Source organism: Flavobacterium notoginsengisoli (assembly GCF_014207905.1).
GTDB lineage: Bacteria > Bacteroidota > Bacteroidia > Flavobacteriales > Flavobacteriaceae > Flavobacterium > Flavobacterium notoginsengisoli_A.
In genome coordinates this window covers 1-57,671 of sequence record NZ_JACHLB010000003.1, presented here as the reverse complement: position 1 = coordinate 57,671, position 57,671 = coordinate 1, and the positions used below count along the sequence as shown (strand labels likewise).

At 38.8% G+C, this 57,671-nt stretch carries 55 protein-coding genes and 1 pseudogene (1 of these 56 running past the window's edge); 40 read left to right on the top strand and 16 right to left on the bottom strand.

All coding sequences use genetic code 11. From position 1 onward, the window contains the following. Positions 1-144 carry the 3' portion of a site-specific integrase gene (locus HNP35_RS10925; RefSeq protein WP_184161440.1) on the top strand. It extends 999 nt beyond the left edge of the window, so the window shows 144 of its 1,143 coding nt (coding positions 1,000-1,143); its start codon lies beyond the left edge, outside the window; it ends in the stop codon at positions 142-144. Between the two features lie 172 nt (positions 145-316). On the opposite strand, the gene HNP35_RS10920 is transcribed toward HNP35_RS10925, so the two are convergent. Then, positions 317-1,393 (bottom strand): mechanosensitive ion channel family protein, encoded by a 1,077-nt coding sequence (locus HNP35_RS10920; protein ID WP_184161437.1) that lies wholly within the window; start codon positions 1,391-1,393, stop codon positions 317-319. A gap of 769 nt (positions 1,394-2,162) precedes the next feature. Here HNP35_RS10920 and HNP35_RS10915 point away from each other — a divergent pair. Further along, entirely contained in the window at positions 2,163-2,891 is a 729-nt protein-coding gene (locus HNP35_RS10915; RefSeq protein ID WP_184161434.1) for a hypothetical protein, read from the top strand. Between the two features lie 349 nt (positions 2,892-3,240). On the opposite strand, the gene HNP35_RS10910 is transcribed toward HNP35_RS10915, so the two are convergent. After that, a complete protein-coding gene (locus HNP35_RS10910; protein WP_184161431.1) occupies positions 3,241-4,023 on the bottom strand; it encodes an alpha/beta hydrolase family esterase in 783 nt (260 codons plus the stop codon). A 419-nt stretch (positions 4,024-4,442) separates the two neighbouring features. Beyond that, the gene (locus HNP35_RS10905) at positions 4,443-5,564 is read right to left on the bottom strand and encodes a LytTR family transcriptional regulator (RefSeq protein WP_184161429.1); all 1,122 of its coding nucleotides are present in this window, start codon (positions 5,562-5,564) and stop codon (positions 4,443-4,445) included. 324 nt (positions 5,565-5,888) lie between these two features. Here HNP35_RS10905 and HNP35_RS10900 point away from each other — a divergent pair, with 324 nt between their 5' ends. From HNP35_RS10900 to HNP35_RS10865, 8 genes are all read left to right on the top strand, one after another. Beyond that, on the top strand, positions 5,889-6,845 hold the full coding sequence (locus HNP35_RS10900) for a heme-binding domain-containing protein (RefSeq protein ID WP_246453469.1): 957 nt from the start codon (positions 5,889-5,891) through the stop codon (positions 6,843-6,845). Between the two features lie 2 nt (positions 6,846-6,847). Beyond that, positions 6,848-7,312, top strand: a complete 465-nt coding sequence (locus tag HNP35_RS10895) for a hypothetical protein (RefSeq protein ID WP_184161426.1) — start codon at positions 6,848-6,850, stop codon at positions 7,310-7,312. Between the two features lie 95 nt (positions 7,313-7,407). Further along, positions 7,408-7,986: a Crp/Fnr family transcriptional regulator gene (locus HNP35_RS10890; protein WP_184161422.1), complete on the top strand. Its 579-nt coding sequence runs from the start codon at positions 7,408-7,410 to the stop codon at positions 7,984-7,986. Between the two features lie 163 nt (positions 7,987-8,149). Then, positions 8,150-9,007, top strand: a complete 858-nt coding sequence (locus HNP35_RS10885) for an SDR family oxidoreductase (protein ID WP_184161419.1) — start codon at positions 8,150-8,152, stop codon at positions 9,005-9,007. Between the two features lie 50 nt (positions 9,008-9,057). After that, positions 9,058-10,077, top strand: a complete 1,020-nt coding sequence (locus HNP35_RS10880) for a VOC family protein (RefSeq protein ID WP_184161416.1) — start codon at positions 9,058-9,060, stop codon at positions 10,075-10,077. A 105-nt stretch (positions 10,078-10,182) separates the two neighbouring features. Next, positions 10,183-10,626 carry a nuclear transport factor 2 family protein gene (locus HNP35_RS10875; RefSeq protein WP_184161413.1) on the top strand — a complete coding sequence of 148 codons (444 nt, stop codon included), beginning with the start codon at positions 10,183-10,185 and terminating at the stop codon, positions 10,624-10,626. Between the two features lie 60 nt (positions 10,627-10,686). Next, positions 10,687-11,319 carry a nitroreductase family protein gene (locus HNP35_RS10870; protein WP_184161410.1) on the top strand — a complete coding sequence of 211 codons (633 nt, stop codon included), beginning with the start codon at positions 10,687-10,689 and terminating at the stop codon, positions 11,317-11,319. Between the two features lie 40 nt (positions 11,320-11,359). Then, positions 11,360-11,737, top strand: a complete 378-nt coding sequence (locus tag HNP35_RS10865; RefSeq protein ID WP_184161406.1) for a putative quinol monooxygenase — start codon at positions 11,360-11,362, stop codon at positions 11,735-11,737. Positions 11,738-11,930: 193 nt separating this feature from the next. Here the strand turns inward: HNP35_RS10865 and HNP35_RS10860 are convergent, their stop codons facing one another. Next, positions 11,931-12,971, bottom strand: a complete 1,041-nt coding sequence (locus HNP35_RS10860) for a hypothetical protein (RefSeq protein ID WP_184161403.1) — start codon at positions 12,969-12,971, stop codon at positions 11,931-11,933. A gap of 385 nt (positions 12,972-13,356) precedes the next feature. On the opposite strand from HNP35_RS10860, the gene HNP35_RS10855 reads away from it, so the two are divergent. The 10 genes from HNP35_RS10855 to HNP35_RS10810 all read left to right on the top strand — a co-directional run bounded on the left by HNP35_RS10855 (position 13,357) and on the right by HNP35_RS10810 (position 22,340). Further along, positions 13,357-14,457, top strand: coding sequence for a sensor histidine kinase (locus HNP35_RS10855; protein ID WP_184161400.1), 1,101 nt, complete (start codon positions 13,357-13,359; stop codon positions 14,455-14,457). After that, positions 14,454-15,218, top strand: coding sequence for a LytR/AlgR family response regulator transcription factor (locus HNP35_RS10850; protein WP_184161397.1), 765 nt, complete (start codon positions 14,454-14,456; stop codon positions 15,216-15,218). Before HNP35_RS10855 ends, HNP35_RS10850 begins: the two co-directional genes overlap by 4 nt. Before the next feature lie 358 nt (positions 15,219-15,576). Continuing rightward, the gene (locus HNP35_RS10845) at positions 15,577-15,978 is read left to right on the top strand and encodes a DUF2147 domain-containing protein (protein ID WP_184161394.1); all 402 of its coding nucleotides are present in this window, start codon (positions 15,577-15,579) and stop codon (positions 15,976-15,978) included. Between the two features lie 48 nt (positions 15,979-16,026). Next, entirely contained in the window at positions 16,027-16,482 is a 456-nt protein-coding gene (locus HNP35_RS10840) for a TolC family protein (RefSeq protein WP_184161391.1), read from the top strand. Between the two features lie 4 nt (positions 16,483-16,486). Further along, positions 16,487-17,350 (top strand): TolC family protein, encoded by an 864-nt coding sequence (locus HNP35_RS10835; protein WP_317618013.1) that lies wholly within the window; start codon positions 16,487-16,489, stop codon positions 17,348-17,350. Continuing rightward, a complete protein-coding gene (locus HNP35_RS10830) occupies positions 17,347-18,435 on the top strand; it encodes an efflux RND transporter periplasmic adaptor subunit (protein ID WP_184161384.1) in 1,089 nt (362 codons plus the stop codon). Before HNP35_RS10835 ends, HNP35_RS10830 begins: the two co-directional genes overlap by 4 nt. 1 nt (position 18,436) lies before the next feature. Further along, positions 18,437-19,678 (top strand): ABC transporter permease, encoded by a 1,242-nt coding sequence (locus HNP35_RS10825; protein ID WP_184161381.1) that lies wholly within the window; start codon positions 18,437-18,439, stop codon positions 19,676-19,678. 15 nt (positions 19,679-19,693) lie between these two features. Then, the gene (locus HNP35_RS10820) at positions 19,694-20,371 is read left to right on the top strand and encodes an ABC transporter ATP-binding protein (protein WP_184161378.1); all 678 of its coding nucleotides are present in this window, start codon (positions 19,694-19,696) and stop codon (positions 20,369-20,371) included. Between the two features lie 4 nt (positions 20,372-20,375). Next, positions 20,376-21,254 carry a DUF6268 family outer membrane beta-barrel protein gene (locus HNP35_RS10815; RefSeq protein WP_184161375.1) on the top strand — a complete coding sequence of 293 codons (879 nt, stop codon included), beginning with the start codon at positions 20,376-20,378 and terminating at the stop codon, positions 21,252-21,254. Between the two features lie 399 nt (positions 21,255-21,653). Continuing rightward, the gene (locus HNP35_RS10810; protein ID WP_184161373.1) at positions 21,654-22,340 is read left to right on the top strand and encodes a DUF4397 domain-containing protein; all 687 of its coding nucleotides are present in this window, start codon (positions 21,654-21,656) and stop codon (positions 22,338-22,340) included. A gap of 250 nt (positions 22,341-22,590) precedes the next feature. Here HNP35_RS10810 and HNP35_RS10805 read toward each other — a convergent pair whose 3' ends face one another. The 5 genes from HNP35_RS10805 to HNP35_RS10785 all read right to left on the bottom strand — a co-directional run bounded on the left by HNP35_RS10805 (position 22,591) and on the right by HNP35_RS10785 (position 28,955). Next, on the bottom strand, positions 22,591-22,935 hold the full coding sequence (locus HNP35_RS10805) for a helix-turn-helix transcriptional regulator (RefSeq protein WP_184161369.1): 345 nt from the start codon (positions 22,933-22,935) through the stop codon (positions 22,591-22,593). Between the two features lie 176 nt (positions 22,936-23,111). Next, positions 23,112-23,594, bottom strand: a complete 483-nt coding sequence (locus HNP35_RS10800) for a DUF2271 domain-containing protein (RefSeq protein WP_184161366.1) — start codon at positions 23,592-23,594, stop codon at positions 23,112-23,114. A gap of 4 nt (positions 23,595-23,598) precedes the next feature. Beyond that, on the bottom strand, positions 23,599-25,116 hold the full coding sequence (locus tag HNP35_RS10795; RefSeq protein ID WP_184161363.1) for an ankyrin repeat domain-containing protein: 1,518 nt from the start codon (positions 25,114-25,116) through the stop codon (positions 23,599-23,601). Positions 25,117-25,247: 131 nt separating this feature from the next. Continuing rightward, on the bottom strand, positions 25,248-26,522 hold the full coding sequence (locus HNP35_RS10790; protein WP_184161360.1) for a DUF4374 domain-containing protein: 1,275 nt from the start codon (positions 26,520-26,522) through the stop codon (positions 25,248-25,250). Positions 26,523-26,543: 21 nt separating this feature from the next. After that, positions 26,544-28,955, bottom strand: coding sequence for a TonB-dependent receptor (locus HNP35_RS10785; RefSeq protein WP_184161357.1), 2,412 nt, complete (start codon positions 28,953-28,955; stop codon positions 26,544-26,546). Between the two features lie 355 nt (positions 28,956-29,310). Here HNP35_RS10785 and HNP35_RS10780 point away from each other — a divergent pair, with 355 nt between their 5' ends. From HNP35_RS10780 to HNP35_RS10765, 4 genes and pseudogenes are all read left to right on the top strand, one after another. Beyond that, complete coding sequence (locus HNP35_RS10780) at positions 29,311-30,381, top strand: helix-turn-helix transcriptional regulator (protein ID WP_184161354.1); 1,071 nt, start codon at positions 29,311-29,313, stop codon at positions 30,379-30,381. Positions 30,382-30,562: 181 nt separating this feature from the next. Further along, positions 30,563-30,955, top strand: a pseudogene (locus HNP35_RS10775) (MFS transporter); the annotation flags it as partial. Positions 30,956-30,973: 18 nt separating this feature from the next. Next, positions 30,974-31,369, top strand: a complete 396-nt coding sequence (locus tag HNP35_RS23785; protein WP_246453464.1) for a hypothetical protein — start codon at positions 30,974-30,976, stop codon at positions 31,367-31,369. Positions 31,370-31,621: 252 nt separating this feature from the next. Then, entirely contained in the window at positions 31,622-31,867 is a 246-nt protein-coding gene (locus tag HNP35_RS10765) for a hypothetical protein (protein WP_184161348.1), read from the top strand. Between the two features lie 74 nt (positions 31,868-31,941). Here HNP35_RS10765 and HNP35_RS10760 read toward each other — a convergent pair whose 3' ends face one another. Then, on the bottom strand, positions 31,942-32,271 hold the full coding sequence (locus HNP35_RS10760; RefSeq protein ID WP_184161345.1) for a DUF6965 family protein: 330 nt from the start codon (positions 32,269-32,271) through the stop codon (positions 31,942-31,944). Positions 32,272-32,687: 416 nt separating this feature from the next. On the opposite strand from HNP35_RS10760, the gene HNP35_RS10755 reads away from it, so the two are divergent. The 3 genes from HNP35_RS10755 (at position 32,688) to HNP35_RS10745 (ending at position 36,386) form a co-directional block, all read left to right on the top strand. Beyond that, positions 32,688-33,500 (top strand): hypothetical protein, encoded by an 813-nt coding sequence (locus HNP35_RS10755; protein WP_184161342.1) that lies wholly within the window; start codon positions 32,688-32,690, stop codon positions 33,498-33,500. A 292-nt stretch (positions 33,501-33,792) separates the two neighbouring features. After that, complete coding sequence (locus HNP35_RS10750; protein ID WP_184161340.1) at positions 33,793-35,355, top strand: ATP-dependent nuclease; 1,563 nt, start codon at positions 33,793-33,795, stop codon at positions 35,353-35,355. After that, positions 35,340-36,386, top strand: a complete 1,047-nt coding sequence (locus tag HNP35_RS10745; RefSeq protein WP_184161337.1) for a DNA helicase UvrD — start codon at positions 35,340-35,342, stop codon at positions 36,384-36,386. The genes HNP35_RS10750 and HNP35_RS10745 overlap by 16 nt, the downstream gene beginning before the upstream one ends. Positions 36,387-36,527: 141 nt before the next feature. On the opposite strand, the gene HNP35_RS10740 is transcribed toward HNP35_RS10745, so the two are convergent. Then, entirely contained in the window at positions 36,528-36,944 is a 417-nt protein-coding gene (locus HNP35_RS10740) for a hypothetical protein (protein WP_184161334.1), read from the bottom strand. 387 nt (positions 36,945-37,331) lie between these two features. Here HNP35_RS10740 and HNP35_RS10735 point away from each other — a divergent pair, with 387 nt between their 5' ends. From HNP35_RS10735 to HNP35_RS10700, 8 genes are all read left to right on the top strand, one after another. Continuing rightward, positions 37,332-37,799, top strand: coding sequence for a JAB domain-containing protein (locus HNP35_RS10735; RefSeq protein ID WP_184161331.1), 468 nt, complete (start codon positions 37,332-37,334; stop codon positions 37,797-37,799). A 414-nt stretch (positions 37,800-38,213) separates the two neighbouring features. Next, positions 38,214-39,461 carry a GTPase-associated system all-helical protein GASH gene (locus HNP35_RS10730; protein ID WP_184161328.1) on the top strand — a complete coding sequence of 416 codons (1,248 nt, stop codon included), beginning with the start codon at positions 38,214-38,216 and terminating at the stop codon, positions 39,459-39,461. Positions 39,462-39,463: 2 nt separating this feature from the next. Then, positions 39,464-40,426 (top strand): TRAFAC clade GTPase domain-containing protein, encoded by a 963-nt coding sequence (locus HNP35_RS10725; RefSeq protein ID WP_184161325.1) that lies wholly within the window; start codon positions 39,464-39,466, stop codon positions 40,424-40,426. Continuing rightward, entirely contained in the window at positions 40,423-41,247 is an 825-nt protein-coding gene (locus HNP35_RS10720; protein WP_184161323.1) for a hypothetical protein, read from the top strand. The genes HNP35_RS10725 and HNP35_RS10720 overlap by 4 nt, the downstream gene beginning before the upstream one ends. Then, positions 41,244-43,787, top strand: coding sequence for an effector-associated domain EAD1-containing protein (locus HNP35_RS23960; RefSeq protein ID WP_184161320.1), 2,544 nt, complete (start codon positions 41,244-41,246; stop codon positions 43,785-43,787). The genes HNP35_RS10720 and HNP35_RS23960 overlap by 4 nt, the downstream gene beginning before the upstream one ends. Then, on the top strand, positions 43,784-44,926 hold the full coding sequence (locus tag HNP35_RS10710; RefSeq protein ID WP_184161317.1) for a hypothetical protein: 1,143 nt from the start codon (positions 43,784-43,786) through the stop codon (positions 44,924-44,926). The genes HNP35_RS23960 and HNP35_RS10710 overlap by 4 nt, the downstream gene beginning before the upstream one ends. A gap of 8 nt (positions 44,927-44,934) precedes the next feature. After that, entirely contained in the window at positions 44,935-45,963 is a 1,029-nt protein-coding gene (locus HNP35_RS10705) for a trypsin-like peptidase domain-containing protein (protein WP_184161314.1), read from the top strand. 5 nt (positions 45,964-45,968) lie between these two features. After that, positions 45,969-46,895 carry a DNA/RNA non-specific endonuclease gene (locus HNP35_RS10700; RefSeq protein ID WP_184161311.1) on the top strand — a complete coding sequence of 309 codons (927 nt, stop codon included), beginning with the start codon at positions 45,969-45,971 and terminating at the stop codon, positions 46,893-46,895. Positions 46,896-47,048: 153 nt separating this feature from the next. Here HNP35_RS10700 and HNP35_RS10695 read toward each other — a convergent pair whose 3' ends face one another. Further along, on the bottom strand, positions 47,049-47,342 hold the full coding sequence (locus tag HNP35_RS10695) for a hypothetical protein (protein ID WP_184161308.1): 294 nt from the start codon (positions 47,340-47,342) through the stop codon (positions 47,049-47,051). A gap of 301 nt (positions 47,343-47,643) precedes the next feature. Here HNP35_RS10695 and HNP35_RS10690 point away from each other — a divergent pair, with 301 nt between their 5' ends. The 5 genes from HNP35_RS10690 to HNP35_RS10670 all read left to right on the top strand — a co-directional run bounded on the left by HNP35_RS10690 (position 47,644) and on the right by HNP35_RS10670 (position 55,104). After that, complete coding sequence (locus HNP35_RS10690) at positions 47,644-48,036, top strand: plasmid mobilization protein (RefSeq protein WP_184161305.1); 393 nt, start codon at positions 47,644-47,646, stop codon at positions 48,034-48,036. Beyond that, complete coding sequence (locus HNP35_RS10685; RefSeq protein WP_184161302.1) at positions 48,021-49,286, top strand: relaxase/mobilization nuclease domain-containing protein; 1,266 nt, start codon at positions 48,021-48,023, stop codon at positions 49,284-49,286. The genes HNP35_RS10690 and HNP35_RS10685 overlap by 16 nt, the downstream gene beginning before the upstream one ends. Before the next feature lie 31 nt (positions 49,287-49,317). Further along, positions 49,318-51,294, top strand: coding sequence for a conjugal transfer protein MobC (mobC, locus tag HNP35_RS10680; RefSeq protein WP_184161299.1), 1,977 nt, complete (start codon positions 49,318-49,320; stop codon positions 51,292-51,294). Positions 51,295-51,611: 317 nt separating this feature from the next. Continuing rightward, positions 51,612-52,595, top strand: a complete 984-nt coding sequence (locus HNP35_RS10675) for an AAA family ATPase (RefSeq protein WP_184161295.1) — start codon at positions 51,612-51,614, stop codon at positions 52,593-52,595. Then, a complete protein-coding gene (locus tag HNP35_RS10670; protein WP_184161292.1) occupies positions 52,588-55,104 on the top strand; it encodes a S8 family peptidase in 2,517 nt (838 codons plus the stop codon). Before HNP35_RS10675 ends, HNP35_RS10670 begins: the two co-directional genes overlap by 8 nt. Before the next feature lie 105 nt (positions 55,105-55,209). Here HNP35_RS10670 and HNP35_RS10665 read toward each other — a convergent pair whose 3' ends face one another. The 4 genes from HNP35_RS10665 to HNP35_RS10650 all read right to left on the bottom strand — a co-directional run bounded on the left by HNP35_RS10665 (position 55,210) and on the right by HNP35_RS10650 (position 57,194). Continuing rightward, a complete protein-coding gene (locus HNP35_RS10665) occupies positions 55,210-55,830 on the bottom strand; it encodes a low molecular weight phosphatase family protein (protein ID WP_184161288.1) in 621 nt (206 codons plus the stop codon). Between the two features lie 95 nt (positions 55,831-55,925). After that, entirely contained in the window at positions 55,926-56,336 is a 411-nt protein-coding gene (locus HNP35_RS10660) for a GNAT family N-acetyltransferase (RefSeq protein WP_317618011.1), read from the bottom strand. A 12-nt stretch (positions 56,337-56,348) separates the two neighbouring features. Then, positions 56,349-56,813, bottom strand: a complete 465-nt coding sequence (locus HNP35_RS10655) for a DUF6428 family protein (protein WP_184161285.1) — start codon at positions 56,811-56,813, stop codon at positions 56,349-56,351. A gap of 54 nt (positions 56,814-56,867) precedes the next feature. Further along, positions 56,868-57,194, bottom strand: coding sequence for an ArsR/SmtB family transcription factor (locus HNP35_RS10650; RefSeq protein ID WP_184161282.1), 327 nt, complete (start codon positions 57,192-57,194; stop codon positions 56,868-56,870). Positions 57,195-57,671: the final 477 nt, after the last annotated feature.

Genomic DNA, 57,671 nt, shown 5'->3' with positions numbered 1-57,671 from the left:
GCAACACTTCAGATTACCGCTGGAACCGATATTTTTACAGTCTCTAAGATGCTGGGGCATAGGAGCGTTAAGACGACGCAGGTTTATGCAAGAGTAATTGACCAAAAGAAAAGGGATGCGGCCAACAGAATCTCATTAGATTGAAACTTCTAAAGATTTTGCAATTTTAAAACGCCTCATTTTGAATGAGGCGTTTTTTTAAAATTGGACCATCAGTTTGCATCTTTCTATGCCTAAAAAGCCAACAGCTAGATAAATTGAAAAATCTATCTGGCTGTTCTTTTCTTGAAACTGCATCTTTATTTTAAAGGGCTTGCTATTGAAGGTTCTGCAGAGCATGGTTTTGCAGCCCCTCGATCTGCAGGGTCTGCGTCGGATAGGCAAATTCAATGCCTTTTTCGGCAAATGTTCTGAAGATCTCAAGATATACCGACTGCTGCGCATTCATGTAAATATTGTAATCTGGATCTTCCACGTAGTAGACAAATTCAAAGTTAAGGCTTGAATCTCCAAATCCTGAAAAATGCCCTCTGTCATAGCTAAGCTTTTCTTCTGAAGCAATGATGTTCCTCACAATATCAGGTATGCCGCTGAGCTGCTGAGCTGCTGTCTGATAAGTTACGCCCAGCGTGAAAACTATTCTTCTTCTTTCCATGCGCTTGAAGTTGCGAAGCCTTGAATTGGTCAGGTCTGTGTTTGAGCAGACCAGCTGCTCTCCATTGAGCGTTCTGATGCGTGTGGTTTTGATGCCGATGTATTCAATGACGCCGCTATCGCTTCCCACTGTTACAAAATCGCCTATTTCAAAAGGACGGTCAAAAAAGATTACAAAATAGCTGAACAGATCTCCAAGCACGGCCTGTGCCGCCAGTGCAATTGCTATACCTCCGACACCCAGACCGGCTACAATGGCTGTGACATTATATCCCATATTGTCAATGAGGAATACCGCTCCCAATATCCATATGATAATATTTACAATAGCGATAAGTCCTCCTGCCTGCTTCTCTTTGCTTTCGCTTTCCTCATCACGCTGTATAAAGGACAGGACGAATTTTCTGAAAGCGGAAACAATTATTCTTATGGCAAAAAATGTAAAGGCCATCATATAGGCGATATGCAGAATTTTTTCTGTTTTTTCTCCAATATATAATATCTTGCCGGCAAAATAGACAGTGGTGATATATAGGAGCGGCAGAATGTTCCGCTCTATAACCTGCAGGGCAAATTCATCCCAGGATGTTTCAGTGGATGCCGCCCAGCTCTTAAGCCGCCTGAAGATCAAAATCCTGAATATCTTTAAGATCGCAAATGTGAATATTATGATCATTAGCGCCGTCAGCCATTTGTAAATTGTGTTTCCCAGAATAGTCGTGCTCAAAATCTCATTCATAATTTGTAATTTATTTCAGTTAATATTTTTACATAGTTTTTGCCGCAGCCTGCAAAAATAATGGGTAAAATTGCCGGTGATGGCCTGTGTTTAGATCCGATATGGATGTGTGGGATTTTACTGCAGTAAAATAGTAAGCCCTTAAAAAAGGCCGAAGGCATCAGGCATTTATTGAAGCTGCTTGATAGGCATAATTGCTAATTTAGGGCTTAAAAGGCGGGCATGCAAAAAAAAGAGGTTTTATTAACGTTAATAAAGCCTCTTTTGTAAATAAAGTTGTAAAAAAGCATTTTTAAATCTATTTGAGCTTGAGAGGCATGCAGATTTAAAACATCATAAGTTCCATTTGCTTTTGTAGATTTTTAGTATTCCATTATAAAAATGCAGAATGGCGCAGCCTGTATTGCCAGCCGGAGTGTTGACATATTTATAAGCAGCAATGCTAATCAGAATATTTTATGATAATTGCGGTTAGGAAATTTTAAACAGCGTTCAGCCACTTTAGCCCATGACAGTGATTTTATTTTATTTTTAAAAACTATACCTTGGTATTTGATTGCCATATGCTTTTGTTCGGAGGGACACGCTCTGCATAAAATATTTTCTAAAATAGTAATCAAGGACTTATATGTAAATAATTGTTTATATATTAGTTAATTGAAAAAAATTACGGATGAATCCTAATGATTATAAGTAGATCAAATGGATCCACGATATAAAATCAAGGGGGCGCTAAATAGCAGACTTACTAAGGTTAACCAGACAGAGAATGATAGACAATTTGCCGATATACGTTCCGTTGGGCTTTGGACTTACAAGCTTGGGGACTTTACTGTTTTGCTTTTGGACCATTAGAGCGTCTGATTCGCGCCAGATCCGAAAAAAAGCGGCGCCGCTTTCAATAGGATTGGCAATCTGGCTGCTGCTGCAGGCTTTTTTAGCTCTTAAAGATATTTACAGCTCAACCACAGACGCATCTCCTCCGATAATTATGCTTGCAGGTATTTTTCCGGCGGTACTGGCAATTGTTTTACTATTTCTTACCCGAGGCGGACAGCATTTTGTTGACGGCCTGCCCCTTAAGCAACTGGCCTGCCTGCATGTTGTGAGGATTCCGGTCGAAATCATTTTGTATTGGCTTTTTCTCAACAAGCTTGTTCCTCAGGCCATCACTTTTGAAGGCCGAAACTTTGACATTTTTGCGGGAGTAACAGCACCTATAATTGCTTATTTTGGGTTTGTAAAACCGATATTGGGCCGACGGGTAATTCTAATATGGAATTTCATCTGCCTCGGCCTGCTGTTGAATGTAGTGGTAACTGCGATGCTTTCTGCACCATCACCCTTACAGAGTTTTGCGTTTGAACAGCCCAATATCGCAATTCTTTACTTTCCCTTTAGCTGGTTGCCGACCTTTATAGTCCCAGTGGTATTATTTGCGCATTTGGCATCAGTCAGACAATTAATTATGCAAAGAAAAAAGGATATAAAAAAATAAGCAGTCCAGCAAAGCGCATCTGCGGACTTTGCTCTATTATATGAGATTTTAGATGTTTCAAACCTAAACTAGGAGGACGCCAATTAATAATGAAATTTTACTTTTTCAAAAATTAATGTGATGCGATTCTACCTACGATTCTAACCTAAGCAAACCTTGTTTTTACGGAGATTTTAATTTCGGAAAAAACAAGGTGCCACGATTCAGCCGCAGAAGTTTCGAGAGCTTTTAAAAAATTTGAAAAATGCCGTAAAAGCAAAAAAACTGCAAATAACAGAATAATGATAAAAAGCCTGAAAGAGATTTCGGGCTTTCTAGTTTGTAGCACATTGTCATTTTGTTCCTAAAATTATAAAAATTCATTTTTAAAAAACTTGACAACCGCTTTATCCGCATCTGAAGGATAAACGTGTCCTCCCGGATGCTTGTAAACTGCAACAGGGGCATTAATCTCAGAGGAATAAACAACTGTAGAGGAATCGTACGCCCTCCCGGTCTTACTGCACTTATTAAGTTTTAGCAAGCTGCTGATTTGCATTTTCTGCCATAAAGGCTTTACTAAATTATCATTTTCTCCCATAATATGCATGACAGGTTTTGCCTCTAGTAAATTATTGAATTTAAATGCTACTGCAGCTGATGGGGCAACGGCTGCCAGAACATTTCCGCGCATTGCCCATAACAGATAGGTAAAGCTTCCGCCATTAGAGTGGCCAGTGGCAAAAATGTGCTGTTTGTCAATCTTGTATTGATCTGCTATCGATTGGACCATCGTATCAAAAAAATGGATATCACGGTCATCCATATCGCCTGGCTGCTGTTGCCATCCAGAGAACTTACCGGCCTTATCTACAAGTTGTCCGGGAGTTTTTAAACCCTGCGGTACTATTACTATCGCTTCAGGCCAAAGGTCCTGAAAATTGTGGCTATCAAACATTTCCTGCATATTGCCGCCATGGCCATGAAATAGAAAAATTACAGGACTCAGCTTGCTTTGAGCGGTGGAAGGAATGTAAATCAAAGCTTCACGGTCTAAGCCGTCTACCTGCCAATGCTTAATTACCGGAATTGATTTTTGCTGGGCAATGGCTGCAGATGTGATGAAAAGGAATGCGAAAATATGTTTAATCATGAGAGGAAAATTTAATATTAAGACTGATTAAAACAACGAAGGTTTAAGTAAAGAACATTAGATAATTGAAAAAATATTTTTGCAATGAGGCATTCTTTATTTCAGAGAGCGAGAAACGCAAATTAATTAGTTGCCTGAATAATATTGAAAAAGAGTGCAGCCAGAATCTCGACGATCAAACATTATCAATCTTACAGTCAAATTTCGATTTGCTGTTAAGCTTTAGTGAACAATTTTATAGAAGACAATTTCTTAGAGAGGTAAAAGCAGTAAAGATGTAATCGAGCGTTTTGAGAAATTATAAAAATCATATTTTTATGAAGAGAAGTCAGATGAGGCCGGCGTGCCGACTGTCAGTCATTTTGCGAACCAACTTTTTCTCTCGCCAAACTATCTGTCTTCCTTTGAATGGATAGAACTTACTGTCTGTTTAACCAGGCTTTAAATTCGGCAGCCTTGTTTTTACTGATTATAATAGCAGCATCGGATTTCGGAATCACTTCAATCTTCAACTGATTGTTTCCATATTTAAGTATTTTATCAATGGATTTTATAGAAACAATAAATTGTCTGTTGGCTCTAAAGAAAACGTTGCTGTCAAGTTCATTATAGATTTCTTCTAAACTGCTGCTGCTGGTGGATACTTTTGAGTTTATATCTTTAACATAAGTAATGGTATTTTCCATATAGATATAAGCAATGTTTTCAATTTCAAGAGAAACAATTTCATTTTTCAAATAAGTCAGAATTCTTTTTTTACTTGATGCCGAAACATCTGCACTCTCTATCTTTTCGAATGCATTTATTTTTGTTTTGTAGCCGGCAAGATCGGAATTGAGTTTTGATAAGTTTAGAACTTCATTAAAAAGCGTTTCATTTTTCTGCTCCAGTTTTCTTTCATAGCGGCTTCCAAAAAGGCGGACCATAAAAAACGAAAGAATGACAATTAAAAGGCCCGTTGAGAGATACACCAAAATGAAGTAAAATTTTAAATCCCCAGCCTGTTTGTTAATGTTTTTAATATTTGCATGCGAGGCTACAATCCAGTCTGTATTTTTAACAGGATGCAGATAGATGATTTCCGATTCACGCTCAGGATCATTAAAATTTCGCAGACCGCCGCCTTCTGTTTTATTTTTTAGATAGGAGTAAAAATCTTCAGGGCCAGCTTCGCTGCTGTTATGGATGCTGGAAATAAAAGACTCGTCCGGTCCTGTCATCCGGCCTATTTTTTCAGGATTGGGATGGCAGATTTCTTTTCCCGTATGGTCAAACATGCAGATGAATCCCGTCTGTGTGTCGGTCTTTTCAATGCTTTTCTGAACGTTATTGATAATGAGCTGTTTATCATTATGCTGTTGTGCCTGAAAAGAAATGAGATTTGCCATTTCCTTTGCTTCCCTTTTGCTGGATTCGATCTGTATTTTTAAAAACTGCCTGGTGCTCAAATCAACTAAATAATTCATGCTGAAATAACCGCAGATATACACGACAACAAGCAGGGATAAAAATGTAAAAAGATACAGTTTGTCTTTTTTCATGGAAAATGGATCAATTAAAGAATCAAATTTAGTCAATAATAATTTTTAAAAATGATAAATTTATAGTGTGCATTTCAAAAAAAATCTGAAAACAGATCAGTAAAGAAAAGCGTTCATTTTTATTAGGCTTTAATTTATTCCTCTTTAAGTTCATTTTTTCCCTTTCGACCATTTTTTTTGATTTCAGAGTGTTCTGCGTGCTTAATTTGCAATATCAATTTTCACAGCTGTTGTAAGAATATCGGATTTCAAAAATCAATTTTAAAGATGAAAACCTGATTCAGCTTAAAGAAATACAAAGAGAAAACTAATAAAACTATTTATATGGAAAAGCCAAAAATGTATAAAAGAAAAAGAGTCATAATTCTTTTTGCAGCTCTGCTTGTTATTTTTTGCGGATTACAGTTCCTGCGTCCAGAAATAACAAATCCGCCCATTACGGGAGATTTAAAAGTGCCCCACGAGGTGCAGAGCATTTTAAAAAATTCCTGTTATGACTGCCATTCCAATGAAACAAATCTCACCTGGTATGATAAAATAGCTCCTGCATCCTGGCTCGTTGCGCAGCATATTAAAGACGGCAGAAGCGGACTCAATTTTTCCAATTGGGATCAATTGTCTGCAGCTGATCAAAAAGCTAAATTATGGGAATCTGTAAACCAGGTTACGCTCGGTGCCATGCCATTGGGCAGTTATACGCTCGCACATCCAAAAGCTGAATTATCGCCGAAGGATATCAAAGTATTGAAAGATTATATATGGAATCTGAGAGTGAATAATATACAGCAGGATACTTCAAAAATAAATGCGCTGAAAGCGCAGTCTGATCATTTCAAAAAAGCAGAAGTTCAGTCTGAAGTTCCAAAAGCTCCTAATGGCATTGCTTATATTGCAGATTATAAAAACTGGGCAGTTGTAAGCACCACGCAGCGTGTTGATAATGGAACAATGCGCATTATTTACGGTAATGATATTGCGATCAAAGCCATTAAAAAAAAACAGATCAGTCCATGGCCCGATGGAGCGATTCTGGCCAAAGCGGCATACGATGAAATTGAAGATGCAGAAGGAAATATTTCGCAGGGAGCTTTTAAGCAGGTTGAGTTTATGATTAAAGATCATAAGAAATACGAAGCGACAAACGGCTGGGGATTTGCACGATTTAAGACACTGCAATTAGAACCTTATGGTAAAAATGCCGATTTTACAATCGAATGCATGCGCTGTCATCAGCCTATGGAAAAAAACGATCATGTATTTACACTTCCAATTTTACAATAGTTATGAAAACGACACTATATTTTACAGCAGTATTTTTTTTACTTTTTCTTTCTTCGTGTTCTGATTTTAAAGGCGAAAGAGGTTTGAATAATGAGGCTTCGCTTCCTGAAGCATTAAGGAATAAAGTTTCAGATTTAAAGGTCTTTAATTCATCAATAAATAATAAAAAGCATACGACTTCTTTACTGTATGGAAATCAGCAGGCAGTTGAGAGGATAAAATCAAACGGTTCAGTTATGCAGAATGGCGAAAAATTAGTTTGGATTACCTGGAGACAAAAACCAGATCCGAATTGGCTGGGAGCTTACATTCCGGGAAAACTGCTTTCTTTTGAAATTATAGAATCAAAAGATGGCACAGTATATAAAAAGTATTCTGGAAATGGAGTGGAAGTAAAACTGAATGATCCGGAGAAAGAAGACCGCATTAAAAGGCTGCTAGCAGAAAAAAGTGCAGTCACGCCGTAATGGAATTTTAAATTACGAGTACTCTTTCGATTACGTCTCGAGATGTTGATTTGAAAATTTGCCAGTCAGCAGCGATTTGCATAATTTTACAATCTATGTATGACATATTCCAAAAGTATCTAGAAGAAAAAACTGAACTGACTCAAGCAGAATCAGAACGTATCCAGTCATTTGCTATTATAAAAAAGCTTCGAAAAAGACAATATCTGCTGCAGGAAGGAGATGTTTGGAAGTATGACGCTTTTATCACGCAAGGCTGTGTTCGAACGTATACTGTTGATGACAAAGGAAGCGAACATGTAAACAGCTTCAGCATTGAAAACTGGTGGACAGGCGACCGTGAAAGTTTAATGACCCAGCAGCCGTCACGTTTCAATATTGATGCCATCGAAGATACTGAGCTTGTTCTTTTTACTCATGAAAATTTTGAATTGCTCTGCAGAGAAATTCCAGCCTTTAATAATATGGTCAATGCTATTCTGCAAAGAAGCTTTATAGCAGCTCAAAACAGAATTCAGGCCTCACTTACTTTAACAGCAGAAGAAAAATATTTGAACTTTGTCAATAAATATCCGGGTTTTGCTTCGCGCATTCCCCAAACTATGATTGCTTCCTATTTAGGAATGACACCGGAAACTTTAAGCCGAATCCGAAAACAGACGGCAAAAAAATAATCAATACAAGGAGCTTATACAGCTCCTTTTTTTATGGCCTTTTAAAACTCTTGATCTAAATCAAGTTTTTACTTATTTCTAATCAATGTGCAGGTTTTGCACTTGACGCAACTTTGTAATGTTCAAAAGAAACAAATATTACAAACTTTAAAAATTAGAAATCATGTCAAAAACAATTTTCATTACAGGAACAAGTACAGGCTTTGGAAAATTAACAGCAGTAACATTAGCAAATGCAGGCCATTCAGTAATCGCGGGAATGCGAAATACAAATGATAAAAATGCCGCAGCTGCAAAAGAATTAGGAGCAATAGAAAACATTGAAGTTGTAGATATCGATGTTACAGATGATGCATCGGTTAGTAAAGCAATTGAAAAAGTTTTAATTAAATACGGAAAAATTGATGTGCTAATCAATAATGCGGCAGTAAGCGGTTTCGGTCTTCTTGAAGGATATTCTATTGATCAGATTCGTAAAATGTTCGATGTAAACGTTTACAGCGTGCTTCGTGTGTATCAGGCGGTGCTTCCTTCGATGAGAAAAGAAAGAAACGGACTTGTAATCAATATTACAACCGGAGCAAGCGGACATACCCTTCCTTTTATGGTTCCATACATCGCTTCAAAATTGGTTGTTGAAAGTTTTACAGAAGGACTGCAGGATGAACTGGCAGATTACGGAATTGAAAACGTAAGCATCCAGCCGGGAGTTTATCCGACGGAAATGAATAACGGATCGAAAGCGGGTATTCACGCAGACAAGGCAGAAATCATTGAAGAATACGGCGAGGCAGCAACAGAAAAATTCAATGCATTAGGAACTGCATTATTCGGAAAAATGGCGCAGTTTGATATGAATCCGCAGACTATTGCCGACGGTATTCTAGAATTGGTAAACATGAAAAAAGGGGAGAGACCGCTTCGTTTTCCGCTTGATGCCATTGCTCAGGGAACTGATAAAGAATTCATCGAAGCCCGCGCTAATATTAAAGCAAAATGGGTAGCAGCTTACACTGATTAATTTTCACTTTAAACACATTTAAATAATTATAAATCATTAAAAAAATAATCATGAAAACAACTCATAAAAAATCAAATAAAAAAGTACAAACTTCAGCAGCAGCAATGCTTAATTTACTAATACTATTTTCTGCTTCAGAAAAAACAGCCGCACAAACCAGCGCAGGAATCGTGGGAATCGATCATGTCGGAATCAATGTTCCTGATCTTAATAAAGCAATTCCATTTTTCAGCGATGTACTTGGATTTACACCTGTAACACAATTAGGGCCAATTCCGCTTGACGCCGATTGGAAAAAATTAAACCATATTGATCCCAATACTGGGGCTGTTACGATCAAAATGATCAATGCAGGAAATGGTGCAAGTATCGAAGTGTTTGAATATGCAGAGAACAAAGGAAGCAAAACGCATCCGAATACAGATGATATCGGAGCATCTCACATCGCCTTTTATGTAAAGGATATTAATGCGTCTGTTCAATATTTAAAAAATAAAGGCGTAAAAATTTTAGGAGAACCTTTTACAATGCCATCTGGCGATACAGCCGGAGAAACTTGGGTTTATTTTGAAACACCTTGGGGTTCTAAAATGGAATTGGTTTCCTATCCAAACGGAAAAGGGTATGAAAAAAATAAACCGGCAAAAATTCTTTGGTCGCCAAAAGATACATTCAAAAGTTACGATGATAAACAAAACTCAAAGACACTATCCGAATCTGAAATCAGATCTTTAGTAGAACTCCATCTGACGATATGGAATGAAAAAGAGGCTGCAAAACGTGATGGACTAATGAAAAAAGCCTATGCAGACAATATCGAAATGGTAGACAGTCATTTTACTGCGGTGGGACACAAAGAAATCAACGGATTTGTAGAGGGGCTTCAAAAGAAAAGTGTGAATTCTAAATTTACGCATATCAAAGCAGTCGATGTCAATCACAATACGGCGAGACTTTACTGGCAGCACGGAACTGCAGAAAAGCCTGATGCCGTTACCGGAATGGATCTATTTGTTTTTGAAAACGGAAAAGTCAGCAGACTTTATGTTTTTGTAGACAGTAAAAAATAATATAAATCTCTTAGAATTATCGTTCAATTTTAATTGCAGCTATTCAATGATGATCTGCAATACTCTCCAATTAGATTTAAAAATTTAACTAAAAAAAAAATAATTATGAAAGCTTCAATAATCAACTCAAATTCAGAAAACGAAAAATTAATCCGTAAACTGTATGCAGTGGCAGAAAGCCAGGATGCAAAAGCATTTACAGCGCTTTTTGCAGAAGACGGCTATTTTTGGGATATCTCAGCAGGAACTAAATATTTTGGCGAGGATATTGGAAAAACCGTGGATGTATATGCAGCAGCATTTCCTGATATGCATAGAGAACTATACGAACTTTACGTTTTGGATGATGAAAATACGGTTGCAGTGGAATTATCACTGAACGGAACGCATAAAGGGCCGCTTCAATTTTCATCGGGAACGATTCAGGCCACTGGAAAAAAAATAGAAGTGCCGTGTTGTGATGTTTTCAAAATCGAGAACGGAAAAATAAAGTCATTTCACTGTTACAGTGCCGGAACAATACTTTTGGGCCAATTGGGAATATTTTAATAAAAAATCTATCAAGCAGTATATTTCTCTACTGCTTTGATTTTAACACTAAATCCAAGAATGAAAAATATAATAGATCTTTTAAACTGGAGATACGCTGCCAAAAGAATGACAGAAGAAATAGTTCCGCAGGAGCAGATTGATTTGATTTTAGAAGCCGCGCATCTCGCTCCGTCAGGAATAGGGCTGCAGCCGTATAAAATTATTGTAATTACCAGCCCCGAAATCAAAAAACAGATTCTGCCTATAGCAATGAACCAGGCACCGGTTACCGAGTCATCACACTTGCTGGTCTTTGCAGTTTGGGACCAGTATACAGAGCAGAGGATAGACCATGTTTTTGATCATTTAACCGCAATGAGAAACGCAGAACCAGACACTTATGAGAGACAAAGAAATTTTTCTAAAGTGTTTTTTAGCAATAAGAGTGCTGAGGAGAATTTTCATCATGCGGCAAAGCAGGCCCATATAGCTTTGGGTTTTGCAGTAATTGCGGCAGCTTCGTTAGGTCTGGATACCACTCCGATGGAAGGATTTAATGCTGCGGAACTGGATAAATTTCTTGATCTGCCCGCTCAAGGCTTGAAGAGTTCCATGCTTTTAGCAGTGGGTTATCGGGATAATGAAAATGACTGGAACCTGAAAAATAAAAAAGTGCGCAAGCCTATTGAAGAATTTGTGACTTACTTATAATTATAAAGACTTTGAAATTCAATATCTAAAATAAAACGAAATGGAAAATATTATAAAATTGGGAACTTCTAACAGTCATGACAAGACTCAGGCAACTGCCATAACGGTAAGTGCTTACTATAGAGTTCACCCCGAAGACAGACAAATTTTTAAAGATGCCGTAATTCCGGAAATGATCGCCGCCAATAAATTGGAGGGATGTATTTATTATGCTTTTTCGCAGGATCTTACTGATGAGAATACGTTCCATCTTTTAGAAGGCTGGAGAGATCAAGAAGCTTACGAGCGCCATGAAAATTCAGAAACATTTTTAACCGCTTTAAGTACAGTAGTAAAAAATGTTAGAATAGTAGATAGGGAAGGTGTGCGTTACGATGTTTCGAAAATGCACATTGATGACCCGAGAGGAAAAGTTTGATGACAAAACCTGGTATGCAGCTATTCTGAGTAAACTCAGCAGTCCAAAATTCTGCTGAGTTTTTTCTTTTCCAAATTCAATACGCAACTATGCTGCCATAAAACGTAAATTGGCGGAATGACAATGAATTCCTCTTGTGTTTTTTGTATGAGGATTACAGCACACCCATCATCATTTAGCGATGATTTTAAGCTTATTCTTTTTTGATTCTCCCTGCATTTAAGGTGTACGATAATCCCATGTTAACGCCAAATCCAAAAGTATTCAGACTTCCCGAACCTCCGTTGTTTATAAAGTATTTAAGCGGAATTGCCGCATTGACCTTTAAGGCGGGGGACAGTCTGTACTGCAGACCGAAATCATAGACTATTGTAAAGTATTGGTCTTCATTATTTTTTTTCGACACAGACGTCTGTTTCCTTCTTAATTTAACGTTAAGCAGTGAGTAAAAACCGAGTCCTGCGGATGAATAATACCTTAGCTGTTTTTTATCGTCAAAATATTTCCTAAAGGTTACTTCAGCTCCGAATAATGCATGAGTATTGATGGTGTCCCTGCTGACATTTTGAAGCTTTTCCATTGTTTTGGTTTTATTTGCTATGGAATAGTTTAAATTCACAAGTACAGCAGTTTTACTGCCGATATTTTTACTTGCGGAAACTCCCAGAAGACCGATAGCTCCCTTGTCAATGCCAAGTTTTGGCCCAAGCATGAAAAATGGCGTGTAGTGCAGCCCCACATCAAAGTTTTTGCTATAATTTTGCATTTTCATGGCGTCTTTTTCTTTTGTAGTGTATTCAACCGGCATATGATAGGCTCTTCCTACAGATTTTTTTTCAATTTCATCTTTTATATTTTCCAAATTTTTGCCTTGGACATAAATCATTCTGGCTTTGGATGTATTTGCACCGGCATCTGAAGCAGGCTGCAGGGAATCTTTTTCTTGTTCATTAATTATGTAATAGGAAGATTTCTCAATGCGGTGCACAAAGGAATTTACATTTATTATCTGTTCGTAACAGTTTAAAGGGAAAGGAGTTTTCTTTACAATCACGCGCACATATAAAAAATTGTAGTCAGCAAATAAGCCTGAGGATGCAAATCTATTTTTTAAGGAGAATGACACAATGCCATCTTCCGAGAGAGGAATCACTATTACTCCCCTTGGATTTTCAGCATTCTTTACAAATAGGGTTTCGCTGTAGCATTCTGTATTGGGATTATTATACTGCATAACGGTTTGAGCATATAACGTTGAAGTTGAGCAAATAAGAAAAATGAGAAAAAAAACAGGAAATGATTTTCTTTTTATTAAATGTAGGAATGTACTGTAATTAAAAAGAAGGCAATTAAATGGAAAGTTCTGCATTTGCAATGGTTTTGATAATTTTTATGAGGGTTAGGTTGGCTGCATTTCAAAAGCCGGCTTAAAAAAACAGACTGCATCTTTTTTAAGCCAAGTTTTGCCGCCAAATTTTATGCAAATTAAATTGGGGATTGGAGTCAGTAGAAAAGCTTTTGTCCAAAGCGGGCAAATTTGGCTTTAAAGCGGGCAATAGGATTTTTTTATGAACTTCAAGCGGTGCGCTTAAAAATATAAACCATAGAAATGCTTGTTTTTGCTTTTAATTGGACTGCCTGTTTTAAAGCCAAATTTGCCCGCTTTAGGGGTTTTAAATGTCTATGTAAGGACATTTAATCGTAAGTTTGCGGTTATGACGGTACAAAACTTGAAATTAGGTTTAGGAATATCTTTAGGAATTGCCATTATTGGAATTTCCCAAAAGTTACTGCGAATGGAACAGTACGAGTATTCGGCAGTTCTGGTCTCCTGCGTTTATGGTTTTATTTTCTGCATTTTGAACTGGATTGCCCATGATTTTCTATTGAACAATAAATTCTATCAAAGGCTGATGGGGAATCGCATAGCATCTGGTATGGTCTCCGTTGCAGCTGTTGCATCGACAATTTTGCTATATGACCTGATCTTGCCTGACTTCAGAACAGTGACAATACAATTTCAGGATTTGAGCCCTGATAAAAAAAGCGCTTTGCTCCTGGTTCGGGGATTTTTAATAAGCGGCCTTTCTTATTTTATCATTTACCACTTAGATCTGCTTTTACAGAAACAGCAGGACAGCATAGAAATAGAGTATCTTAAGCAGGCGCAGCTCGAAGCAACCTTGTCTTCATTGAAAGAACAGCTCAGTCCCCACTTTTTATTCAATACATTAAATACATTAAGTTTTTTAACTTCAGAAGATTCCGTAAAAGAATATATTGCTGAACTGGCTGACGTGTACCGTTATGTGCTGCAGTATAAAGAAATGGATACGGCGACTTTGGAGCAGGAATTAAAATTTATAGAGTCCTATTTTTATATACTGAAAGCAAGACTGGAGGATGCCATTGAGATATCTATTGACGTGGATAAGAATATTTTGCAGTCCAAAATCCCACCGCTTACTCTTCAGCTGCTGATAGAAAATGCCGTAAAGCACAATATCGCTTCATCGTCAAAAAAACTGTTTATATCCATCGACAATCAGGACGGCAGCTTTCTTAGGGTGCAAAATAATTATCAGCCCAAATCTTCAATTCAGATCTCTGCAGGTGTTGGGATCACTAATATCATACAGCGCTATAACCTGCTCTTCAGAAAAGAAGTCCTAATAGAAAAAAACAACAGTACCTTCACTGTAAAACTGCCAATTATATGACAAACATACTGATTATTGAAGATGAAGCTAAAGCAGCAAGAGAACTGTCAAAGATTTTGTATGTTATAGATGATACATTGAATGTCGCGGGAACGGTGGACTCAATTGAGCAGGCAGTGGAATGGTTTTCAAAAAATGAGCATCCCGACCTTATCTTCTCCGACATACAGCTGGCGGACGGCTTATGCTTTGAAATTTTTGAGAGAACTGAAATTAAGAGTCCAGTAATTTTCTGTACAGCATTTGACGATTATATGATGAATGCTTTTGAAACCAATGGGATCAGTTACATTTTAAAACCCATCAGCCGGCAAAAAGTTGAAAAGGCATTGGAGAAGTTTGAGCTCATTAAGTCCCTTTATTCGAAAGATGGAACAGCGCAAACGAAAATATCTGATTTTTATAGGCAGATAAAAAATTACAAAACGGCCCTGCTGGTAAATCAAAAGGAAAAAATTATTCCGATCCAGGTAAGGGAGATTGCTTTTTACTACCTTGATAAATCCGGTGTAACAATTACCACACTTTCAAATCAGAAGTATTTTATTTCATCGTCTATGGACGAAATAGAAAATTTTTTGGATCCGCAGGTATTCTACAGGGCAAACAGGCAGTTTCTGATCAATAGGGCTGCAATTGTAAATGCAGAGAGATATTTTGCCCGCAAGCTTCTGTTAAAGCTTTGTGTTTCAATTCCCGAAACCATAATAGTAAGTAAAGCAAAGGCAAGTGATTTTCTGCATTGGCTCGAAGGGAACTGACGATTTAAAAGCTAAGCCCGCTTTACTGCTAAATTTGCCCGTTTTAAACTTTTTTTTGTAAATGCTGTTTTAATGAGACTTTATTTTGTCCTCATGAAAACATCTATAAAGAATTTACAAACCATCTTTTCAGCTTTAATAGCTGCAGCTTCGCTGTGCCTTGTCATGGAAGGTCTAAATTACCTGGACTATCTTTATTACAGCTCATTTTGTCAATGCGGCATATTATATTACTGCCATTTCTTCTGTCCATAACAAATTGCCCGCTTCCGCAGTGTTTTTGCCTGCTTTGAAACAAAATCGTTTTTTACAGATCACATAATGGTTCAATTTTGCGGGAAATTTAAAAACATTAAAAATGAAAATTATTTCTAAAATCTCATTAGTGAGAATCGTTTTGATTGTGTCAGTTTTCTTTTTTGGCACTTCACATGCAGCTGCACAGCAAAAAGGATACAATTCAGATTTTATCTTAGGTAAATGGACCAGCCAGAATGGTGACCGCACAATTGAATTTGTTAAAAAAGAGGACAAATATTCAGCGGTTATTTCAGCATCTGCCGAAAAAAGCCTAATTGGCAAGGAGCAGATTAAGAATTTGAGGTGGACTGGCAGTTCTTATGCTGAGGGAAAGCTTATTATGGTGCGCAAGGGCAGGGAATTGGACTGCCAGGTTGCCATAAAAGATGATAACACGATTGAAATTTCGGGCAAGGTAGGGTTTATAAGCAGAACCCAGACCTGGAAGAGGGTAAAGTAAGAATCAAACCAAATTTTTCTTATAAACAGTCATAGTAAAAACAATAAAATGGAATTACTCAAAAAATATCATCTGCTGCTCTTTTTATTCAGTCTTACAAACTGCATGCAGGCCCAGCTTCATTTCAGTTCGCTGCAGCAGATCTGGGAATATGCAGATATACATAACATTCAAATTAAAACCGCTCGAATAAATGAGAAAATTGCCGCGGCTGACATTAAACAGGCTTATGGTTCAATGCTGCCTACTGTGAGCCTGAACGGGAATTATGTGGATAACATCCAATTACAGTCTACTCTGATTCCCGCAAATTTATTAAATGCAGCCGCACCACCGGATACCTACATAGAAGCGGCTTTTGGAAGACGTTATAATTATAATGCCAGTATTGCCGCAGAAATGGATATTATCAATACTCAGGACTGGTTTTCCGTTAAAGCCGCAAAACTGGAAAAAGAAATGGCAGGCATTAATATAGCTAAAACAAAAAAAACAGCTCTATGAGCAGCTGGCGGATAATTACTTTTCCTATATACTGTTAAGCCAGGCAGAAGAGCTTTCGGATCACAACCTCAAAGCAATTACGGAAATATATCTGATTTCATTGGACAAATTCAATAACGGCCTTATCAGCGAAATGGTTCTGAACACTGCGTCAATTAATAAGGAAAAAGCCGAAAAAAGCTTGAATACGGCACGTCAGAATAAGATTCATCAGATCAACAGTCTGCAGCTGCTTTTAAACTGCACGCAGAGCATTACGATTTCGGACAACTACAGGGAAGATATGTCATTTATTTCAGGCGATTCCTTCGCGCCAGATCCTAACGTGAAGCTGCTAAGTGTCGCAGTGCTCGCCTCTACAAACGAACTGCAGTCTAAAAAAGCGGCATTTGCACCATCACTTTCAGCTTTCTATCAGTACAATTCATTGACTTCGGGAGACCAATTTGCAAATTTTGATAACACAAACACATTTCCTCAGCAATATTTCGGCGTGCGTTTATCGGTGCCAGTTTTTACAGGGAACACAAGGCGTTTTCAAATACAAAAAGCGAAATTGGATTTGGAGAACAGGCAGGAACAATATGATAATGCTGTTCTTGAAGAGAGTATCGGCAACAGAAATCTTCTGCTGTCCTACGATACGGCTCTAACTGCCTTTAATCACTCTGAAAGCATCCTTGAAAAGTATCAGTCCAACGATCAGCATGCTGCCCAGCAATATGCAGAAGGACTGATGGCTCTGGATCAGAGATTGGAGTTTTATTCCGATATGATCATCAGCCAGAATGAATTTTTACAAAGTATGAGTGAGTATTTCATACAGCAATATCGATTAAAAATAAACCAAACGGATTTAATGAAATGAGAAGAATTTTAATTTTAGCAGTTCTTTTTGCGTCCTGCAATAAGAAAAACCAAGAAACGGTTGAGCCTATTACAGCCCCTATAACAGAAGCTGTATTTGCTCCCGGACATCTTGAGGCCGAGGATCAGTTTACCCTTACTGCTCTTAACGATGGCTACATTACCGATGTACTGGTGGAGGAAGGCGATACAGTTGCAGAAAATCAGGAAATATTTAAACAGGACAACACCAATGCAGTAATTTTGGAGAGGGCAGCGGAGGATAATCTTAAAATTACAAGAAAGCAGGCTTCATCCGACTCATCGGTATTACAGGAACTGGTGGCGCAGCTTGCTTCAGCACGGGCAAAAATGCTGAACAGCCAGGAAAAATTAGAAAGAATGCAGCGCCTTTATATTACCCGGTCTATCGCAAAAGTAGAACTCGATGATGCGGAACTGCATTTTAATAATTCTATTAATGAAGTGGAAGGTATAGAGCAGAAGATTGCAAATACCAAACTTGAACTAAAGCATTCTTTAATTGACAGCAGAAGCCAGCAGCTTACCGCCAGGGCAAATACTGACTATTTCAGCATAAAATCACCAGGTAATTATAAAATTTATTCGCTGTTGAAAAGAAAAGGCGATTTAGTTAAAAAAGGAGAGGCACTGGCTGTTCTGGGCCATGCAAATTCTTTGAAGATTATGCTGGATATCGATGAGCAGAGCATCGCCAAGGTCAAACTTCACCAGATAGTGCTTGTAGAGCTTAATACTGAGAAAAACAAAACATATAATGGCTTTATCTCTAAAATTTATCCTGCATTCGAGCAGGCTACGCAATCCTACAAGGCCGAAGCGGTATTTGAAGAGAACCAGCAGAAAGCCATAAACGGCACTTTACTTCAGGCCAATATAATTGTAGGAAAGAAAGATAAAGCCCTGCTTATTCCCAGAAGCAGTCTCAGTCCGGATGGTAAAGTGATTCTTAAAAGAGAAAAGAAAAAAGACACCCTTAAGGTTCAGACCGGAATAATTGCTTCAGAGTGGGTGGAAGTCCTAGGAGGAGTAAAAAAAGGTGATGAAATTATTAAAACCTACTAAGATGAAATTGGGAATCAATACCGAAATTGCTTTTGCTTATATTTTCGGCAGGCTCAAACAGACTGTAGTTGCCGCCCTTGGAGTGACGTTTGGCATCAGCATGTTCATTTTTATGAATTCACTAATTACCGGAACCAATCAGTGGTCAGAAGAGGTAATGCTCAGTACAACTCCCCATATCAGGCTTTATAATGATAACGAGCTTAATACAAATGAAATGCTCGACAGATTTGCGGGAGATAAAACCATTAACCTTATTGGCAATCCGCAGATGGTGGCTGACGACAATAAAATTACAAATCCGGATGAGCTGCTTTTAAAGCTGAAGAAAAGAAAGGAAATTACAGCTATCAGCAAACAGGTCGATTGTGAAATATTGTACAGCAGCGGCAATGTTCAGGAAAACGGCAATTTATTTGGCGTCAATATTCTGGAACAGGATAAAATGTTTGACATTACCTCGACCATGAAAGCGGGTTCGGTAAAGGACCTTGTCAACAACCCAAACGGCATTATAGTAGGTGCGGGTCTGGCAGATAAACTCAATCTCAATAAAGGGGACTACATCAGCGTGACAACTCCTAAAATGACAAAGACCCTTGAAGTGGTGGGGATTTTTAAAACCACCATTAAAAATATTGATGATACCAAATCCTATACAAGTCCTGCAAATGTGCAGCAGCTGCTACAGAAAGACAGAAGCTATATCACAGATATTTACATAAATATTAAAGATTATTACAGCGCACCCCAAACAGCTGAAAATATTCAATACCAGACCGGATACACTGCAGAATCCTGGCAGAGCAGCAATGAACAGTCTCTGGCCGGTAAGAAGATAAGGGATATGATAGCAAATGCAATGGTGATCACCATACTGGTTGTGGCGGGTTTTGGGATATATAATATACTGAACATGGTGATTTATGAAAAGATAAAAGAAATTGCAATTTTAAAGGCTACGGGATTTCAAGGCAGAGACGTAATAAACATTTTTATCAGACAGGCTCTTATTATCGGGGTAATCGGCTCCATTGCGGGGCTTCTGTTCGGATGGGTTATCTGCTGTCTTGTTTCAAAAATGTATATCGGTCTGGGCAATGTGGATTATCTGCCGATAACATTTCTTTCCAAGCATTATATACAAGGCGCCCTTTTTGGCATGGTGACTGCTTTTTTTGCAGGTTACATTCCGGCTGTTAAAGCTTCAAAAGTGGATCCAGTTTTAATTATTAGAGGATAAAATAAGCACAATCAAATGAATATTGCATTAAGAGCTGAAAATATCAGCAAATACTTTACCGAGCCTGATAAATTCAAAGTGCTCAAAGAGGTAAGTTTTGAAATTCATAGAGGAGAGTTCGTATCGATCATCGGTAAATCTGGAAGCGGAAAATCGACTCTTTTATATATTCTTTCTACTATGGATACGGATTATGAAGGGACTCTAGATTTGAATGGGGAGAAAATTACCGGCAGGAATCAAAATAGTCTGGCGGCATTCCGCAACGAAAACCTTGGGTTTGTATTTCAGTTCCATTACCTGCTGCCTGATTTCAGCTGCCTTAGAAACGTAATGATTCCAGCGTTGCGTTTGGGCATATTGTCCAAAGAGGAAATAGAATACAATGCCTATGAAAAGCTGAAAATGCTCGGTATGGATCATCAGGCATTAAAATCAGCTTCGAAAGTATCTGGCGGACAGCAGCAGCGCGTTGCAATTGCAAGGGCTCTTATTAATGAGCCGTCCATCATAATGGGGGATGAGCCTACAGGAAACCTTGACAGCAAAAATACAGCTGTCGTATTTGATATTTTCAAAGAACTTGCCATCGAACATAAAAAAACAATAATAACGGTTACTCATGATAATGATTTTGCAGCAAAAAGCGATCGAATCATTGAAATGCAGGACGGTAAAATAATCTCCTTGTAAAAACATGCTGAAAAAAATAGTATTTCTGCTGCTGATAACAGCGGCAGGGAATTGTATTGCCCAGGATAAAGAGCTGATAGATATAAACTACAGCACTGCAAAGCTGAAATACAACGACACCACATCGCAAAGCGGTATGCTTAATGCAAAATTCCGCGTTCCCCTGTATTATAATGACGGTAATATTTTTATGGCGTCGGTCGATTACAGGCATGTCACTTTGAGCAGTTTTCCGGAATACTATTCAGGCCCTCTGCAGGGTGCATCGCTGCTGCTGCTTTATAACAGGAAAATATCGGATAAGAATAGCATTGCCTTAATAGCAAGATTTGGACTGTTTTCTGATTTTAAAAAAGCCCACAGCCGGGATTTTCAATATGGATTTGGAATCAATTATGACATAAAGTACAGTGAGGAATTTAAAACGGGTTTCGGTTTCTTTTATGCCAGGCAGTTTTTTGGGAACCAGATAGTCCCATTTATGAACATTGACTGGAAAATAGGCGAAAAATGGAGATTGACAGGACGCCTTCCAATAAAAGAAAAACTCCTTTACCAATTCAGCGCTAAAATAAGTGCAGGGATTGAATTGGCGCTGGAAAACAGCAGTTACAGATTAACTGAAAATGAAGCTGAAAATAATTTTATAAAAATTACCGACTGTGCTGCCCTTGCCAAGTTCGAATATAAATTTTCCAAATCCTGGCAGCTTAATCTTGCAGGCGGTGTGGGGCTGATCCAGCGATATGAGATCTACGATGAGAGTTCAGATGGTTCCTGGAGCATCTTTACAATTGCTCTGAATAAAAAAGAAAAGCCTTTGCAGGAAATAAAAAGCAGAGGATTTACAGGGCAGATTGGCATCTCCTACAATCTTTTCTAATCACAAGATTTCTTTAGGGGGTGAAGGTAATTAATTACCTATTTCCCTGACACGGAAGTGCCTGTCTTAAATGGAAATTTGCCCGTTTCGCAAAAGTTTTACCCTTCTCAGATTAAGCTAATCAATAGATTTGCCTGAAAATAAATTATATAAATTATGAAGTTTAAAGATTTAGAAAAATTGATGTTATTAAGTCTATTGATGCTTTTTTTTACATCTTGTGTAGTCAGGAGAACCGTAGTGGTTGCTCCGGAGCCAGCTGTCCAGCCCGTTGTGGTCAGGCCAAAAGTCGTAAGGGTAGTGCCTGCCAGAGTGATAGTTACCAGACCTGCACCGGTTGTAGCCCCTATTGTTGTTATTCCGTAATATTTTTGTTTAACCTTTTATAAAAATTGAATCATGAAAAATATTTTTTTTAAATCCCTGCTGTCTGCTTTAGCTGCTTTCAGTTTCATCTCCTGCGAATCTGATGAATATTACTATTACAATTATCCTGATACTGCATATGGAACTATTACCAATGCAAGTCCTAACTCCGGAGGGCTGGATTTTTTTTCGGATGAAAATCAAATAAATTCTTCGCCTTTAGATTATACAAATACCTTTGGCTATTATAATTTTTATACAGGTAATAGAATTTTTACTGTAAAAAATAATCAAGGAGATGTCTTGGCCCAAACTGAAATCAATTTAAGGGCAGGAGATCACTTCAGCGTTTTTGCCGTAAATACTTTTGATAATATTGAACTGGTCAGCTACTCTGATCTGCTGAGGTATCCCGCACTGAACAATGCCGTGGTACGATTTATAAATCTGTCGCCTGACTCGGGAGATGTCAATGTAAAAAGTGAAACTAGAGGCTTTGCTGAAGGATTATCATTTAAGGAAAGCACTGGCTTTGTAGAGGTTTCGAGCGGCTTTTATAATTTTAGTTTCACAAAATCAGACACTGGAGAATCCCTTTATAAGGATATGGACGTTGAATTGAGACCGGGAAGGATATATACTATATACACAAAAGGTTTTGCGTCACCGCCGGCAGGCAGTAATGATACCTTTTCCACTAAAATTATTAGAAATTATTAGATAGGTTCATGTTGATTTTAATTTAGTTGTTTAAAGCGGGGATTGTTGAAATTCCTGCTTTTTATTTATTTGGGTAGAACCTTGTGCACCAATTAAGTTAAAATTTAAAAGCGGTTTAATGCATGAGCTTTGCAGGGTCCGATGAGAATTTTTTAAGTTTGCAAAAGTAATTGTCCCGCCAAGTCGCAACATTTCAATATTTTTAAAGCTGTCTGAAATAAAAACAGCTGTCCGGCAGTATTATTGAATTTCAATCTTCACTGCTTTTTCTTTTTTCTCTGCGGAGCTGGTTTATTATTTTTTTTAATCTGCTATTTTCTTTCTTCAGATATTCAAGGTCCTCAAGGACCATTTCCGGTATGCTGAGAAAACTGTTTTTAATTCTGCCTGAGATAAATGAATGATCGTTATCCTGGTATATATCCTCTATTTCAACATCCATCAGGCGGGCCATTAGCTCCCATTCGCGCATCATTATATATATCTGCCCTCTTTCCTTTCGGCTGTAGGTGGACTGTTTGACGCCCAGAAGATCTGCCATATCTTCCTGCAGTATCTGTTTTTGGATGCGCAGCTGCTGCAGTTTGGTGTTCATCGATTGCTTTTCTTTAAATGTATATTTGTGGAAAGTGCTGCCAAAGGATATCGGATTTATTAAATTGGCTTTGCGCTTTTTTGGGTAAACAATGGCTGCCCTGAATTGGCTTGGAATCCAAAAATAAGGCAGCCAGAGTTTATAGAAACAGCTGTTTTATGACTTCTGAAAGAGGATCATATTTTAATCAATCTAACATATTTGATGTAGCCTTTCCCTTCATTTTTTTCTGTGATTCCGGCACTTGTAAGCGGAATTTCAAGATCATTTACGTAATATTTCTGGTCTTCCACAGCAGATTCAAAACGCAGTTTGTATCCTTTGTTTATTTTAGAGTTTTCGATTTCAATTGTTGCTGTACTGCGGTCTCCTCCTGTTACAGAGGCGCCTGTTTTCGCGCTTATGTCGTCTGATTTGTGGGCGGCGTGAAATTTATTCCATTCTTTTAATGATTTGTGCCATTTTTTATCTTCACCCATCACATAAAGTGTTTTTTCATATTGCCCCTCCGCGTTGACAAGAGAAACAGCAATGTAGGCGCCTTCGCCCATATAGTTGGACATCTGCAGCATGCACTTGAATTTTGTGCTTTGCGCCGCCGCGCCCGAACAGATCAGGCACAGCATTGCAAAGAAACAGTTTTGAAATAATTGTCTCATGGTATTATTTTAAAAAATCAATTCCGATATTGTTTTTGGTCAGCAGGTCATTTTCCTTTGCCAGAGTGTACGCCGTTTCATTAAACTCAGAGGTGATCTCTTTTTTTGCCCCTATTGAAATGAGATATTTTAAGATTTCGTCATTTCTCGAAACCATAGCGGCGCGGTGCAGCACGGTCAAACCTTCTTTATTTTTGGCATTTACGTCAATTTTTAATGGAGATAGTTTTTTGAACAGTTCCACATCATTTTTGGCTATGGCCACATGGTATAAGGTGCCGCCGTCTTTTTGGGGAGCATTAAAATTTAAGCCGCTTTTCTGAAGCGATTTTATCTTGTCTCCGAAGTCATCCTGCTTTTTGTTTTCTTCGGCATTCCCGCCTCCAAAACCACCGCGGGCAGGACGATAGGATTCCACCAGGTGATAAGCCAGATCATTTCCCTGCTTGTCTTTGATTTTTGCGTCCGCTCCTTTGCTCAGAAGTAGGTCAACTGATTTTGGAGAGCCGCTTTTTACAGCATTGGTTAAGGCAGATTCCCCTTTTGTATTTACAGCGTTTATGTTTTTTACTTTAGGAAGCATAAGTCCGACTATTTCAAAACTTTTACCGCCGGCAGCATTCATAAAAGGGGTATTTCCTTCTTTATTTTCCTGATTGATATTTACACCTTTACTGATGAAATAGGCAATTATATCATCCTGATTGTTTTTTGCCGCAATGTAGTGCAGCACATTTTCACCCGACGCGCTTGTTACATCTGGCTTAATTTTCAGGTCCTCCACCAGGTATTTGAAAACATCGATTTTATTGGCCTTGCGGAAAGCGCCCTGAGCGGCAAAGAGCAAATCCTGATCCGAATATTTGACCCCTTTTTCAACCAGTTTTTTCAGAACACTGACATTTCCGTATTTAACCGCATAATCAAAAGCATTGTTTCCCTTGCTGTCTACGGATTGAATGGAAATGCCTTTAGACATCAAATAATCAGTGATTTCGAAATTGGCATCTGCACCCACTGCCAATAAAAGGATATTGGCATCGTTTTTAGCCGGATACGTCTTTTTTAGATCCAGTCCGTGTTTCTCAAAAGCTTTGATTACCGCAAGGTTTACAGTTCCGCTGAAACCGGCAAAGGTTAGGGCAGTCTGATCGTGATGGCATAAAAAGTTCATGTCTGCACCTTTCTGCAGCAGATAGTCTACTGCCTCTGCGTTTGGTTTTGCGGCTGCTGCATGCAGGTAAGTTCTGCCTTCGCGGATATTCCTCTGGAAATCAATTCCAGGCTGATCTGCCAGATATTTGACCACTTCTATTGAAGCATCATTTCCGATTGCCAGACTTAAAGGGTCATCTCCATTTTTGGCATCTGCAAAATTATAGCCGTTCAGCTCCGCCTTAACAGCCGTTAAATCGGGGCTTGCTTTCCAGAATTCTCTATCAAGAATCTTTATTTTTGATTTTTGCGCGTTTGCAAAGGCAATTGAAGCTATTGCAGCGGCTAAGAAAAATATTTTTTTCATTAGGTTATTTCTTTCGCAACAGCCCTTCAGATCGCTTATCGGGCATTTCTTCAGGGCTGCTGTCTTGTTTTTAATTTAATTTTTGGATATTGGCTGTCGTCTTTAGCCGGTATTAGCTTTTTCGCTGCGCACTAGTTAATATCGCTTTGAGGGCTCAGCTTGCCCATACCAGGAATTGCCGAAACGCCGGAAATGGAGATGCCTTTTTTAGCTGTTGCCGTTAGAGGGTCAATTACATAAACCGTTGGATTTGTGTTTGGAGTGACAGCAGAAATATAAGCTTTTCCGTCTGCCGTAAACGGCCAGCCTGTACTTGTAAGTTCTGAGACAGCCGGGAATCCTTCTCTTACCCATTTGAAATCTTTGGTGCTCATGCGGACAACGGCATACTGCGTTGCGGCAACTGTAGAAGTAACAACTCCGGCAGTATTATACATCTCCAAAAGGAAATAGTCAGATGTAATGTTCCATACTTTACGCAGTTTATAGCCTCCAGACGCTTCTTCGATGTTGAAATAGTAAGAGTCATCAAATGCAGCAGCATCTTTTCTGATCAGCAAAGCGCCGCTTTTTTTAGTCGTTGCGCCATAGCCTGTCGAGAAAACATAAGTGTTGCCGTCAGAGTCATTTGCGATCTGACCGTAGCGTGCAGAGCGGAACTGTCCTCCGGAAGCGCTCAAACGGTCATCTTTGTAAAGGCGCACCAGTTTTGCCTGGGCATCCATTTTGGCAACGTAGATGCTGTCTGGATTTACAGGTCTTGCGCTTGGCCCCACCGCTAGATTAACAGCCGTGAAAAAAGTATTGTTTCCTGCATCGGCAATACCGACAAAACTTCCAATCTGATCTCCTCCGACAAAGCCTTCCGTTAAAGTGCCGTACTGGGTGATTGCATTGTTGTTGTTCAAATCAAAAGAATAGAAGACAGACCCTTTTTTTCCGTCATTTGCCCCTGTAAGGGTTTCGCCGTTGGCGGCAGCCACCAGATAATTGCTGAAACTTCCGATGCTGTTGAAACCTTTGTCAAGCACAAAATCATCAATTTTCTTCAATGCGCCGCTTGAGCTCAATTGGAAAACAGAACCCGGCGCAGGATTGCCCTGCTGGTAGCTGATGGCAAAAAGCGCTTTGGTGCCGCTGTAGCCCCATTGGGTGTAGCTGCCGATATTTTCAATCGTGCCCGGATAGTTGGTGCTGATCAGAGTGTCTTTCGCCAGGTCATTTACCGCCATGGTGTAGGTAAAGGTGGTGGTTCCGTCTGATGATGTTCCTGCCAGAAAGTATTTGTCTTTTGCAGTACTGTCTACCGGATCGGTGTCTCCGCTGTTATTGTCGTTTGAACAGGACGCAAGAGCCAGCATGGCAAAAGCTGCTAGCAGTGATTTGTTTTTTAGTAATCGATTCATAGTTATTTAGTGTTAAAAATTTTAATTATTATTCTGTTCTCTTCTGTGGTGTCTTCCGCGATGCATCAGATAGATTCTGATTTTGCCGTAAAATGCGCGGCCGGGTTTCATCATCCCAAAGTTGTCGGCCAATTCCTCGTCGGTTATATTTTTTACCTCAAGTGAAAAATTATATTTGCCGCGTTTCATGCTGTAGGTTGCGCTGAAATCATGAGACAGCTGGGTTGGAAGTTCATATTTGTCGGTGCCGCCCAGGCTTTCCCAGTTCAGATAAAACTGGTCCACGTAATTCAGGCTGTATTCAAGATTAAGTACATTCCCAGACTCTTTTTTTCCAATATTGTGGATGTAGTATGCAGCATCAAGATTGCCGAACTGATAAGGTATATTGGGCATGCGGTCTTTATAGTGGCTGTTCAATACAGTGCCTTCAGAACCTCTGAATTTTTCATTGTCATAAAGATGCATTGCGGTGAATGTTCCGCCGATCATCGCTATATTCCTGAAGTAATATCTGGCTTCCAGATCCACGCCCAGATTGCGCGTGCTTCCAAAATTGACAGAGGTCAGCGTTCCGGTTCTCACCAGAATTTCCCTTTTAATGAAATCGTCCGTATCCCTGAAATATCCGTTTGCATCAACATAAAGGGCATCCGTATTTTGGAACTCCTTATTGATGGTAAATCCCAAATTGTAGTTCATTGAGTTTTCGGCAACAAGAGATGAGTTTCCGACTTCTGCATTCTCGTCTCCAAAAAGTTCATTATCGGATGGCAGCCTGTACGCGCGTTCCATAGATGCCTTGAATTGGAAGTATTTCCAAAAATAGGTCGAAGCGATTCCGTAGCCCGTCGTATTGTAGCTCTCATCGCGTTCCTGCCATTCCGGATGCGCTTCATCGGCGGCATTGTAAGGTCCGATAACTTTTTGGAAATAGTTTTTGGCAAAGACGTTGACATTCCATTTATTGAGCTGGCGGAAGCGGTAGGAAACGCCCAGGACATTCTTATAGCTTAAACGGCGCAGCTTCTCAAATTCTGTGACAAGCTCCAAAGGCGCCGTGGAAGTGGAATAGCGTTTAGAACCGGTCTGGACATCGTTGATCGTGAAAGAGTGCGAGGGGCTGATCTCGTAGCTGATATTGGCCATTGCAGAATAGTTCTCGTTATCGTACTCCGATAAAGCGGAGGTGCCGCGCTCTCCTTTGCTGACCGCCATCGCTTTTTCGCCAAGCCAGTTGTATTTATAGCTGGAGGTGTCAATGCTTTTATTGCTGTTTATATTGTAGTTGGCAGATACTCTTGCAGTCAGCCCTTTAAAGAAAAGATCCCTTTTGTAGTATTCCAGGTTTGGCTGGAAGCCTTTTCTGCTGGTTTCCACTTCGCCGTATACGAATTCAATGTTGGCCGGCGCGTTCTGCACTTCCTGATGGTCCTGGCTTATTGCTGCCCCTATAAAAAAGCGGTCCGCCCACGATTTGTTCACCACTCCTGCCTTAGCGACAACGGTCTCATTATGGTAAGCGGCATGGAAACGCCTGAACTCATAGGTTTCCCTCGAATATTGTCCATTGGTAATAAGTCTGCTTTTGATCTTATAATCGTTATCGGAGTACGTTTGGTAGGCATTAAGCTGGAAGGAGAAGCCTTTTGGAGTGGTATGGCCTACAATAATGTTTGATCTGTGGGTATTAAATGAACCGTAAGAATATGACGCGTCCAAAAAAGTATTGGTGGAGCGGTTGGTCACAATGTTGATTGCCCCGCCTATAGCATCGCCTCCAAATTCCACAGGAACCACCCCTTTGTAGACTTCAATGCGCTCAGCGAGCGAAACCGGAATATTATTCAGCTGGAAGGAAGAGCTGTTTCCCTGCATGGGCACGCCGTCCATGAAAATTTTCACATTGCGGCCGGTAAAGCCGTTTAAGGTAATGTTCATATCCCCTCCGACACCTCCCGATTCACGGATTTTGACGCCCGAGGCTTTAGCCAGCAGATGGCCCAAATCCAGGGTAGTGTTGTATTTTGATTTCGCATCCAGTGCCACTACGTTAAAAGGGGATTCCTTGACCTGTTCAATTGCCGATTTGCTTCTAACGGAAACTTCCTTAAGGTCTATAGGGCTGCTTGGAGCCAGTTTTATATTTAGTTCTCTTGGCGTATTATCTTTTAAATCAACTTCAACGGTTTGGCTTTTAAAGCCGGCAGCCGTAAAGAGTATTTTATAATGTCCGGGCTGCAGTTCGATTCTATAGGTTCCGTCGGCGCCGGTTTGTGTGAATAGATTGGAGTCGGAGATTTGAACATGTGCACCGGGAATCGTTTCTTCTTTTGCAGAAACGCGGCCGTATAAAGAAGCATGCCTTTCCTGGGAAAATGCACTGGATGAAAGCGAAAGAAATAGGAGTATAAAAAAGTATTGCTGGTTCATAAATGGATTATAAATAGATAAAAAAAAAAATTATTTTTAATTAGAATTATTATAAATAACTTTGCAAAAGTATCTAGGTAGTGTGCAATAGCCGTAACCAAATCGGTATTTTAAATACCAAAAACTGGATTAAATTAAGCGCCTAAAATTGTGTTTCTGACGCTTAAAGTGCTTTTTTTTAGCGGGGTAGCGCATGTTTTTTGGTTTTGCAGCGCTATCTTTCAGGATTAGCGCAGGCGCACTTAAGGTCCATTTTATAAAAAAAATGCATTAATTAGCCAAACATTCCTTTTCGGAAAAAGTGGCATTTGAACCTAATCCATCTCTGCAGGGAATAAATCATTAAATCTTTATTATGTTTATAAATGTGAGGATAAAAGAAGTTGATAAAGAATTTTTACATATTAATCTTCTTGACCATTATACCGAAGCGCCTGACTTAAATGAGAAAAAGGAAGAAATTGTAAATTACGACTTTCTTGACGGGAGGTATTTTGTCTATTACACCGACGGATTCTGTCTGTTGAGATGCAATTACGAACTGGCTTATAAGTGCACGGATATCATTAAAATTAATGATGATTACATCCATATTTCGCTGCTGGCAAGCGGCAGCTACAAAGTGCTGAAGAAGGGGGCCGACGAACACACGAAACTCACCCCCGGTTCTCTGTCATACGCTTATCTCCGCGATCATGACGTGGAAATGGAAATGTCCGCAGAAGAGGAGCCGCTTCACTACACCAGAATATTTCTCTCCAGGAAGTTTTACTTGGGGCTTCTGGAGAATGAGAACTGGATTAAGAAGGATCATTTCTATAAGCAGGTCAAAGCCGGAAAGTATTTGGATTTTGGGAGTTTTAGGGTTCCTATGAACTACAATATTGTTGAGATACTAAATTCGATAGTCCACAATGCCCATAAAGGCGCATTGGGGCATTATTATCTTTTATCGAAACTTAAAGAGCTTTTTCTGATCTCGCATATTTTTAAACTTGAAAAAGTTGTCCCTTCCGGAATGAAGGCCACTGATTATACTAAGATCGAGCATGCAAGAATATTTCTTGAAAAAAATTACAAAAAGAATCCAACCATTAAACAGGTTTCAAGAACCGTGCTTTTAAACGAATTTAAACTTAAAAGCGGTTTTAAGGAAGTTTACCGCCAGACCATGCATTCTTATATTACTGAGCTGCGAATGGAGCACGCCAGAAAGCTTCTGATGCAGGAGAGTGCTGTAAATGAAGTTTCTGCCCTGCTTGGATATAAGAACGTCTCGCATTTTATTTCGTCATTTAGAAAACATTTCGGCGTTACCCCGAAACAGCTTGCCATAACCGATTTGTTTACCGATGCCGGCAAGGCGGTCTGCCTGGCGGCTGGCCTGCTTTTCAATGATGTGCTGGCGGCAGTTTGCTGCATTTGACTTTTTCTTAGGGGTAATGCACGAGAAAAGTTTAAGCTGCCTCTGGTTTGAAGCTCGATTGGGCCCGGCATTGCATATTGTTTAAAAAAAAAGTTAATGCGCCGTTAAACCTATTGCGTGAAACTGAATCTAATATGCAGGCCTTGATTGGCTTTTGTAAAGTTTCCGTAAAACAGTTTTAATGCCCGCCACAAAAAAAGCAATTTATTCGCATCAGTTTGCCATGCTCTGTCTGAGCTCCTTGTTTTTTGCTTCAAGTTTTACGATGATTATACCCGAACTGCCTTCCTATTTGAGCAGTTTAGGGGGAGCTGAATACAAAGGGCTGATTGTATCGCTGTTTACGCTGACTGCCGCTATATCCAGGCCTTTCAGCGGCAAGTTGGCCGACATGCTCGGCCGCGTCCCTATGATGGCTGTCGGTTCGGCAGTCTGTCTGATCTGCGCTTTTTTGTATCCTGTATTTGGATCTGTTTTCGGTTTTTTCTTTTTGCGGCTAATGCACGGTTTTTCAACCGGGTTCAGGCCCACCGCTGCGTTGGCTTATGCGGCTGAGCGTATTTCCAAAAAACGGATCGTTTAAGAATGAAGATTGGATCAGGTCCCTTCCGATTATGCAGACCCAGCATTGGAATGGCGCCAATTTTATTTTAACGGGGAATGCCAAATCGGTTCAGATTTTCCGCAAAGTGCTGAAAAGCCAGACTTCAGCAAAGATCATATCCCACGGCTACTGGCTGGAAGGAAAGAAAGGACTGTAAAAGGAAAACGGGAGGTTATGATTTATGTATTTAAAACAACTGTAGAGACCAGTGAAGAAGTTCAAGCTCTTAAAATGCATCTGAACAGCTTTATTCCAAATTCGCAATGGAATTTTGATCTGGAAGACTGCGATAATATTTTAAGGGTTTCCAGTACGGAAGTCGCTGCAAAGCAGATAATTGATTTTCTGGATAAATTTCAATTCCAATGCGTTGAGCTGGAGTAAATCAATTCATGCCATTTTAAATGGCTTTATGGGCACTGGAATTCTTTGATCCGTTTTCACCCGGCTCCAATCGATTTAAATTCTTTTAACCACTATTAAATCGGCAATGCATTTTACAGATGGAGATTTATTTGGCTTCAAATTTTTCCAGCTGTTAAAGAATTCAATTTTAACAAATGCAGCTTCGGCAATAAAGGATTAAATAGTAATTTTGAGATTGGAAATGTAAGTTGAAAAAACAAATCTTTTACAATGGATAAAATTATACAGCTAAAGGTGAGAAAAGATTTGGATGCCCGCCAGCAGCACACGATTCTGAAGCTCAAAGGCAGCCTTATTTCAAAAGGCTATACCGAGATTATCCATATTCTGGACCTGGACGAGCAGTTCCATATCAATACTTTTGAAACGGACAGCGAGAAGCGCAATGAGGTGCAGCAGTATATTGCGGCTTTTATAAATTCAGAGAACCTTGCCGGTACAGTCGCGATGAAATAAAAGAAAGCCCCGCATCTGAACTGCGGGGCTGTTTTGTTAAGATATGAGGTAAGATGAAAGCAGTTGGAGCAGCTTTAGATTTCGGCTTCAAGCTGTTCCCGGTTTTCTGCAGCGGCAGTTTCCCCGGGCGCATTTTCTCCAGCTGGATGCTGCTGCGGTGAAGGCTCCCCAATCTGGATTTCTGATGGGGCCGCACTCTGCTGCGTTTTTTTCAGGAGAATATAAAAATCCCTCAGGTGCCACCATGCAGGGCAGCGGTCCATAGGGCCGTTGTAGTTTCGGATGGTGGTGTAGCAGCTTTTAAGGAAAACCTGGGTGTCGCTTATGTAGGCCCATTCGGTCCATTTCACTTCCTTTGGTGGAGGATTGGTCTCAAAATGGCGTTTGATGTCTTCGTAATTCATGGGGCAAAAATAGGCAATTTGTGCAGACGGGGCAAGGGCTCACTGGATATATTGGGATTGCGTTTTTTTATGAATTTATGGTCACTTTCTAGAGCTGTTCCCGCTATGCGCTGTTCCCGAGCGTGAGCGTACTGGCGAAGGAATCTTCTGCGCATTGTGTTACTGGCTCATCCGCGGGTTTAAGGAACAGTCCTTTTGGGACTGGCTTGTTTTTTATTAATAAGCAGCGGCAGCAGTTGTGAACCTTTGATGCTTATTGTTTTTCAGAATTGTTTTACTTTCGTAATACTCTTTTTAGGAGCTCTTCCCGCTATCCGCTTCAATCTTCTGCGACGAAACCCGGCGCAGAAGGATTTCCGCTGCTATCGGTGCTATTGCATGAGGCATAAGTAAAAATATTTTTAGAATAGTTTATTATGAATACAATGGAACAGTACAGGGCTCTGCAGTTCTCGAGTTTAGGTGCAATGAGGAGCTGCACGTGCATCCTGATGACCGATACCTCAAATTATAAAGCGCATGGAACAGGGGTGTTTATCCAGATAGGGGCACACTATTTTCTGGTTTCCGCCGCCCATGTTATGGACAGACACGGGGAGTTTTTCATCTTCCTGTCCCAGGAGTATGAAATAATCAAGCCTGGGGGCGACACCTACATTAATCACAGCGAAGACAGGGCCGGAGACACCCTTGATATAGCGGCGCTGCGTCTGGACGCGGACTGCCTTCCGCACATCCTGCGCTCGTACAGTTTTCTTCAGGCTGAGGATCTGGGCATTAATCATATATTCCAGAACGCGGAATTTTATACCTTTCTTGGATACCCCGCAACAAGGGCAAAGCCCAAATACAAAACCGATATTTTCGAGGTCACCACATTTTTCCATTTCACGGCTACTCTAGGAATAGAGCATTATGCAGAGTTCAGTAGGAACCCGCGTGTGAATGTTGTGGCGTCCTACAATAAAAAGGAGGCTTATGACAGCAGGAAGGGAACTTACGGCACGGGGCCTGATTTATATGGCATCAGCGGCTGCGGCCTCTGGTTCACCGATCCTTCGGATCTGCAGACCGGAATCATAAAACCAAAACTGACGGCCATAATGACCGACTGGTCCGTTAAAAACAAAAATATAATTATGGGAACGCGTATCGATGTTGTGACGGGAATGATAAAGAAGTTCTTGGATATTGATTTTCCGGATTCGGTCATTGTACGGGTCAGCTGAAAACTTTGACGGGCCAAAAAAGGTAGTTTTAAAAGTTTCAGTCTTTTATTTTGTTCATATAACTCAGAAAGGATTTTCGCTGGTATCGGGCTAAGACTGCTGTATCGAAGAATAAAACAGTATTAATACGCATTGTTTTATTTTGATTTATTATCTAAACTTGTTTCGGTAAAATTTATTATTACGGATTCCCGTAAAGAAAACAACAATTATATACGGAAATTTATCAAAAAAAATAATTTGAGTGACTGTATCGCAAGCCAAAAAGTGCGAACACCTTTAATATGCATTTATGAATCACATTTTAAAAATTAAATTATTTAATTTCAAAAGATTTGAAACCTTTGAAGTTGTTTTAGATCCTAAATTAAATATCATTGTCGGTGATAACGAATCTGGGAAAAGTACTTTGCTTGAGGCGGTAGATATTACATTAAGTGGAAGCAGACATAAGGTTGAAGCTAAAGGTTTGGAAAATTTATTCAATGCCACTGTAATTTCAGACTTCCTTAAGTCTGATAGAAAGTATGAAAACTTACCTGAATTATATGTTGAATTGTACTTAAGCGATCAGTTTGATCCGGATTTAAATGGAAAAAACAATTCCGATATCAAGACATGCGATGGAATAAAATTTCAATGCCAGCCCAATCATGCGCTGGGAAAAGAGATAAAGGAAATATTGAAAAACCCCGCATCAATTTTTCCTTTTGAATTTTACTCGATCTCCTTTACCACTTTCTCTGCAACTGCCTATTCGTCATATAAAAAGTATCTGAGACATTTGTTAATCGATAATTCTCAAATGAGCACTGAATACGCCATTAAGGAATATGTAAGGGATATTTACAGCAGTGTAGCTACACCTTTGGAAAAGAGTAAACACCAAAATGAATATCGCAAACATAAAGATGAATTCCGAAAAAATACACTGCAGGCTTTAGATACAAAACTTGACGGATATAAATTTTTAATAAAGAGCAGTTCAAAATCAAATTTAGAAACAGATTTGGCACTATCAGAGAACCAAATAAATATTGAAAATAAAGGGAAAGGCATCCAGTGCTTTATAAAAACAAAATTCGCATTAAGCAGAGCAAGTTCAGAAATGGATTTAGTACTCTTAGAAGAGCCTGAAAACCATCTCAGCCATATCAACATGAAAAAGATGATCGATTTAATAAGCCATGCTGATAACAGACAGATTTTGGTTTCAACTCACAGCAATTCCGTCAGCGCCCGATTAGATCTAAGAAAATCAATACTAATCAACAGCAGCAGTACTGTGCCGATCTTATTGAGCGGCATTGATGAACCGACTGCAAAATTTTTTATGAAAGCTCCAGACAAGAACCTCCTTGATTTTGTGCTTAGTAAAAAAGTTATACTTGTAGAAGGAGATGCCGAATTTATTTTAATGGAAGCATTTTATAGAAACACATACGCAGACGAACTTCATAACTCTGATATTACGATCATTTCGGTAGATGGAACGAGTTTTAAAAGATACCTGAACATAGCCAATAAACTTGGTATAAAGACGGCCGTAATCAGAGATAATGATGGAAAATACCAGAAAAATTGCATAGATAATTATTCAGATTATGCAGCATTTACCAATATTAAGATCTTTTCCGAAACGGATGATTTGATAAGCACTTTCGAAATTTCGCTATATAACAAGAACACGGCTATCTGCGAGCAAATCTTCAAGACTCCTAGGCGCACCCTGCCAATTCTGGATTATATGCTTACAAATAAAGCGGAAGCAGCGTACGTATTGCTTGATAAAAAAGCGGATGAATTATCTGTGCCACAATATATAAAAGATGCTCTCCAATGGATAAAAAAGTAGTGTTTGCCGTTGCAGGATCAGGAAAAACAAAACTGATAATCGACAGTCTGGATACCGTTAAAAATTCCTATATAATAACCTATACCGTGAGCAATCATAAAAATCTGCAGGATAGGGTAGTGAGGAAATTTGGATATCTTCCTGAAAATATAAAGTTGTATACCTATTTTGCATTTATATATTCTTTTTGTTATAAACCTTTTTGCCACGATATTGTAAACACTAAAGGTATAAACTATACGACGCAGCCCAGCCAGTTTTTCAAAAAAGAAACCAGAGGGCATTACATTGATAAAGGAGATCGATTATTCTCCTCAAGAATTGCTAAATACCTTATCGATTTTGAAATTATCGATGATGTTGTCGAGAGATTAAATAAGTACGCAGATAATATTTTCATTGACGAGATTCAGGATTTTGCAAGCAACGATTTTAATTTTATACTCCATTTGGCCAAAGTTGATGTACAGCTGCTTTATGTGGGTGATTTCCACCAGCATACTTTCGATACAAGCAGAGATGGTTCAACCCGAAAAAATCTGCATGCCGATTATCGGTTGTATCAAAAAGAATTTGAAAAAGGCAGTATCATTGTGGACACTTCAACACTTTTGAAAAGCTGGAGATGCAGCAAAACAATCTGCGATTATATTTCCAAACATTTAAAAATCGATATTGAATCCAACAGGACTGATACAGGCATAATAAAATACCTGACCGATCCGGCAGAAATACAAGACGTTTTTAAAGATAACAGCATAATTAAGCTGTTTTTTAAAATGCACTATAATTACGAATGCTATTCGAAGAACTGGGGCGACTGCAAAGGAGAAGACCACTATTCCGATGTATGTGTGGTATTGAATGACACAACATTTAAAAAATACTTAGCCGGCGATTTGCATAATCTGGCCCCCTCAACAAAAAACAAACTTTACGTGGCGATAACCAGAACAAAGAATAATTTATATTTTATTTCTGAAAAACTTCTTAAAAAAAACGAAGAAGTATCTCATGCCGCCAGTCGATAGAGTTTTAGGAAATTTGGTTGAATGTAAAACTGATGATTGAGATGATCTGCACATTTTTGCCACTCGGTTTGGCAAGCTTCAATACGAAACCAACTTTTATTAGGCAAAATACTCACATATCCTGTAACTGGGGCATTGCTTTTACCAACCATTTATTCTTTTAAATTCTTTATAAGCTAATTCGTCTTGCATATAAAAAAGCATAAAATCGTCTAATTTTATCTTTGTTTTAATGTGTCCCATATCTTTTCTTACTAATCTCATTAACTCAAAATATATTTTAAAATGTATTGTCCCATTTGTTTGATTTTTTAGTTCAAGTGTCCAATTTGTAAATGTTTTGAACATTTCATCTGGGGCATATAAAAACATATCTCTTTTGATGCCTAAAATTCTTTTTAATATATCTTGCTGAGTTATTTCTTCGCCTAGTTTTTCAGCATTAGGTATATCAAAAATTAAGTAAATAAGATCTGAATACATTTTGTATTTTCGCTCTGAAAGCTGGCTTTCAATATTCTTAATTTTATCCTTTTGATACTGAATTCTCCAAATCAAAAATGTACTTAATGTACCTAAAATTAATAGCGATATTTATTTATATGGAATTTCTGTCATCATAATTTATTTTGATTTAAATCTAATATAATAATTTTTTCTTATTGAAATGCAACCAATTGCGTCTGTATCTTTTATGAGGTGATGCCATATTTATCAAGTACTCATTTTTACTGTTTATTCGACATCTTTCAGCCTAGTCTCTTCACTATGGCAGAATCCTTTTGTGTTTAATTCCATCACAAAGTTCGGGCGCAGGACTTCGGTTCGCCGCAAAAAATTCCCCCATAAATGCAGGACATCCGTCCTGCTTTATTGCGTTGCTTTCTGCGCTCGCTTTCCTGTGCCCGGTGCCGGTGCTGTTATTAATCTTAAAATTGAAGCATCATGAAAGCAAATGAAAACAGCAGCTGGAAAACCGTATCGGAAATCGACCTTATTTATAGAACCAAAATCAAAAGTTCCGAAAGGCCTCTTATCACTTCATCGAAATCCGCCTACGGGATTCTGGCCGGCTGCTGGGATCCCGACAAGATTGAATTCATCGAGCAGTTCAAAGTGCTGCTGCTGAGCCAGTCCAATAAAGTGATTGGCGTATACCAGGTTTCTTCAGGTGGCATAGCCGGCACTGTCGTAGACATAAGGCTGCTGTTTGCTGCAGCGCTTAAAGCCAATGCCGTTGGGCTTATCATTGCCCACAACCATCCTTCTGGAAATAAAGCTCCTTCAGAAGCCGACAAGGGCATTACCAGAAAGATCAAAGCGGCAGGGGAGCTTATGGACATCAGACTGCTGGATCATCTGATCGTAACGTCACAGGCCTACTATTCCTTTGCTGATGAAGGCGCTTTATAGCGCCTTTTTCTTATTTCATATAAATTATTTGAGGACCCTGCGCTCAATAGCATGACATTGAAATGAGATAATTTACATGAAGTATCCGAAGCCAAGATATTAATTAAATATATTTTAAGAACAAGTATAAACACCTATATGTTGAATTTTTATAATCAATATATTTGATTGTATATTACGGATTCCCGTACAATAGCTAATGGTTTTAAATTTATCTTTGGGAATCTATGTCAATTTTTATTTTTGAAATTAAACTACTTCAATATGTCATAATGTCACAGTAATTCATTTCATCGATTATTTGTGTACTTAAAAGAAAAATCTTATATAAAAACACAAAACGGCTTTGATATTGTTGCATTTTATGATATTTACACTTAACCCAATTATTAACTATAACCCAAACAAAAATTTATGTTACAGGATTACTTGAATGCTAATTTGTTATCTGTCGTTACCGACGAAGATTTCAAAAAACTAAAAAAAGCATCAGACGAGGTTGCTAAAAAACTAGGAAAAAACAAAAACAAGACAGTTTCATATATACTAGTTGCTATAGATCCCGAGGTATTGGCAGATGAAACTGATATAGTCGAAGTAAAAGATATAATAATTAAAAATTGGAGCACTTTTTTAACTAATGCTAAAGATACACCAGTTACCTATGTCAGAGCCGTTATTTTAGAGGCGGTGAAAAACGTTTGCGCAGCAGATTCCGATTATTCAATGATAATATGGATGGTCTGTAGAAATATTATTCAGTATAAAAAACTTATTGGAGAAGAAAAAGAGATTATTTATGGCTTTTTACAGAAAATCGGCTCAGATTTGAACTCGCAGGCAACCGAAAAATGGAGACTCAAAGCTGATAGCACAGCATCAAAATTAAATATAGAATTAAAAACCATTGAAAAATATTTAGTTAATGATGACAATTTAATAAAATATTTCGAAGATGCTGTTGGTCCACACAATGAAGCTGGTGCCGCAAATTTTGCATCTCCTAATCCAAATTGGCCTAATGCGGGTGCAAATTGGTCTTATGAATTTCCAAAAAGGGCATCAAAAGGAATTAAAAATGTAATCGATCTCAGTCTTAAAGCAATTGCTACTGTTGTAAATGAAAATAAAAATGCGATTGAAAGCAGCTTAAAAAATGCTCTTACGATAATAAATGAAGATAACAATAGTCTTACTTCTCTCCAATTAAGATCAGAGCTATTATGGTGGAAAGAGGCAGCTTATTCAGAGTCTTTCGATAAAAGCTATAGTGAAATTGATAGAGAATATCTTGAAATTGCATTAGCTTATGATTATTCAGGTTTAATTCCTGTATTATATCCAAAAAGTGCTGATTACTTTTTGAAGGAAACTTTTAAAGATATAATAAATGATAGTATTGAGGAAATTACTTTTAAAGACTATCTTATAGGCATTCAAGAAAAATCTATCGAATTGAAAGCGGTATTGCCTGAGGTAACTATTTTAGATCAAAAGTTAACTTTATCCGGTTTTATTAATGGCCTGGTCTGGAATAAATATACTTTAGATAACTTTCAGTCTTTAGTCGGAGTTTCCTTGGATGAAAAGCTATTAAAAATAAATTTGATTGTATGGCTTTTTCACGATATGCAAATTAATAAAATTCTAATTAAAAAATAGTTATGGCAGGGAAATGCTCCAATCCAGATTGTGCGGCACCGATAAGCTGTCATGAAGGAAAAGATATTCATACAGAATGTGAATTTTGGTCTAATTCGGGCGTAGAATTAAAAACTAGAAAAACGGTTTCAAAACAAGAAAAAAAAGCAGATTTACCTTGGACTGCGGAAGCGCTGAATATTGATGGTCTGGGTGGCGTAACTTATAGAAACACACCGATAATCATCGGTATCGTTGGCAGAGCAGATGCTGGTAAAACAACCTATCTAGCTATGCTTTTTACGCTTTTTCTAAGAGGCGGAAAGTTGGAAGAATTTAATTTCTGCGGGACAAAAACTATTAAAGCCTGGGATGATTTATATCATAAATTAAAAATTCAAAAGGAGAGTGTAGCTTTTCCGGATCCAACGCCTTTTCAATATATTCGGTTTTTGCATTTGGCCTTAAAAAATAAGAAAGATAGGTTAAAAGATATATTCCTATCTGATGCATCGGGGGAAGTTTTTTCATTGTGGTCCCAGAATAGGGATGATGAAAACGCTGAAAATGCAAGATGGATTTATAAGCATTCAAATGCTTTTATACTTTTTATTGATTGTGAAGATTTGATAAACAGAAAGAATTTGGCTAAAACAGAAATAATAGATCTTGCACAAATGTTGAAACATAATTTAAAAGATAGGCCAGTAATAGCGGTTTGGTCTAAAAGCGACAAGAAAGAAGAAGTTCATATCAGGCTTAAAGAAAAACTGCAAGAGGAATTGAAAGAACTTTTTGAAAATTTTGAAGAAATTGACATAAGTAATTTTTCTGTTGAAGATCCGGATTTACTTGTACACAAAAACAATATTTCTGTTTTGGATAAAGTACTAAATAAAATTTATAGTAGCAGTAAACCGATTATTAAATTAGAAAATATGAATGTCCCAAAAGACATTTTTTTGAACTACAAATCCAAGTTATGAGTACATCCATATTATTAATTGGAAAGCCACATTCGTCAAAAACGGTATTCTTGTCGCAATTTTATTCCAGACTTCTTAAAAAGAAAAGTAGGTTAAGACTATATAAAAGCGTTGATGACCTGTCACCTATAACAGGCGCACGTGAAGCATTGGCATCCGGGGAAGAACCACAAACTACGCCTGCAGAAAAAAGTGTTAAATTTTATTTGCCAATTCAAATTGGCGGCCAACAAGTTGATTTGAAATGTCCGGAGTACGGTGGAGAGCAGGTTGTGAACATAGTGGAAAGTCGCGAGTTAAATAAGGAATGGAAGAGTTCAATAAAGGATAGCGATAGCTGGGTATTGTTTATTAGATTAAACAATATCAATAAATTTTTGGATATTAGTGATATAACATACACTGATCAGCACAAAAAAAATGTTGAAAATAGTATTGAATCAGATAAATTATCTGACCAATGCTTCTTTATTGAACTATTACAGATTCTTCTGCACCAAAAAGGCCATGATTACCATCTAAAGAATTCTAAGTCGAAACTTACTGTAGTTTTGACCTGCTGGGACGAAATGAGCACAGATGAAAAACCTTATGACGTACTTAAAAATAAACTGCCTCTACTGCTAAATTTTATGGAGTCAAATTGGAATTCAGATCTTCTGAACATACTAGGCTTATCAGCTCAAGGCTTTGCTCTCAATACCATTGAAAACAAAGAAAAATATCAAATAGATGGTCCCGAAGAGTTTGGGTACCTGGTACTAGCCAATGGTGAAAAAGTAGATGACTTAACCCAACTTATAGAAGAAGCTTTATTGTGAAAATTATAGTACATCAATCATTTTGCGGAGAGGTAAACAAGGCATGGGGATTGATAAAATCTAGCATGTCGGATCAAAATCTTTCTAAAAACATAGCATTTAGAGCAGATTTACAAGATCAAACCGGAGGGATCAAATGGGGGCCGGCAATTCGCGGATTCTGGGAAGGTGACTTTTTTTTGATTATGAAGACCTTTGAAGATACTTCAGAAAACGTAAGGCGTGGAAGAAAATTTTCACATGTGCTAATTATCGAGAGAAAAGATATTATTGAGGTTAGTGATTTAAGACCAATAATGGATTTACTTCCAGAAAAAATTGAAAAAGAAATTGAGCTTACCCCACTGGAAATTGAGCGTCAAACAGATGCATCTTATAATAATTTGGATCAGCATCTTCAGGGAAGATTTAACAAGCTCATTCATGGTTATGTCAACTTAAGTAAATTTAAAAATAAAATAGTATGGATTGGACAAGATGATTTTGATATTGCTGTCATTGAATTTTGGAAGCGTCTGACTAAAAAAGAGCGTGAAGTTTTTCATTTTGATATTTCATTTAATAATGATAATAAAGAGGGTAATGGACTAAGATTTATTGCAGTTCCCGAGAATGTTCGCAGTAAATTTTTAAAATCAGATTTTTTTATAGTTGAAAAAAATGACTTCCACGATCCAAGCAATTTACTTGAGTTATTGTTAATTGGTGACCAAAAAATTGACGAAAGAATTAAACTATTTGAAACAGCTATAGAATCCGAATCTTTATCACGTGAAGATATAAATTATGTTGCAATTGGTATTGAAACTTTTGAAAATTTGGATGTAGTTGAGGATATAAAGAAATTGAATACACTCGCTCATATAATAGCGAAATTTTCTCCATTAGATAATCTAGGGCATTTATATAAAAAAAAATTGGTAGCCAGAGCTGTTAAGTTAATTGAAAATGGTGATTTTACCGAATTTCAGGTATTAAGAAATTTTAAAATTGAAAGTTTCAAAAATTCAAAGAAAGAACTGTCGCAAGCATTAAACAAATGGATTAATAAAAATATCTTTTCAAAAATTCAGGCAAAAAATTACTTCATACCATTTTTTAAAAATGTAAAAGCAAATAATTTAAATTGGTGGGATGAAACAATCAATTCAACTTTGCATGAATACCTGGGAGTCATTAATATCACCAAAGTCTCCGCAATATATCAATGGCTGATCGATGTTCCGGATCTTCTTTCAAAATTAGAAGAACATATCGATAATTCCAAGGAATCAGAAATTTGCTTCTCAAAAAAACTTCCTAAAAAGCTTCCAAATTTTCTGCTTGGAGAGTTGAAGATGTTTGCAATTTCTAATAATTGGTTTTCATATTTTGCCAAGCTTTTAAACTTTGAAAAGCAGTTAGAAGATGCATTGGATGAATTATTTAAGATTGACAAGGACGAACAGCACTTTGATGCAATTAATATCATCTTAGCAGGTAAGAAAGAGCAAAGAGTAATTGATTATGCGGTTTACAGGGATCATAACCGAATGATTAAAATTGCAGGTGAAATTTGTCACAAATCACCAACCAATTTAGAAAGAATAGACGTTTCAAATTATAATTGGCAGAAAATATGGTTAGAGACCATTAGATTGGATGGCTCAATTGAAAACGGACTTAAACAACCTCAAGATGTAATTTTTAGCCTATTTGATCACATAATTTCTGGCTCTGAATTTTGTTATGATCTTCTGGTGGAAATTTCACTGACAGAATTTGCTAACATTCAATCCTATAGCAATATGGCAAAGTTGTGGGAACATCTTCCACCTGATATTGTGAATAACTTTCTCGTAAAAACATCTGCACACTTGCTAAGTCAACTCAGCATAAATTCGACGACCCAGATACCGGACGATCCTGTACTAATCGATCATATAGGCCAAAAAGGTATTTCAGATTTTTTATATTATAATAATAATAACATTAAAAGCGTAATTCCCATATTTGAGAAATTTTCTCAGCTTAATGATAATAATTTACGTACTTATCTTAACAATTTTACAGGTACCATTAGTGCAGTTGAAGCCACACGTCTTGGTAAATTGGTATGGAAGCGAAGTTTTACGAATTGCGCATATTTAATATATGATAAGTCCAATAAGCACAATAATTGGAGATTTGCACTGGAAGAATGTCATCGACTTTTAGATATTATAACGAAAGGAATACTTTCAGTTTCTGGAATTTTGTCAAAAAAGGTTAAAATTCCAACAGATGAATGGTGGCAAAGTACTGAAGAACTGATAACAGACTTATATCCCAATTCTGTCTCAATGACTACAATCTGGAGACAATCCGGAGGAAAAGAATCTGATCTATTAATGAATGTTTCAGCGGCGCATGCGTGGAATGATGCTCTTTTTAAACTAAGAAAAAAACAGTTTAAGGATTTAACGATGAATGATTTATTAAAAGGAATAAAGAAACAGTATGCCAACAATGAAAAATTTAAGATAATTTATAATCTGCGAAAATATTATATTAAAACATGAGCTTAAGAAATTTGTACAAAGGACTAAAAATTATTGAAACCATTCAAAATTATTCTTTATCCGGAATATTTAATATTGAAGAAAATACAAGAGAGAGCAGCAGCAGATATTACTATCAGGAGGAAAGTTTCTGGAAGAGTGTAATGCAGAACCCGGAACAATTTTGGGGTAAAGAAATCGATCTTTACAATTTTGTAGTATCAGAATGGGTTGCAAGAGTACCTGGGTTATATTGGACAGAACGATCTCAAAATATTAGAACAAATTTGGATTCCCATATTACATTTAAAAGCAGGGAATACACAGAATTCAATCCCCCTGGCAAGTCCAAAAAAGTACTGGGAGGAATCGGTACATTATTATTGCCTACAACTGAACAAGGAACTGTTCTGATGTCTGTATCTTCATCAAGCAATGCCTCAACAGGAGTTCCTATTTTAGTGTTTTCGGAAGTTTTAAGCCAGCTAAAAATTAAGCAGGGCAATACAGTAAACATTAAGAAGGCAAAATGGCAGCCAATGGATATTCAGTGGGTACAGCATTTTGGTTCTATGAAGGACATTCCAAGAGGATATCTGGTGATAGATGACCCAAATAAGATAGAGGTATTCCAAAGCGATCATCCAGTAATTTACCATCCATTTTCGATTATGGAATATGAAAGCGCAGATACCAAATTATATGATTTTGTATACGTCAGAGCTGACAGCAAGGCTGAGGATATTGATTTAAAGATTGAAAAATTCTTTGAGTATTACCGTAAAAAAGATGATCGAAATGGAGAATATCTGCTTAATCCAAATGTTAAAAAGCCGATTTTTGAGGCTAGGTATATGACGCCATTAGATCTTCAAAAACCTTCGGAAAAAGCAAAACTGAAACTCCTTTACGAAAGAGTAAAGGGACAGCATTTCAATAATGTCGCCATTGATCTTTTGGTGAATGATCTTCCAAAATTTTATCAATCAAGTCGTTCAATCATTACCTTGGCAGAAAATGTAGGTATTAACCCGGCTATTCTAAATGAAGATTCGGCAACTACCATGTCTGCACAATTAATCTCGTTATGCATTGAAAAAGAGAAAGTAGAACTGTTAGTCGATAGAATGCTATTTGACTACCCTCAAATTTTTAAATAATATTGTAAATGGCCTGGGATATAAAAATTAGACAATTAAATGATGTTTTAAGTGATTTGGTACCTATTAAAGATTCAATACCAAAATATGTTCAGGCATCAGGCTTAAAACTGCAGCACATCGATACTTCTGGCAGTGCGATGGATGTTTGGAGCAATGTTATAGCAGAAGCTAATAAACAGAATAAATTAAACGAATTAGTACAGTCTGTATTGAAAATGTATCCAGATAACCCCTTTCTTAAATCGGCCTTATCGGAAAAAGAAATCAGGTATTCATTAGGCCCTGATATTAAAATTTCCGAATGGGGAGATGTGGGTGAGGATACTTTGGAACTTCTTACGATGGGGCAGAGTACTTTATTGCCCGTTAACTTTTTAGCTAAAGGAGTTATAAAAAGTAAAAGCGTGGGAAAAGTTGAAATCAAAGTTTCCGGTAACAGATATAATGTAGGTACTGGTTTTTTATGTAAAGTGAAGGATATTAACGATTTATTTTTTATTACCAATTATCACGTGATAAACCATAAAGATGACATTAGTAGAACTAGAATCATATTTGATTATGAGCTCGATATATACGGAAATACGATTCAGTCAAAAAGCTTTGAAATTGACGTTAATGGTCCTTGGTATTGCTCCGAAATTAGAGAATTTGACACCACTGTTTTCAAATTAAAAGATGAGGATAATCAATTAGAATCTTATGGCTATATAGAATTGAATGAAGTTACCATCCTTAAAAATGATTTTGTAAACATTATTCAGCACCCTGGCGGAGAATTAAAGCAAATTTCTCTTTATCATAATATTGTTACAAATACAACTGACCGAGTGGTTCAATATTTAACCGATACACTAAAAGGTTCATCTGGTTCGCCAGTGTTTAATTCCGATTGGCAAGTGATTGCACTGCATCATAGTGGAGGAGGAATTAAGGAAGGTGAACCAGATCTTCCTTTCGGAATAAAATCACGAAATGAGGGAATCTATATCAACAGAATAATTGAATTTATTAGAGAAAACCATAAAAAATAAATAGTATGAAAAGTAAAATATTGTATAATGGCTATGATGAAAATTTTATACGAAATCATTCAATCCCCACACCAAGTCTAAATGAAGAACAGCTATCGGATTTGGCCGTTAATAGTGATGGCACAGCTATGATTAGATATATAAATTTTAGTCTCCAGTTGTCCTGTGCTCACAAATTTCCATACTACACAGCGACAAATATTGATGGATTAAAATTTAAAAAAGTGCCTAGAAAAGATAATTGGCGCAAAGATGATAGATTGCCTAAAGATCTACAGTTTGGATCAGAATTATATAGCGCTGCCAACAGTAACTTCGATAGAGGCCATATGACTAAAAGGGAAGATGTACAGTGGGGCGATACAGTTGGAATAGCCCTGAATGCTGCAGATTCAACTTTCTTTTATACAAATTCAGTTCCGCAGCATAAAGATCTGAATAGAGATATTTGGAGAAGTTTGGAAGATTATATTCTTCATGCAGAAGCAAATAAAAGCCAACTGCGGATCTGCGTTTTTACCGGTCCTGTTTTATCAAAGTCTAATCCATATTTTACAACTGCGATTAATAATAAACAAATACAGATTCCTGCTATATTTTGGAAGATTGTCGTTTATGAAAAAGAAGATGGTAAAATTTATAGAGTCGGTTTTATGATGAGTCAAAATAAGTTGTTGGCGAAAGGGAATATGATTGAGGAATTAGAATCAGAGGACGATATTTTTATGCGCTTCAAGGATGCCGAAACCTATCAGGTGAACGTGTCACTAATTGAAGAGATGACAGGAATACAGATGCCGCCGGCAATTGATTCGTATACCGATGATAGAGACATTAAATTGGTTATGGATGAAATAGATATTGATCCTGATTTGGAAAGCAGTTCGATCGAATTTGAATTAGGGTTTGCCATTCGAAATATATTACTTTAAATTACACCATAAAAATGATTAAGCCCAAATTTTGTCTGATTATAAAAGTAAGGCGTGTTTAATTTGAGGCTTTATTTTAATCATTGCATAAAAATCACGGACTTTATACGATAAAAACAGCTATTGTCAATTAGGTGACAATAGCTGTTTTTCTTACTGTTTTCTCTGCGGTTTGAAAGCGACTAATTTTTCGTTTAGATCAGTAAGACCAGCCCTGCTTAAACAGTCAGCTGAAAGCTGTTTGAGCTCATTGATGCTTTCTGCTGCAGTACGCTGCAGGAGCACCGACGTGCTGCTGTCATTTTCAAGCAGGCCGCACTCGATTACATGGCTGAGGAGCAGCACATTTTTTCGCGAAATCTTCAGATCAATCTTCACCGGTTCGTTCATGCCCGGGATACTCATTATGGTATCAAAAATCTGGGAGGCATCATTTTCTGTAAGCATAATTTCTCGTTTTTAAATTAATAATCAGCTGATTCAAAGATAGTCAGAAGTCCTGAAAACACCCCGTTCAAAATTTGGACGGGATAGGCGCAGTCCATCGGCGTTTTCTACTTTCGTTATCGCAATCTGCTAAAAAGAGCTTTTAAAAAAGGTTTGCGTTGATAAAGCATTTGGACTGCCTCGTTCCTGCAGTCGGCCAGATGTCCGTTTGTTAAACAAACGCATCCGGCTGCCCAGGGCTCGGAACTCGCTGGCAGAGAAACCAAAAGAAAAGAGTTTAAAATAATGAAAGGGAAATAAGATGGGAAAAGAGATTTTAAACCGAAACCGCATAGTCGCGGTGCGCTTCACCGCTGCCGAATATGCATCATTGGAAAGGAGATTCAGGGCCACCACCTGCAGGCAGATGAGCGAATACCTAAGGAACAGCCTGCTGCATAAACCTGTTACTGTCAAGCATCGTGACGCTTCTCTGGATGAGTTCATGCTCGAATTCATCAGGCTCCGAAAGGAGCTTGCCGCTCTTGGAAACAACTTCAACCAGACGGTCAGAAAGCTGCACAGCCTGCAGCAGATTTCAGAGTTGAGGCAGTGGATTTTAAGCACCGAAACGCAGCGCGAAAAGCTCCTGCTTACAGTGTCGGAAATCCAGAAACTAATTGCTGAAATCACATCGAAATGGTTGCAGTCATAAAGACCGGACATTCGGTGCGCAGCATATTCCATTACAATGAAAACAAGGTAAAGGAAGGAGCTGCGCAGTGTATCGGAGAAGGGAATTATCCAGCATCTGCAAAGGAGCTTTCAGCCGCTATGAGACTGAACAGATTACTGCACCAGAATGCACTCAACGGCAACGTGAAAAGAAACAGCGTGCACATCTCGCTGAACTTCCACCCTTCAGAAAAATATGCTGATGAAAAGCTCCTGAAAATTGCGGAAGCCTATATGGAAAAAATCGGTTTCGGCGATCAGCCCTATCTGGTTTACCGCCATGATGATGCAGGGCATCCGCACATCCATCTGGTATCGATAAAAGTGCGGGAAGACGGTTCGCGGATCGACATGCAGAATATCGGCAGGAACCAGTCGGAAAAGGCGCGCAGGGAAATCGAAAATGACTTTAATCTTGTAAGGGCCGAGGGAAGAAAATCCGAAGAAATGTTACTTATAAAACCTGTTTCGGCAAGTAAGGTTTCATATGGCAGAACTGAGTCCAAAAGAGCGATGGCAGGGGTGCTATCCTCTGTGCTTTTGAGCTATAAATACACCTCGCTGGCCGAGCTAAATGCCGTGCTGCAGCTTTATAATATCAGGGCGGACAGGGGCAGTGAAGATTCAAGGATTTTTAAGGCCGGAGGGCTGGTCTACCGCATACTGGATAAAGAGGGGAAAGCTCTCGGAGCGCCGATCAAGGCGAGCGATTTTGCCATGAAGCCGACGCTTGCTTTCTTGGAGAAGCGGTATATCTTGAGTACCGGAGAAAAGGCATTTGAAAAGAAGCGGATCAGAAGCGCGGTGGATACTGTTTTTCTTGGGAAAAAGACAGGTATGGACAGGCTTGCCGCCAAGCTGAAAAAAGAGGGTATTGATATGGTGTTGAGAAAGAGCGACGCCGGACAGCTCTACGGCATCACCTATGTCGACCACGTCACCAGATGCGTATTGAACGGCAGCGCACTGGGGAAAAACTACAGTGCAAAAGGCATGCTCGAACGCTGCCCGCGAACAGCAGAAATGAAAGAGATTTCCAAAGCTGAAAAGATGCCGGGCAATGGTATTGAAGAACAGAAGCTGCAGGCTGTTGAAACTTCTTCAGAAGAGGTTTCGGTCAAGCTTCTGGAGAAGCTTTTCAAGCCGGAATGGCAGCCGGATAATGTGCCTGCAGCACTAAGAAGAAAACACCGCAGAAGAAAAAAAAGAGGCGGTTCGGAACTGAATTAAAAGATAAAAATAATGCTAAAATGCTGAAGTTATGCAGACGGGAGAAAATGAACAGGCGCTGAGAAAAATAGTGGACATGACAAGGCTGATGGGCATCACTCTTCTGCTCGGTCATTGCTACTATTACTGTTATGAAGCTTTTAAAATATGGAATCTCACAGGTCTTTTCGGGGATAAGATTCTCGAGGGTGTTTATCGTACGGGAGTGTTTGGGAATTTTTACATCTCCAAGCTTCTGGCGCTGGGTTTTCTCTTTATATCCCTGCTGGGTGCAAAGGGAAGGAGAGACGAAAAACTGGCATTAAAAACGGCCTTTTATAAATTAGGAACGGGACTGCTGCTGTATTTTATAAGCGGATTTTTTCTAAGGATAATTCCTGCTTTTGAGCATGCGGCAGCACTGTATATGACTGTTACAAGTATAGGATTTCTGCTGGTGCTTTCAGGAGGGACGCTGCTGTCCAGACTGATTAAAAACAGGCTTTCGCAGACCGATATTTTCAACACCGAGAATGAGACATTCCCGCAGGAGGAAAGGCTTTTGGAAAATGAATATTCGATCAATCTGCCAGCGAAATATTATCTGAAAAAGAAGCTGCGCTCCAGCTGGATCAATATCATCAATCCGTTCCGCGGACTGATGGTTTTAGGGACTCCCGGAGCAGGGAAATCCTATTTTGTCATCCGCCATGTCATCACCCAGCACATTGCCAAAGGATTCAGCATGTTTGTCTATGATTTCAAATACGATGACCTCTCGAAAATCGTCTACAACACCTTTGAGAAATACAAGCATGTGTATAAGGTCGTGCCTAAATGCTACTTCATTAATTTTGACAATATCATGCACCGGTGCAACCCATTGGACCCGCAGAGCATGGAAGACATTACCGATGCATCGGAATCGGCACGGACGATTCTGATGGGGCTCAACCGCGAATGGATCAAGCGCCAGGGGGACTTTTTTGTGGAGTCGCCGATCAATTTTCTCTCGGCCGTGATCTGGTATCTGCGGCGTTATAACAACGGGGAGTTCTGCACCCTGCCGCATGTCATCGAGCTCATGCAGATCGACTACGACAGCCTCTTTACCCTGCTTCGGACAGACAAGGAAATTGAGGTGCTCATCAATCCTTTTATCAATGCCTATCTCAATGACGCGATGGACCAATTGGAAGGGCAGATCGCCTCGGCTAAGATTGCCATGGCAAGGCTGTCTTCCCCGCAGCTTTACTATGTGCTTTCTGGAAATGATTTTACGCTTGACATCAATAATCCCGAGGAGCCGAAGATCGTCTGCATGGGAAACAATCCCCAGAAAATTCAGATTTACGGTGCCGTTCTGTCCCTTTATGTAAACCGTCTGATCAAGCTGGTCAACAAAAAGGGAAAACTTAAATCGAGCCTTATATTTGACGAGTTCCCGACCATCTATCTCAACAATATGGACAGCCTGATTGCCACGGCCAGAAGCAACAAGGTGAGCACCTGCCTTGGCGTTCAGGATTTCAGCCAGCTCAGAAAAGACTACGGGCGGGAGCAGGCAGACGTGATCCTGAACATCACCGGAAACATCATCTCAGGACAGGTGACGGGGGATACGGCAAAGCAGCTTTCGGAGCGTTTCGGGAAGATCATGCAGGACCGCGAAAGCATTTCCATCAACAGCTCCGATACCTCCATCAGCCGCTCCAGACAATTGGAATCCGCAGTGCCGGCATCGAAGATCTCATCGCTGAGCTCCGGGGAGTTCGTGGGAATGGTGGCCGATAATCCAGACAGCAAGATAGAGCTCAAGACCTTTCATTCCCAGATTATAAATGACCATGAGGCTTTGCGCAGGGAAGAGGAAAGTTATGCCGAAATACCGGCCGTGAGAAAGCTTGACAATGCCATGATCCAGCAGAATTTCACGCAGATAAAACGGGATGTGCAGGAGATTATCTACACCGAGATGGAAAGGCTTTTAAATGATCCCGCACTGGAGCACCTGGTGGTGAAAAAGTGAGTTTAAAAAGGAGATCTGCTGGAAGCTGCATGATAGAATCATTTTCACATTGAGAAATTGAAAAAGTGTTTTGAGAAAAAAATGATAGGGTATTGAAATCAGTAAGATAAGAAAGCGATAAAAGATCCGCAATGAATCTTTGCCAGCTGTGCTGTATTCTATCAAGGAGGTATCTTTATACAGACAACTTATGTAAATGGATTATCTATCACTGCAATGTTAATTATCTCTGTTTTTTTTATAAATTTATACAGAGGTTTGAACTACTGTGAAGCGATATGTAAAAAAATAGTACCTTCGCAACAACTTATAACATTATGGCAGCTGCGGATCAAATAAAATCACTAATAAAATCTTTCGGTGACGGGGATGAAAGTCGCTTCTTTGCAACTGCATTGCAGATTGCGGCCACAGAGGCTAGAAAAGGGCATTCCATTTTTGCACAGGAACTCAAAAGCGTCATTGAAAAAGCAAGAAAGGAGCGTTCTCTTGATGTTATTGAACAGAAAGCGATCCCTCTAAATGTTCATAAAAGAGATCTCCAGGAACTAATAGAGGTCTTTCACCCCAAAATTAAGCTTAACAATATGGTTCTGGATGACCAGACATTGATTTGTCTCAATAAGGTCATAAAAGAGCAGGAGCAATGGCAGGTTCTGAAACATCATAATTTAGAGCCCAAAAGAAAACTGCTCCTCACCGGTGCTCCCGGGACAGGAAAAACGATGACAGCGCAGGCAATTGCAGGTGAGCTGGGCTTATCCGTGTATATAATAAGACTGGACGGCCTTATATCAAAATATCTGGGCGAGTCCATAGCTAAACTTCGATTAATATTTGATGCGATGAGTGATCATCGCGCAGTATATCTTTTTGATGAATTCGATTCAATAGGATCGCACAGAAATTTACAGCAGGATGTCGGAGAAATTAAAAGAGTATTAAATTCCTTTCTGATCAACATCGAGAAGGACAGCAGCAACAGTATTATTGTTGCCGCGACCAATTTGCCAGAGTCACTTGACTCGGCTCTTTTTAGAAGATTTGACGACATAATCCAGTATCCTCTTCCAGATGAAGCTCACATTGCATCGATTATCAAAAAAACATTAAGCAGCTTTAAGTTTGATGGAAAAATAAATTATAAAGAGCTTTCGAAAAAATCTATCGGACTTAATTACTCTGAAATTGTAAAGGCGTGCCAGGAAACGATAAAAGATATGATTTTATCAGGCTCCGAAAATTTACAGCTTGAAATCCTTAAAGATAATCTGATGAAAAGACAAAAAGTAAATGTCTGATAAGCCGCATATAAAGTTAGAAAGTTATACTGAGAGCAATACTTTCAGGTATGCGGGAACAAATTTTCCCAACAGCAGAGAAAAGCAGGTTCGAGACAGGAATTATCACGGCAGAATGCTCCTTGACCAGATAAATGCCGTCAGGGAACATTTTGATCTGAGCGATGAAACCTCAATTAACACCACCCTTGTCAGAGATGATGTCGTATATGTTAATTTCAGCTCGGATTGGGGATATGTTCTGGATTTTGATAAATTTGATAAGAACGGCTTTAAAGCCAATAAAAAAATATTCCAGCTTTTAAATATTCAGTGTGAAGAAGCGGACTTTAATGGAGAGAAAAGATTTCGATACCATGTGCTGGTTGTTATAAATAGATTGGGTGTTTCGGAATTTATAAATAAAATCGAGCTTTTCCTTACAAAAAATACAACCCGAATAAATAAGGAGACCGGCGAGCGTGAGGTTACAGACGTTCCGTCGAATTCGGACCTTTTAAACAATATAGAAATAATCAGGATTGCAACTCTCAGGTCTTTCTGGGTAGATGAGCCCGAAATTCCATTTCCTGATGAAAACCAGGATATGTGGTGGGAAGTATGGTTTAGAAGAACAAGAACACATGCAGACACCTTGGATAGTGCGATCTATAATCTGACGCTGCATGGCTGTCAGATTGGACTCGAAACCCTCGAATTAACCGAGCACATTGTAAAACTTGTTAAAGGAACCGCCGCCCAATTATCGCGTGCCCTGCTGGTTCTGGATAATCTGGCGGAATTGAGAAACCCCCAGCAGCTGTCGGATTTTATTACCCACAAGGATATATCAGACGAAACCAAGCGCCAATATTTAGATGATTTAAATTCTCGGGTTGACTCTGAATATTCACCCGAAAGTGTTCTGATCTGTCTTCTTGACAGTGGAGTTAATAACAGACATCCGCTCTTAGAGCGGTTTTTGCCGGACAGCCATCTCTACACGTATAACGAGTCGTGGGGAACTGATGATTCCGAGCCTCATGGAGGCCACGGCACGGGTGTTGCCGGTCTGGCCCTGTATGGAGATTTAACCGATGCTTTGGCTGATGCGGGGCGCATCACAATATTCCACGGTCTGGAATCTTTTAAGATATACCATCACCGCACCGCAAACGATCCGGGGCTGTACGGAGCGATTACCCAGACTGCGGTATCATCGCCAGTTATTGACCGGGCAGGAAATCCCAGAGTTTACTGCATGACTGTCACCGACAGTAATTTGCGCTTTAAAGGAAGGCCTTCGGCCTGGTCATCCGCCATAGATCAGATTGCATTTGGTGGAAATGAAGAGCCGCAGCTTTTTATAATCAGCGCTGGAAATGTCTATGGAACAAAACATGAACATTATCCGGACTTGAACCATCTTGAATGCATCCATGATCCCGCGCAGGCGCACAATGCCATAACAGTAGGGACATACACAAGAAAGGATAAAATAGCCGCCAATACCGGACATACAGCCCTGGCGCCTAATGGTGCAATGGCTCCCAGTAATTCCACATCCATATTATTTGATAAAAATTGCCCCAATAAACCTGAAGTTGTTTTTGAAGGCGGGAACTCCTCTACAGACGGCACCTTTATTTCTGATCATGCAGAACTAAAATTGCTTTCTCTGGATTCGGACTATGACACCGATATTTTTATACCTTTTGGAGATACTAGCGGAGCAGCGGCATTAGCGGCTAAAATGGCCGCTGAAATTAGAACTGCTTACCCGAAGTACTGGCCAGAGACTGTGAGGGCTTTAATGGTTCATTCTGCCGACTGGACACCAGCCATGCTGTCTAACCGAGCGCTTAGTGATTTAAGAGAAAGAGATAAAATCAATCTGCTGCGCAGCGTCGGTTACGGTGTGCCTAATCTGGACAGGGCGCTCTACAGTGCTGAGAATAACCTGACCCTTGTTGCGGAAAGAGAAATACAGCCTTACAAGAAAGAGGATTCGACAGGGAAGTATAATGATTATCATTTGTTTACACTGCCATGGCCCAAGGAAGCCCTTGAGTCATTGGAGCAGACATCGGTTGCCTTGAAGGTCACACTCTCATATTACATAGAGCCAAATCCGGGAAGCCGAAAATTCGCTTCACATTATCAATATGCTTCGCATCAGCTTGATTTTGAAATCATTAAAAGGCTGGAGAGTGTTGAGGAATTTAAAGCCCGCATATCAAAACCGGATGAGGAGGATGGCGAAAGCGGCGTAAACCGGAAAGGCGAGTCCTGGATGCTTGGGCGACCGAGCATAAAAGGATCTATACGGAAGGATATGCTGCAGCTTACCGGACGGGAAATGGCTGAACGCAACATTATTGCAGTCTTTCCAAAAAATGGATGGTATAAAAACCTTAAAAGACAGAATAAATTTGATCAGCAGGTGCGATACAGTTTAATTGTGAGCATTGAAACTGAATCTGAAGATGTAGACTTGTATACACCGGTAATGATTGAAATTTTTGCTTAGAACTGCTTAAAAAAAGCTTAGAGCTTTTTTGTCAAAAAGGACTTTTATTGGCAGTTTTTTTATATGGAATCGGCGATTACCGTGTCGGTTTCTGCAATTTTGGCTTCATTGGTTGCAGCTGTTGATTTGTGAAAAGACATAGAACATTTCAGCTGCGATTTCAAGACTTCTTTCTGCATAGATCTTTGTCTGAAGAGGAGTTGAATCCGATAGTTTAGGATCTTCGTAAGTAATTGGAATCCTTTTTTCTGCTCCTGCAATAAAGGGGCATCCGCCATCTGCCTGCGAGCAGGTCATCACGGCAGCAAAATCGGATGCAGGATTGAAAGGGCTGTCATATTTTTTAGAAAACCCAATTATTGGTAATGCATTGGGGCTGTATTTTACTGCATACATGGAATTGCTGCCTTCATTGATTTTTAAAATTTCAAACCCCTGTCCAGCTAAAGTCTCTGCCACTTTTGGGAAAAGCGCAGTTTCTTCCGTGCCCCCTGAATAGCAGTATACAGCTGGTATTCTGAAATGTGAAGCAGCAGTCTGAGCCCAGATCTGAGACAAATGGCTTCTTCTGGAATTATGTGTGCAGATGAAGTTGATATTCGCCTTATTTCCGCTTTTAACCTTTTCCTTTATATATTCGATCAGAGGACTTAAAATCGATTTTCTTTCTTCGCTTATGCCATTAAAGTTTAGATGTTCAATCGTTTTTATTAATTTTAAATGCATGTTTTTTGGGTTAAGATTAATCTATTCCTATAATGCTGCTGCGTCGCTCCATTATGACGTTGTCTTTCCACACGCCATTTTTCTTTCCTATTTTCTCACGAAATCCCACAAGCCTGAATCCGCATTTCATGCAGTTTAATGCTTCCTAGATTCTCAGAAAATATGCTGGACTGTAAAGTCCAGATTCCATGTTTTTCGCTCTGGCTGATAAGTTCTTTCAGCAGGATGCTTCCAATGCCTTTGCCTCTCTGATCCTCTGCAATATAAATGCTTACTTCTGCCACACCTGCATAGGCACACCTGCCAGATACTGGGGTCAATGCCGTCCATCCTTTCATAATCCCATCTTGGAAGATGCTTATTCTGCAGAAGGGCAGGTGGGAGCTGTCCCACTCTTCCCACTGCGGTGAGTCGTTCTGAAAAGTTGCTGAATTTGTTGCCAGACCTTGGCTGTAGATTTCCTTCGCCTGAGAAAAATTTTTATCGGTAATAGTATTGAATTCCATGACAGCAAAAGTTTAACAGCATCCTGATTCAGTAGTGCAGCACGAGTTGTTGGATTCAGTAGGTAAGGTTTTAAATTTTTCCTTGGGTATGCCGCAGGCCTCATTAGCCAGACACGCGGTTTTCTTATTTTTCAGGATAAAAACTTCTCCATTAAAGTCCAGATCATATTTGCCGATGGTGTCATTCTGGTATTCCACTTCAATTTCTGAGTCTTCAATCCCCAGTTTTTCTTCGGAAAGGTTGATTATATGAAGCAGTTTTGCTGGTTTTAGCCGGTGCTCAAAGTCATCAGCATTCCATAACTGGAAGTTAACCGCTTTTTCATTTCTGATTGTTCCCCCGCAGTCAATGAAGTGTTTGGTTACAATGCCTATCTCCGTAACATGAAAATATTCAGGCACAAATGCTCCGTTTTCCAATTGAAATTCCACATTCTGCAATGTTGGAAGCAGCTCTTTAATTTTTGATAGTTTCATAGTTTTTTTATTATTGTTATATAGTAATATTACGATATTTGATAGCAAATTTTTTTAGCAGCATTTTTGATTTGCCACTGTCGAAATTATATTTGCAAAATATTCTTTCAGTAGGCTGAAAGTTTCTTCATTAATGCAGTAGCATATCGAAGTTCCTTCAATACTGCCCTTGATCAGCCCTGCGTTTTTCAGCTCTTTCAAATGTTGGGAAATGGTAGGCTGGGCTAATGGGAGTTCATCTACAATGTCACTGCAGATACAGGCATTGACCTTTAGCAGATATTCTATTATAGCAATTCTTGCAGGATGTCCCAATGCTTTTGCAATTATAGCAATCTTGTTTTGCTGGTCTGTAAAGTGATCTGTTTTTGTTGCTCCCATCTTATTGGATTTTTATATTGCAATATTACGATTAATAGTTTGTTGAAAAAAATATTTGAAGAAATATTTCGGTTCTTATTATGGAATGCTATAATTTACCAGAACGGGACTCGAACCGATATTGCCTGTAAATGCTGGATTTTTTCTATATGTAAGAAAGTATAATGTCTTTATCGAACCACAAAAAAGCCCGAGAAATATATACTTCTCAGGCTTTACATTATTTCTGGAGCGGGAACAGGACTCGAACCAGTGATATTTACTGATGATCTTAAAATGCTGCTGTATAGTCTTTCTTTCTTTCTTTCTTTCTTTCTTTTCTAATTATGGTTTTGATTGGTGATAGTAAAATTGATTATTTATTTAAATTGATAGACTGCTATTAGTTAGTTAGTTAGTTAGTTAGTTAGTTAGTTAGTTAGTTAGTTAGTTAGTTAGTTAGTTAGTTAGTTAGTTAGTTAGTTAGTTAGTTAGTTA

Coding starts and splice junctions, on each gene's coding strand:
- HNP35_RS10920 (WP_184161437.1), bottom strand. CDS start 1,393: ATGAATGAGATTTTGAGCACGACTATTCTGGGAAACACAATTTACAAA.
- HNP35_RS10915 (WP_184161434.1), top strand. CDS start 2,163: ATGATAGACAATTTGCCGATATACGTTCCGTTGGGCTTTGGACTTACA.
- HNP35_RS10910 (WP_184161431.1), bottom strand. CDS start 4,023: ATGATTAAACATATTTTCGCATTCCTTTTCATCACATCTGCAGCCATT.
- HNP35_RS10905 (WP_184161429.1), bottom strand. CDS start 5,564: ATGAAAAAAGACAAACTGTATCTTTTTACATTTTTATCCCTGCTTGTT.
- HNP35_RS10900 (WP_246453469.1), top strand. CDS start 5,889: ATGGAAAAGCCAAAAATGTATAAAAGAAAAAGAGTCATAATTCTTTTT.
- HNP35_RS10895 (WP_184161426.1), top strand. CDS start 6,848: ATGAAAACGACACTATATTTTACAGCAGTATTTTTTTTACTTTTTCTT.
- HNP35_RS10890 (WP_184161422.1), top strand. CDS start 7,408: ATGTATGACATATTCCAAAAGTATCTAGAAGAAAAAACTGAACTGACT.
- HNP35_RS10885 (WP_184161419.1), top strand. CDS start 8,150: ATGTCAAAAACAATTTTCATTACAGGAACAAGTACAGGCTTTGGAAAA.
- HNP35_RS10880 (WP_184161416.1), top strand. CDS start 9,058: ATGAAAACAACTCATAAAAAATCAAATAAAAAAGTACAAACTTCAGCA.
- HNP35_RS10875 (WP_184161413.1), top strand. CDS start 10,183: ATGAAAGCTTCAATAATCAACTCAAATTCAGAAAACGAAAAATTAATC.
- HNP35_RS10870 (WP_184161410.1), top strand. CDS start 10,687: ATGAAAAATATAATAGATCTTTTAAACTGGAGATACGCTGCCAAAAGA.
- HNP35_RS10865 (WP_184161406.1), top strand. CDS start 11,360: ATGGAAAATATTATAAAATTGGGAACTTCTAACAGTCATGACAAGACT.
- HNP35_RS10860 (WP_184161403.1), bottom strand. CDS start 12,971: ATGCAGTATAATAATCCCAATACAGAATGCTACAGCGAAACCCTATTT.
- HNP35_RS10850 (WP_184161397.1), top strand. CDS start 14,454: ATGACAAACATACTGATTATTGAAGATGAAGCTAAAGCAGCAAGAGAA.
- HNP35_RS10845 (WP_184161394.1), top strand. CDS start 15,577: ATGAAAATTATTTCTAAAATCTCATTAGTGAGAATCGTTTTGATTGTG.
- HNP35_RS10840 (WP_184161391.1), top strand. CDS start 16,027: ATGGAATTACTCAAAAAATATCATCTGCTGCTCTTTTTATTCAGTCTT.
- HNP35_RS10830 (WP_184161384.1), top strand. CDS start 17,347: ATGAGAAGAATTTTAATTTTAGCAGTTCTTTTTGCGTCCTGCAATAAG.
- HNP35_RS10825 (WP_184161381.1), top strand. CDS start 18,437: ATGAAATTGGGAATCAATACCGAAATTGCTTTTGCTTATATTTTCGGC.
- HNP35_RS10820 (WP_184161378.1), top strand. CDS start 19,694: ATGAATATTGCATTAAGAGCTGAAAATATCAGCAAATACTTTACCGAG.
- HNP35_RS10815 (WP_184161375.1), top strand. CDS start 20,376: ATGCTGAAAAAAATAGTATTTCTGCTGCTGATAACAGCGGCAGGGAAT.
- HNP35_RS10810 (WP_184161373.1), top strand. CDS start 21,654: ATGAAAAATATTTTTTTTAAATCCCTGCTGTCTGCTTTAGCTGCTTTC.
- HNP35_RS10805 (WP_184161369.1), bottom strand. CDS start 22,935: ATGAACACCAAACTGCAGCAGCTGCGCATCCAAAAACAGATACTGCAG.
- HNP35_RS10800 (WP_184161366.1), bottom strand. CDS start 23,594: ATGAGACAATTATTTCAAAACTGTTTCTTTGCAATGCTGTGCCTGATC.
- HNP35_RS10795 (WP_184161363.1), bottom strand. CDS start 25,116: ATGAAAAAAATATTTTTCTTAGCCGCTGCAATAGCTTCAATTGCCTTT.
- HNP35_RS10790 (WP_184161360.1), bottom strand. CDS start 26,522: ATGAATCGATTACTAAAAAACAAATCACTGCTAGCAGCTTTTGCCATG.
- HNP35_RS10785 (WP_184161357.1), bottom strand. CDS start 28,955: ATGAACCAGCAATACTTTTTTATACTCCTATTTCTTTCGCTTTCATCC.
- HNP35_RS10780 (WP_184161354.1), top strand. CDS start 29,311: ATGTTTATAAATGTGAGGATAAAAGAAGTTGATAAAGAATTTTTACAT.
- HNP35_RS10765 (WP_184161348.1), top strand. CDS start 31,622: ATGGATAAAATTATACAGCTAAAGGTGAGAAAAGATTTGGATGCCCGC.
- HNP35_RS10760 (WP_184161345.1), bottom strand. CDS start 32,271: ATGAATTACGAAGACATCAAACGCCATTTTGAGACCAATCCTCCACCA.
- HNP35_RS10755 (WP_184161342.1), top strand. CDS start 32,688: ATGAATACAATGGAACAGTACAGGGCTCTGCAGTTCTCGAGTTTAGGT.
- HNP35_RS10750 (WP_184161340.1), top strand. CDS start 33,793: ATGAATCACATTTTAAAAATTAAATTATTTAATTTCAAAAGATTTGAA.
- HNP35_RS10745 (WP_184161337.1), top strand. CDS start 35,340: ATGGATAAAAAAGTAGTGTTTGCCGTTGCAGGATCAGGAAAAACAAAA.
- HNP35_RS10735 (WP_184161331.1), top strand. CDS start 37,332: ATGAAAGCAAATGAAAACAGCAGCTGGAAAACCGTATCGGAAATCGAC.
- HNP35_RS10730 (WP_184161328.1), top strand. CDS start 38,214: ATGTTACAGGATTACTTGAATGCTAATTTGTTATCTGTCGTTACCGAC.
- HNP35_RS10725 (WP_184161325.1), top strand. CDS start 39,464: ATGGCAGGGAAATGCTCCAATCCAGATTGTGCGGCACCGATAAGCTGT.
- HNP35_RS10720 (WP_184161323.1), top strand. CDS start 40,423: ATGAGTACATCCATATTATTAATTGGAAAGCCACATTCGTCAAAAACG.
- HNP35_RS10710 (WP_184161317.1), top strand. CDS start 43,784: ATGAGCTTAAGAAATTTGTACAAAGGACTAAAAATTATTGAAACCATT.
- HNP35_RS10705 (WP_184161314.1), top strand. CDS start 44,935: ATGGCCTGGGATATAAAAATTAGACAATTAAATGATGTTTTAAGTGAT.
- HNP35_RS10700 (WP_184161311.1), top strand. CDS start 45,969: ATGAAAAGTAAAATATTGTATAATGGCTATGATGAAAATTTTATACGA.
- HNP35_RS10695 (WP_184161308.1), bottom strand. CDS start 47,342: ATGCTTACAGAAAATGATGCCTCCCAGATTTTTGATACCATAATGAGT.
- HNP35_RS10690 (WP_184161305.1), top strand. CDS start 47,644: ATGGGAAAAGAGATTTTAAACCGAAACCGCATAGTCGCGGTGCGCTTC.
- HNP35_RS10685 (WP_184161302.1), top strand. CDS start 48,021: ATGGTTGCAGTCATAAAGACCGGACATTCGGTGCGCAGCATATTCCAT.
- mobC (WP_184161299.1), top strand. CDS start 49,318: ATGCAGACGGGAGAAAATGAACAGGCGCTGAGAAAAATAGTGGACATG.
- HNP35_RS10675 (WP_184161295.1), top strand. CDS start 51,612: ATGGCAGCTGCGGATCAAATAAAATCACTAATAAAATCTTTCGGTGAC.
- HNP35_RS10670 (WP_184161292.1), top strand. CDS start 52,588: ATGTCTGATAAGCCGCATATAAAGTTAGAAAGTTATACTGAGAGCAAT.
- HNP35_RS10665 (WP_184161288.1), bottom strand. CDS start 55,830: ATGCATTTAAAATTAATAAAAACGATTGAACATCTAAACTTTAATGGC.
- HNP35_RS10660 (WP_317618011.1), bottom strand. CDS start 56,336: ATGGAATTCAATACTATTACCGATAAAAATTTTTCTCAGGCGAAGGAA.
- HNP35_RS10655 (WP_184161285.1), bottom strand. CDS start 56,813: ATGAAACTATCAAAAATTAAAGAGCTGCTTCCAACATTGCAGAATGTG.
- HNP35_RS10650 (WP_184161282.1), bottom strand. CDS start 57,194: ATGGGAGCAACAAAAACAGATCACTTTACAGACCAGCAAAACAAGATT.